Raw genomic sequence first — 56,020 nt, 5'->3', positions numbered from 1 at the left:
CCTGCTAAGTGTCGGTCGAGCAGGACAAGCTACCGTTGAGTACGAAGGTTGCCGCCGCGCGTGGGTTCGTGCAGCACACAGTGTGCGGCGCTGTTCCGATCAATGAATGCGAGGCTCGTCGTGACCACAACCGTGATCGTCTCCGGTGCGCGTACCCCGGTCGGTCGGCTGCTCGGGGGTCTGAAGGACTTCAGCGGTTCCGACCTGGGCGGTTTCGCCATCAAGGCGGCGCTGGAGAAGGGCGGCGTCGCGCCGGAGCAGGTCGACTACGTGATCATGGGTCAGGTGCTCACCGCGGGCGCGGGGCAGATCCCGGCCCGGCAGGCCGCGGTCGCGGCTGGCATCCCGATGGATGTGCCCGCGCTGACGGTGAACAAGGTGTGCCTTTCCGGCATCAATGCGATCGCGCTCGCGGACCAGCTGATCCGCGCCGGCGAGTACGAGATCGTCGTCGCCGGTGGCCAGGAATCCATGAGCCAGGCCCCGCATCTGCTCGAAAAGAGCAGGGAGGGCTTCAAATACGGCGATGTGGCGATGCGCGACAGCATGGCCTACGACGGCCTGCACGACATCTTCACCGACCAGCCGATGGGCGCGCTGACCGAACAGCGCAACGACATCGAGCCGGTCAGCCGGGATGTGCAGGACGCGTTCGCGGCGGCCTCGCACCAGCGTGCTGCGGCGGCGTGGAAGAACGGCGTCTTCGATGACGAGGTGGTTCCGGTCGCGGTACCGCAGCGCAAGGGCGATCCGATCCTGGTGAGCGCCGATGAGGGCATCCGCGCCGACACCACCGCGGAATCGCTGGGCAAGCTGCGCCCGGCCTTCCGTAAGGACGGCAGCATTACCGCGGGCACCGCATCGCAGATCTCCGACGGTGCTGCCGCGGTGGTCGTGATGAGCAAGGAGAAGGCGCAGTCGCTCGGCCTGAGCTGGATCGCCGAGATCGGCGCCGCGGGCGTTGTCGCGGGCCCGGACTCGACCCTGCAGGATCAGCCCGCCAACGCGATCGCCAAGGCCTGTGCGCGCCAAGGCATTTCGCCTGCCGAGCTGGATCTGGTCGAGATCAACGAGGCGTTCGCGGCGGTCGGTATCGCCTCGACCCGCAAGCTGGGCATCGATCCGGAGAAGGTGAACGTCAACGGTGGCGCGATCGCCATCGGTCACCCGCTCGGTATGTCGGGTGCGCGCATCCTGCTGCACCTGGCGCTGGAGTTGAAGCGGCGCGGCGGCGGTATCGGCGCGGCCGCCCTCTGCGGTGGCGGCGGTCAGGGTGACGCCCTGATCATCAAGGTCTAGTTCGCGTCTCCGTCGACCCGGCATACCGGGCCGACGGGGTCCGCGGGTCGAGGTGTGACCAGTTCAACTACGACCCGTCGTAGCAGTCCGGCACAATGGTGGCCATGGGCAATTTCTTCGACTCCGTGGCCAAGCGGTTCCGCTTCATCGCCGTGCTGGAGGCGATCTCCTGGGTCTTCCTGATCGTCGGCATGGTGTTCAAGCGCCTGCCCGAACCGGTCACCTGGCCGGTCAAGGTGTTCGGGATGACGCACGGCATCATCTTCATCCTGTTCGTGATCACCGCGATCCTCGCCGCCCGTGAGCTGGCCTGGAATGCCAAGACCACGGTTCTCGCGCTGCTGTCGAGCATTCCGCCGTTCTGCACCGTGCTCTTCGAGGTGTGGGCGGTGCGCGCGGGTCAGCTCGGTGAGCTGAGCAACGTCACTTCCGCCGACACCGGAGCCCCAGCGTCGGTCACGCCGTGACAAACTGGAGACCGTGACTCGACCTGCCGCACGCCGCCCTTCGCCAGCCGTTGCCGCCGCCATGTCCGGTGCGGTGGATCTGTCCAGCCTGAAGCAGCCCCCGGCCGGTGCCTCGGGCGGTGGGGGCGGCGATTACGCCGTCGCCGAGGCGGAGTTCGAAGTCAAGGTGCTGCGCCGGTCGATGCAGGTGCCGGTGGTGGTCGCGCTGTACTCGCAGCGCAGCCCGGGCAGCGTCGAGCTGGTGCACACGCTGGAGCGACTGGTCGCCGAGAGCGACGGCGCCTGGGATCTGGCCACCGTCGAGGCCGAGAGCAATATGCGCATCGCCCAGGCGTTCGGAGTGCAGGGCATTCCGACGGTGATCGCTGTGGCAGGCGGCCAGCCACTCGCGGACTTCCAGGGCGCTCAGCCGGAGCCCCAGGTCAAGCAGTGGCTCAGCGCGGTCATCGACGCTGTCGCGGGCAAGCTCGAGGGCGGCGACACCGAGCCGCAGCCTGCCGAGGACCCCCGTTTCACCGCCGCGGAGGCTGCGCTGGAGCGCGGTGATATGGCCGGTGCCGAAGCGGCCTATGAGGCCATCATCGCCGCCGAGCCGGGCAATGAGGAGGCAAAGAGCGCACTGCGCCAGTTGCGCTTCCTGTCCCGCGCCCAGGCGATCCCGGACTCCGCGATCGCCACCGCGGACGCCGATCCGGCCAACGTCGACGCTGCCCTCGATGCCGCCGACGTGGAGATGCTGCACCAGCAGCCGGATGCTTCGTTCGACCGGTTGATCGCCCTGATCAAGAAGACCGCGGGCGATGATCGCACAAAGGCCCGCACTCGCCTGCTCGAACTCTTCGAATTGTTCGACCCGGCAGAGCCTTTCGTCGTCGCAGCCCGTCGCAAGCTGGCCGCCGCGCTGTACTGAGCGCCGGGCGACAGGCCAGGGGCCGCCCGCGAGGCGGGCAGTAATGGGGACGGACCGAGTCGACTCATCGCCGCTACCCCGGCTGTTCGCGGCCCCATACGCCTTTTCGTGACCACACAGGCACGAGTGCGAGTGTCGTCACGAAAAAGGCGTATCGACGATCAGCAGACCAGCCGTTGCCACCCACACGGCTGTTGGCCATCGCGCACGGTGAACACATGTGCGATCGGACGGTGTGGGATGAAAAGTGCGAGGTGTGCGGCGAGAAGTCTGTCGGCTGGCGCGCTAGGGCTCGGGGGTGAGCCAGACGGCGGTGTTGGGCGCGAGGGCGATGGTGGCGGAGGCGGGGCGGCCGTGCCAGGGATCGTCGGTTGCCTTGACGCCACCGAGGTTTCCGATGCCGGAGCCGCCGTATTCGACGGCGTCGGTATTGAGGATTTCGCGCCAGGTGCCGGTGCTCGGCAGGCCGACGCGGTATTCGACGTGGACCGAGCCGGAGAAGTTGAAGACGCAGGCGATAACCGAGCCGTCGGAGCCGTAGCGCAGGAAGGCGATCACATTGTGGTCGCGGTCGTCGGCCTGGATCCAGGAGTAGCCGCCAGGGCTGGTGTCCTGGCTCCATAGTGCTGGATGGGCGCGGTATACCGCGTTCAGATCCCGCACGGCGGTCGTAATGCCCTGGTGCAGTGGGTTTTCCAGTTCATGCCAGTCCAGGCCGCGGTCGTGCGACCATTCCCGGAACTGGCCGAAATCCTGTCCCATGAACAGCAGTTGCTTACCGGGATGCGACCACATGTAGGCCAGCAGTGCGCGCACGCCCGCCGCCTTGGTGAAGTCGTCGCCGGGCATTCTGGTCCAGAGCGTGCCCTTGCCGTGCACGACCTCGTCATGGCTGATGGGTAGTACGTAGTTCTCACTCCACGCGTACACCAGCGAAAAGGTGATCTCGTTGTGGTGCCAGGAGCGGTGGATCGGGTCGCGGCCCAGATAGCCGAGGGTGTCGTGCATCCAGCCCATATTCCACTTCATGGTGAAGCCGAGACCGCCGACATCGGCGCCGCGAGTGACACCGGGCCAGGTGGTGGATTCCTCGGCGATCGTGACGACGCCGGGGTGGTATCGGTGCACGGTTTCGTTCAGGTCCTGCAGGAAGTCGACGGCCTCCAGGTTTTCCCGGCCGCCGTGCACATTGGGTTCCCAATCTCCTTCGGCGCGTGAGTAATCCAGGTACAGCATGGACGCGACCGCGTCGACGCGCAGTCCGTCGATGTGGAATTCCTCGATCCAGTACCGCGCATTGGCGACCAGGAAGTTGCGCACTTCATCGCGGCCGAAGTCGAAAATGTAGGTGCCCCAGTCGAGTTGCTCGCCTCGGCGCGGGTCGGCGTGCTCGTAGAGCGCGGTGCCGTCGAAGCGGGCCAGTGCCCATTCGTCGCGGGGAAAGTGGGCGGGCACCCAGTCGAGGAGCACGCCGACGCCAGCGGTGTGCATCCGGTCGACGAAGGCGCGGAAGTCGTCGGGGGAGCCGAAGCGGGCGGTGGGCGCGTAGTAGGAGGTGACCTGATAGCCCCAGGAACCGCCGAAGGGATGCTCGGCGATCGGCAGCAGTTCGATATGGGTGAATCCGGTGCCGCGCACGTAATCGGCCAACTGGTTGGCCAATTCGCGATAGCCAAGGCCGGGCCGCCACGAGCCGAGATGCACCTCGTACACGCTCATGGGTGCGCGGGTCGGGTCGGTGCGCTCGCGCGCGGCAACCCACTCGCCGTCAGTCCAGGTGTGGGTGCTCTGTGTGACGACAGATGCGGTGGCGGGCGGCATTTCGGTCGCGAAGGCCAGCGGATCCGCATGATCGACGGTCCGGCCGTCCGCGCCGTGCACCCGGTATTTGTACTTCGTGCCCACCTCGACGCCCGGCACGAAAACCTCCCACACTCCGGAGGAGCCCAGCGACCGCATCGGCGCGGTGTTCCCGCTCCACCCGTCGAAATCCCCGATGACGGTGACGCCGCGGGCATTCGGTGCCCAGACGGCGAACGAGGTGCCGTCCACCTCGCCGTCGAGGGTGGTGTAGTGGCGTGGGTGCGCGCCGAGCACTTCCCAGAGATGTTCGTGGCGGCCCTCGCCGATGAGGTGTAGGTCGAGCTCGCCGACGGTGGGCAGGAAGCGGTAGCCGTCCGCACTGATGATCGTCTGCCCGCCTTGATAATTGGTGACGACGCGGTAGTCCATCAGATCGGGATGCGGTACGACACCGGCGAAGACGCCGTGCCCCAATGGCTTCAGCGGGTGATCGATACCGCCGACCCGGGCGAATGCCGTATCGGCATGCGGGCGCAGCACCCGCACGACGGTGCCGTCCGGATGCGGATGCGCGCCGAGCACCGTATGCGGGTCGGTGTGCGTGCCCGCCGCCAGCAGCATCAGATCCCGGCGCTTCATCGAAAGGTCTTCCGGAAGGCCAGTTCCGCGCGAGCCCGCTGGGATACCGAGGGCAGTGTGAGGATGTGGGCGACCGCCCGCGCCGGATCCAGCCGCACGTAATTCGTCTGCGCCCAGTGGTATTCCTCCCCGCTGACCTCGTCGAACACCACCGGATGGTCATGCCATTCGCGGCCGATCGCGGGCAGGTCGAGCGAGACCATGCCCCATTCGGCGCCATAGGGATTCAGGTTCACCACGACCAGCACGGCATCGCCGCTGACCGGATCGATCTTCGAATAGGCAAGTAGCGCATCGTTGTCCACGTGGTGGAAGTGGATGCACCGCAGCTGCTGTAGCGCCGGATGCGCGCGGCGGATCTCGTTGAGCCGAGTGATCCACGGCTCCAACGATTCTCCGCGTGCCAGCGCCTCGGCGAACGGACGCGGGCGCAGTTCGTACTTCTCCGAATCCAGGTACTCCTCGCTGCCCGGGCGCACCGCCTGATGTTCGAAGAGCTCGAATCCGGAGTAGACGCCCCAGGTCGGGGCCATGGTGGCGGCCAGAACCGCACGGATCGTGAACATGCCGGGCCCGCCGTGCTGCAGGCTCTCGTGCAGGATGTCAGGGGTATTGACGAATAGGTTCGGTCTGGCCTCATCGGCCTTGGCGGCCAGTTCGTTGCCGAATTCGGTCAGTTCCCATTTGGCCACGCGCCAGGTGAAGTAGGTATAGGACTGGCTGAATCCGCGTCGGGCCAGACCATAGAGCCGGGCCGGTCGAGTGAACGCCTCGGACAGGAAGATCACGTCGGGATCGGTGCGCCGGACGGTCGCGATCAGCCATTCCCAGAAGTCGGCGGGCTTGGTGTGCGGGTTGTCGACGCGGAAGATCTTGACGCCCGAGCTGATCCAGTGCCGCACGACGCGCAGGACCTCCGCGTACAGTCCGTCCGGATCGTTGTCGAAGTTGACCGGATAGATGTCCTGGTACTTCTTCGGAGGATTCTCGGCGTAGGCGATGGTGCCGTCCGGGAGGGTGGTGAACCACTCCGGGTGGGCGCTGACCCACGGGTGATCCGGTGCGCATTGCAGCGCCAGATCGAGGGCCACTTCGAGGCCGAGTTCGGTTGCGGTGGATACGAATTCGGTGAAGTCGGCGGTGGTGCCGAGTTCGGGATGGATCGCGTCGTGTCCGCCGTCCTTCGATCCGATCGCCCACGGGGAGCCGACGTCACCCGGCTCGGCGGCGAGTGAGTTGTTGCGGCCTTTGCGGTTGATCTCGCCGATCGGGTGGATGGGCGGCAGATAGATCACGTCGAAACCCATGCCAGCGATGCGCGGCAATTCCTTTGCGGCGGTGACGAAACTGCCGTGGATCGGGTTGCCCTCGGCGTCGCGGCCGCCGGTCGAGCGCGGGAAGAACTCGTACCACGAGCCGTACAGCGCGCGTTGACGTTCAGCTTGCACGGTGTGCTGCGGGCCGCGAGTGACCATGTCCCGCAATGGCGTAGCGCGCAGGATCTCGGCGACCTCGGTGCCGAACGCGGGCGCGACGCGGGCGGGCAACTGCTCATCACTGCGCAGTGCGGCCGCGGCCGCGCGCAACCGGTCGAACTGCTTCTTCGGTACGGCCTGCGCGGCCCGTTCGAATAGCCGCGCGCCGAACTCGAGATCATTGTCCAGATCGGCGGCGCTCTGCCCGACGGCCAGTTTCGCCTCCACCGCCGCCCGCCAGGTGGCGATCGGATCGCCCCAGCCCTCGATGCGGTAGGTCCACGCGCCGGGCAGGTTCGGGACGAAGGTGGCGTTGAAGACGTCGGGCTCGTAGTCCGGCGTCATGCGGATGCGGGTGATCCGCGACGATCCGGGACCGCGCACCGCGAGGGTGGCGGAGACGGCGTCATGCCCCTCGCGCCAGACCACGGTGCGCACCGGAAAGACCTCGCCAACCACTGCCTTGGCCGCGCGGCCGCCGGGGATGGACGGGGCGGTGTCATCGATGGCGATGCGGCCGGTCACGTCGACCAACCTACCGGGTGCGGGGCGGTTGGTCGGGATCAGCGTGCGTCGGCCGCCAGTCCGAGGCCGAGTGCGACCAAGATGGCGCCGAGGGCGCGTTCCACCCGCTGGCGGATGCCGGTTCGACGCAGCCAGGTCCCGGCCCGATCGGCCGCCAGCACGATGCCGACGCACCAGGCCGTATCGATGACCAGCTGGATGGCCGCCAGAATCAGCACGGTCGGCAGCACCGGGCCCGTCGACGGCAGGAACTGCGGCATGATCGTCAGGCCGAAGACGGCCGCCTTCGGATTCGCGGCGATCGAGATGAGCGAGGCGCGGAAGGCCGAGCCGGGGGTGCGGCCGGTCGGCAGCATCTTGGTCATCGTGCTGCCGAATTCGTCGTCGCCGCGCGCGCCGCGCCAGGCCTGTATGCCGAGCCAGATCAGCACCAGCGCTCCGATCACGTGCACCGCGGTATTCATGAACCGGTTCGCGACCAGCAGCACCGACAAACCCGCGCCACCGGCGAGCGTCCACCCGAACACGCCGATCTCGTTCCCGGCCACCGCGGCCAAGCCCGCCGCACGACCATCGCGCACCGCGCGTTGGAGGAACAGTGCGGTCGCGGGGCCGGGCAGGGCGGCCAGAATGAGGCAGGCGAGCAGGAACTGGGGGAGCACATCGATCCAGTGCGGCATCAGCCGATGCTGCCATTTGCGTGGGTCGGCCGCGAGCGGTTATTCCGGTATCCGGGCTGGTTCGTCGACGCTTGCTGTGAGTAGGCGTGTCATACGATCGCTGCGGGCTGATCGGACGCTATCGACATTCTGGTTCGGTGGTGTCGGGAGTTCCTGGGGGAGCGTGTTCGGTCCCGTTCATCGGACCGGCTGGTTGGTGCACGGTGTGAGTGGCCGTATTACCGGCTCGAAAGATGCCGCGAGCGGGATCGGCCGTGGGCGTGGTCCGGTGACCTGGGTCGCTACGGCAACCTGGGGACGCGGCATTCGGTAGGGTTCCGCACGTGAAGGCACTTCGTCGTTTCACCGTCCGTGCCCATCTGCCCGAGCGTTTGGCGGCCCTGGGCGAACTTTCCACGAATTTGCGCTGGTCGTGGCATTGGCCGACGCAGGATCTGTTTGCCGAACTCGATCCCGAGTTGTGGCGCGAGGTGGGCCGTGATCCGGTGCGGATGCTGGGGGAGGTGCCCGCGGCGCGGCTGGACGAATTCGCCGCCGATGCGGACTACGTCGGCCGGGTGGACGCCGTGGCCGCGGATCTGCGCGATTATGTGACGCGTCCGGGCTGGTTCCAGCGGCAGACCGACGAGCCGGTGCGCGGTATCGCCTACTTTTCGATGGAGTTCGGTGTCACCGAGGTACTTCCGAACTATTCGGGTGGCCTCGGGATTCTCGCCGGTGATCATCTGAAGGCCGCCTCGGATCTGGGGTTGCCGTTGATCGGCGTCGGATTGCTGTACCGCTCCGGCTATTTCCGGCAGTCGCTGACCGCGGACGGTTGGCAGACCGAGCACTATCCGGCGCTCGACCCGCAAGGGCTGCCGCTGCGGTTGCTGACCACCGATGGCTCACCGGTGCTGATCCATGTGGCGATGCCCGACCAGCGGGTGCTGCGGGCGCGAGTGTGGATCGCGCAGGTCGGCCGGGTGCCGTTGCTGCTACTGGATTCCGATATCGCCGAGAACGATCCGGAACTGCGCGCGGTCACCGACCGGCTCTACGGCGGTGATCAGGACCACCGGATCAAGCAGGAGATCCTGGCCGGTATCGGTGGGGTCCGGGCGGTGCGCGCATACACACGTGCGGCCGGACTGCCGGATCCCGATGTGTTCCATATGAACGAGGGCCATGCCGGATTCCTCGGTGTCGAGCGGGTCCGTGAATTCGTCTCGACCGGACTGGATTTCGATACGGCGCTGGCCGCGGTGCGGGCCGCGACGGTGTTCACCACGCATACACCCGTGCCCGCCGGCATCGATCGGTTCCCGATGCCGTTGGTGCGCAGGTACTTCGGCGGCGGCCACGGCGAATCCGAATCCGCCATGCTGCCAGGGCTTTCCGTCGACCGGATCGTGGCGCTCGGTCGCGAAGCCGACCCGTCGGTGTTCAATATGGCGCATATGGGTCTGCGACTCGCCCAGCGCGCCAACGGTGTTTCGAAACTTCACGGCGAGGTGAGTCGCGCCATGTTCGCGCCGCTGTGGCCGGGGTTCGATGCGAGCGAGGTGCCGATCGGTTCGGTCACCAACGGTGTGCACGCCCCGACCTGGGCGGCGCGCGAATGGTTCGACAAGGCACGCGAATACATCGGACCCCAGTTGGTCGAGGAGGCGCGCGGTTGGGAGAAGCTGCGCGATGTCGACCTGGGTGAACTGTGGTCGACCCGGAATACCTTGCGCGCCACCCTCGTTGCCGAGGTGCGTCGCCGGGTCCGGGCCTCCTGGTTGGAGCGCGGTGCGGCATCGGCCGAATTGGATTGGGTCGATGGCGTTTTCGATCCGAATGTGTTGACCGTTGGCTTTGCCCGCCGGGTGCCGACCTATAAGCGGCTGACCCTGATGCTGCGCGACCCGCAACGCTTGCGTGCACTGCTGCTGAATCCCGATCGGCCGATGCAGCTGGTCGTCGCGGGCAAGAGTCATCCGGCCGACGACGGCGGCAAGGCGCTGATCCAGCAGGTCGTCCGCTTCGCCGATGATCCCGAGGTGCGCCACCGCATTGTCTTCCTGCCCGACTACGACATGTCGATGGCCCGCTATCTGTACTGGGGTTGCGATGTCTGGCTGAACAATCCGCTGCGTCCGCTGGAGGCCTGCGGCACCTCCGGGATGAAGTCCGCGCTCAACGGCGGCCTCAACCTTTCCATCCGCGACGGCTGGTGGGATGAGATGTACGACGGCGAAAACGGTTGGGCCATCCCGACCGCCGACGGCGTCTCCGACGAACACCGCCGCGACGACCTCGAGGCGGCCGCCCTCTACGACCTCTTCGAACGCACCGTGGCACCGCGCTTCTACGACCGCGATCCTTCCGATATGCCGGTGCGCTGGGTCGAGATGGTGCGCCACACCCTGCAAACTCTCGGGCCGAAGGTGCTGGCCTCCCGCATGGTCCGTGACTACTCCGTCGAGTATTACGCGCCCGCCGCAGCGGCCGGGCAGCGTGCGAGCGCCGACGAATTCGCCGGTGCCCGAGCGATTTCGGAGTACCGCCGCCGAGTGGAGGCCGCCTGGCCTTCGGTCAAGGTCATCCAGGTCGATAGCGCGGGCCTGCCCGATACCCCGATCATCGGCGCCGAACTCTCCCTCGCCGCCCGCATCGACCTGGGCGGACTCACCCCCGCCGACGTCACCGTACAAGCCGTACTCGGCCGAGTCTCCCCCACCGACGACCTCTCCGACATCACCACTTTCCCCATGACCCACACCGGATCCGACTCCGGCGTAGATCTTTTCACCGTCGAAACTCCGGTCCCGCTCTCCGGTGCCGTCGGCTACACGATCCGCGTGCTGCCCCACAACGAGTTGCTCGCCAGCGACGCCGAACTGGGCCTGGTCATCGCCCCGAGTGGCTAACCAACGGTGCCGCGATCGTGATAGCGCCGGATGCGGCGCTCAATGATCTCGGCAACCAGCGGTGCATTCTCAACGGGGAATGCGATGTCGCGCTCCATCTTCCGGTTCCTGATGACGATCCGCTCGCCGGGTGGATCGGACCAGGGGTAGCCGTCTCGGGAGGTGAACCACGCTTCGGCGTGATCTCCGCCGGTGCGCAGGCGGGTTGAACTTCGGCAGGCTGACAGTTTGGGGATCAGGGCCGGCAGAGGCTTCGACGGTTTCTTTACCTCGGCCGGAGGGGCGAAATCAGCTGGGGCGGTGGAGGATTGCTCGAAGATCGGGACGGGCGTAACTATTTTTCGAGTTGGACCAGGCCCTTGGGGTCCCAGGGGAGGGGGCCGGTCGGGAAGCCGAATCGGAGCATGCGGTGCGGGGGAGCGGCTTCGAAGTGGAGGGTGAAGGCGGGGAGGATGCCGTGGATTACTTTGTCGAGTAGGCCGTTGATGTGGGCGAAGCTGGGTTTGGCTTTGACTTGCCAGGCTTCGAATGTGCCTGCGGGGACGTCGATGGTGGTGCGCTTTTCGACTTTGACTTCAACCGGCCAGTGGATCGAATAGGCGAGCCAGAGGTTGATCGTGGCCTTGGCGCCCTTGGTGAAATCCAGGCCGCGGAAGGTGGTGGCGCCGCCGAGTAGGGAGGTCAGGGGGCTGGGGAAGGGTTCGACCTTGCCGCCGAACTGCAGGTGCGCGGTGCCGTCGAAGTTGCCTTCCTCGCGGCTGACCACGGTGTCGCCGAGTTTGCTCTCGGCGACGTAGCTGCGGGTGGAGAGGGTGCCACCGGTGCGGTCGAAGATCTGCTCGACCTCCATGGTGAAGTCGTTCGGCATATCGACCGTCAGCTGGGTGCGGTAGGCGTCATCGCCGTCGTGCTCGACCAGCGAAGTTACCTGGTACTCGGTGGGGTCGGCGCCGACGGCGGCCACGTACTGGGACAGCTCGCCGTCGGCGATGCCTGGATCGCGAAAAGTGTTGCGCACGTTTACTTCCCCTCAAAATGTTCAAGCCACGGATGCGCGCACCGATGCTGGTGAAACGCCGTGCGAAGTTAAGTTAGATCAATCTGTCTGAGATGGCTACCGTGACGCTGCTCACGGAAGTCCGCAGCGGCCCATGGGCCGAGTTCTCGGATTCAGTGAATTGTCGGCTACCGTGCCCTGGCACCCCCGTACCCATTTTTCGACTGGAGAGCCCATGGTCACCGACGTTCTGACGCGAACCCGAGGACGCCTCGACGCGTACTTCGGCATCAGTGCGAACGGCTCGACCGTGAAGCGTGAACTGATGGCCGGAACGATCACCTTCCTGGCCATGTCCTACGTCCTCGCGGTGAACCCCTCGGTGCTCGGCGACGAGGGCGCGCTCGGCGCCAAGGGCATCCCCATGCAGGCGGTTTTCACCGCGACGGCCGTCGCCGCGGTGTTCGGCACGCTGGTGATGGGCGTGTGGGCCAGATATCCGATCGCGCTCGCACCGGGCATGGGACTCAACGCCTTCTTCGCATATTCGGTGGTGCTCGGTATGGGGATCCCGTGGCAGGCGGCGCTGTCGGGAACCTTCCTGTCCGGGCTGATCTTCTTCGCGCTCGCGGTCACCAAAGTGCGCGAACGAATCCTCAATGCGATTCCGATGCAGATGAAGCTGGCCGTCGGCGCGGGCATCGGTATGTTCGTGGCGTTCCTCGGCCTGAAGAATGCGGGCATCGTGGTCAATAGCGACGCCACACTCGTCACTCTTGGCGATTTCACCAAGGGCACCACGCTGCTCGCACTGTTCGGCCTGGTCATGACCGTGGTTTTCCTGGTCATCGGCTGGCACGGCGCGGTGCTGTACGGCATCGTGCTGACGGCCGTCGTCGGCGTCATCAGCGGTCTGGTCGACCTGCCGCACGGTGTCGTCGCGATGCCGAGAGGTCTCGAGCACACCTTCGGTCAGGCGATCATCCATCTGCCGGACGCCTTTACCGGTCAGATGGCCGTCGTCATTCTCACCATGCTGTTCGTCGACTTCTTCGACTGCTCCGGCACCCTGATCGGGGTGGCCAACCAGGCCGGGTTGCTCGACAAGGACGGCAAGCTGCCGCGCGCGGCCAGCGCACTCGCCGCGGATTCGGTGGGCACTATGGCGGGCGCGGTCATCGGCACCTCCACTACCACCGCCTATGTCGAATCGACCGCGGGTGTTTCGGCGGGCGGGCGGACCGGTATGACCGCCGTGGCGACGGCGGGCTGGTTCCTGATCGCCTTGTTCTGCTATCCGATCTTCGCGGTCGTCGCGGGCTCGGCCGCCATTACTGCGCCCGCGCTCATCGTGGTCGGTGTGCTCATGTCCCGTGCGCTCGGCGAGATCGACTGGAACCGGCTGGAGTACTCGATCCCGGCCTTCATCACCGTCATCATGATGCCGCTGACCTACTCGATCGCGAACGGACTGGCGATGGGGATGCTGTTCTACCCGATCGTCATGACCGCGAAAGGCCGTGTCAAAGAGGTGCACCCGGCGATGTGGGCGCTGATGGTGATGTTCCTCGGATATTTCTTCTTCCTGGCCGAATAGCACCTGGGATCGCGTGGTCGGGCTGCACTGTGCGATAATCGGACCGCAGTCCGCTTCATTGCCGAGGCTAAACAGTCACTGTCCGAACCGATGCAGGGATGAGGACCAGCATGACCAACAAAAGCACGCTCGAAAGCAACTCGAGTACCGCGACTCTCGACAACTTCGCCACCGATATCGGCCTCGTGTTGCTGCGCGTGGTCTTCGGCGGCCTGCTCGCCGCGCACGGCAGCCAGAAACTTTTCGGCTGGTTCAACGGTGCGGGTTGGAGTGCCAACGCCGCCACCTTCGATTCGATGGGCTACAACCCGGGCAAACTGTTCGGCACGCTCGCCGGACTCAGTGAATTCACCGGCGGCATCCTGCTACTGCTCGGCCTGCTGACCCCGCTGGCCGCTGCCATCGTGCTCGGCACCATGATCAACGCGATCAACACCACCTGGGGCGGCGGGCTACTGACCGGCAAGGGCTATGAGATGCCCCTGCTGTTCGCCACCGTCGGCGCGGTCGTCGCCTTCACCGGCCCCGGCAAACTCTCCCTCGACAGCGGCCGCCCGTGGCAGCGTCAGGGCATCGTGTGGGCCGTGGCCGCGATCGTGGTGGCCGTGATCGCCGCCGTCGTTACGCTGATCTTGAAGTGGACGCTCTGATCTCGTAGTACCTGCGGCGCGGTGACCGCGGGGGTCGCCGCGCCGCGGCTTTATTTGGGGCCCAATCGGTTTCATATCTCACCGGGGTGCGAGTGCAGCACGAGGACGGTAGTCGCGCCGTGATGGAATTCGTAGCCCGTTTCCCGGAGGGAGGAGCGGATTCCCTTGTCGTGCAGTTCTGTTCGCAGATGTGCGACCAGATCGTCCTGGCGGGCGCCGGAGCCGGCCGGAGATCGCTACTACCGCATAGGCATGCTTGCCCCGGCGAACGGTTGGCGGACGCGGTTACCGGCACGCGGACACGGGAGCCTTGCTGCCGTCATGTGGCAGGAAGCTCTGCATGGTGCACCGCAATTGGCCTGGCGTCAGAAGCCGCGGAACACCCCGTCCGCGTCCACTGCTGATGCGAAGTCCTCGAAGTCCATGTTCGCAAGCGTGAGGTTGACCTCGACCAGCCCTACTTCACGCGGCAGGATCCGGAAAGCCGGCAAGCCTGCGCCGGGTTCACCGCCGCCGCTGTTGTCGACTGCCAGAATCGGGTGCTCCGGATCGCGGATGGTCCGTTCGTCGACGAGGTAGACGTAGTACTGCGATGTGAGCAGCTTCGCGAGGTCTCCGGTCGTCACTGCCTGGAAGTCAGGGGTGTCGACAACGGTCAGCCCGTACTCGCCGCCTTCGCTGTCATAGAACTGATTCACTGCGGCGAGTGTCTCGCGCCAGGCCGCGTCGTCGCTGAAATCTGTCCGCAGCAATAGTGATTCGCCCTCAGGCAATACTCGGTTCACAGGGTTATCGTGCACGACGCTGTCGTGCACGACGTTCGCGGCCGGGTCGTCGTTGCAGCCCACCGTAGCCGACACGATCGCCAGCGCCGCCAGCACTCCGCGGATCACCCTCGTCATCGCACCCTTTCACAGCCATGCCTCGTACTCGGTGCCTGCGCCGAATATCGCGTCACAGCCAGCTTCGGGATTCCGGGGCCGTGAAGTCTGACGCCATCGATTGAGGTTCCCACCAGTGGGTTTCGGTGCCGCGATGGTAGCGGACCCCCGGCCCGTCGGCAGGCGGGTGGGGCCCCACTGCCTGCGCCGAGGAAGTTGCTGAACCTCGACGTGCCCGACACCGCGAACCGGTCGCGTTGGTGACCGGTAAGGGCGCGACCACGGCCTTGTTTCAGTCGGCCACCGCATCGGCCGTGACGTTGAAGAAGTCGACGAGCCCGAAGGGCGCGCGGTCGCCGAGGCAGAGATCCAGCACCTCGCGCGCGTCGGTGTAAAAGGCCTCGCAGCTCGCGAACATCTCTTTTTCGTAGGTGGTGAGTGCCGTTTCGATGTCGTCGGGGTGGGCGGCGATCGCCTTGCCCAGTTCGGCACCATCGAACATCGCCAGGTTCGCGCCATCGCCGGACGGCGGCATCAGATGTGCGGCATCACCGAGCAGCGTTACCCCGGGTACCCGGTCCCATCGGTGTCCGTCCGGGAGCGTATGGATCAAGCGCGCGACCGGAGCGGTCTCGCCTTCGGTGATCAGGGCAACGAGTTCGGTTGCCCACCCGTCGAATTCGGCCGCGATTCGAGCGGTCGCGGTGGTGGGGTCGGTGAAGTCGATGCCGGCGATCCACTCGGCGGAGCGGTTCAACTCGACGTAGGTGTGAATGATGTCGCCCGCTTCGCGGTGCGCGCTGATCCCAGTTCCCGGGGTGAACGCGTACATCGCGCCGACGCCGACCGCTTCGGCTGTCGCGGGGTGCCGTTCGTCGACGTCGTACAGGTAGGTCTCGATGAACGTTGTGCCGATGTATTCGGGTTCGGCGGCGGACAGTAGCGGCCGGATCTTCGACCACGCGCCGTCGGCGCCGACGAGGACGCTGGTGGTCACGGTCGCGCCGTCGGCGAAGGTCAGTTCGTATCGGCCGTCGCCGACGGGCCGGACACCGGTGACCTTGTGTCCCCACTGGACCGTGTCGTCGGGCAGGGAGTCGAGCAAGATGCGGCGCAGGTCGCCGCGCAGCACCTCGGGACGCTTGGCTGTGCCATCGTCGGGGATGTCGAGCAGCACCTTGCCGTGCTGGTCGAGCACGCGCGCCGCTTCGGCGCCCTCGTGGATGATCGCGCGGAACTCGCCGGTGAGTCCGGCCGCCGCGAGCGCGCGCTGTCCGTCGTTCTCATGGATGTCGAGCTGGCCGCCCTGTGCACGGGACTGCGCCGAGCGATCCGCCTCGTAGACCGTCGCGTGGATGCCGTGGACGTGGAGGACGCGTGCGAGGGTGAGGCCGCCGAGGCCCGCACCGACGATCGTGACTGATGTCGTCTTCATACTGTTTCTTTCCCATGTGATTGGAATGCCGTTCCATCGAATATTGGAACAGCGTTCCACCCATGTCAAGATGGAGGCTGTGGCAACCAAGAAGCAGCGGACCGAGCGGCGCACTGATGCGCTGTCGAAAGAGCGGATCGTCGAGACCGCGATCGAAATCCTCGACACCAACGGAGAGGGCGCTCTGACTTTTCGCGCGCTCACGACTCGCCTGGCAACGGGGGCGGGTGCGATCTACTGGCACGTCGCGAACAAGGACGAACTCCTCACCGCGGCCACCACCGCCGTCATCGTCCGCGTCATGGCCGAGGTGAACAAGGGCGCGGAACCACGGGACGCGATCCGAGCCATCACGCTCGGGGTGTTCGACGCGATCGACGCCCACCCATGGGTGGGCGCCCTGCTCTCTGGTGAACCGTGGCAGTCCGCGGTGCTGGAGATCTTCGAGGGCATCGGCGTCCAGGTACAGGCGCTCGGCGTTCCCGAACGAGCGCAGTTCGACTGCGCGTCCGCGATCGTCAACTATGTCCTCGGTCTCGCCGGACAGTACGCCGCAGGTGCTCGTCTCCTACCGCGCGAGACGGATCGATCAGCCTTCCTCGCGACCGTCGCGGCACAGTGGGTGCGCCTCGCCCCTGCGGAGTACCCCTTCGTGCATAAGGTGGCTGCACAACTACCCGAGCACGACGACCGCGAACAATTCCTCGCCGGTATAGACCTCATCCTTGCCGGCATCGAAACCCTCCGATAGGCCACCGTGAGGGTTCGCTCTCGTTGCCTTGCCGAATCTTTCGACGAGTCGGCGCCACCTGTTCCCCACCAACCGACTGTCACGAACATGCGACCGTTGAATACGCGCCTCGGCCAGTCAGGAACCCCAATCACGGTCGAGGCGGTCGGCATAGGTGAAGAGCAGATGCGAGCTCAACACCAGATCGAAACTGTTGTCGGGGAAGGGAAGCGACGGTAGCCGGGCCGCGACATATCGATCGCGATGGGTGGTGAGATCGGCGCCGAAGCGGGCCGCGGCGGCACGGCGCATTTGTCGGTGCTGTTGCGGATCGCCGTAGAAGTCCCACCGGTAGCGGTCCAGATATGCTGTTGCCCAAATGTTTCCGCGATCGGTTTCGGTGCGGGCGAGGGTGCGCAGCCGCTCCGCGGGTTGAGCATAGATCGGATCCGCGGCGATGACTGTGGCACCGAGTTCACTAGCCTCGGTGGTGAAACTTGCTGTGCCGCAGGGACAGTCGAGGATGCGTGCACTGGGGTCGGCGTCGGTGAGTGCGAAGATCGCACGATATTCGGCCAAAGATCTTGCACTGATCAAGAATTCGCCGAGGGTGTCGAAATCTGGTTGGTGCGTCATTGTGAAACGGTCGGACCGGCTGTAAGGGGGACTTGTGGTGTCCCCGCGCCGCGTGCAGGGCTCAGCGCGGGGACCGCCGATACATCCGGTGTGGGAATTGGGCTCTACCGAAGTATCAGATCTCAACTTACTTCTGTATGGAAATAGTGGAGTGCTTTGTGAGTGGCGTCACAATTCGACCTGCTCAGGCGCTTGCGGAGGTCAGCCGCATGAGTGCTTTGGTGACCACTTCCGGATCCGATGTCGCCCAGTACGGCGGCAGTGAAGCCCGCAGATACCCGCCGTAGCGTGCGGTCGCCAAACGGGAATCCAGGATCGCCACGACACCGCGGTCATCGACGCTGCGCAGCAGCCTGCCGGTGCCCTGAGCCAGCAGCAGAGCGGCGTGATTGGCCGCGACGGTCATGAAGCCATTGCCCCCGCGCGACTCCACCGCGCGTTGCCGGGCGGTGAGTAGCGGATCGTCGGGGCGGGGGAACGGGATCCGATCCAGGATGACCAGGCTCAGTGACGGACCTGGCACGTCGACGCCCTGCCACAGCGACAGGGTGCCGAACAACGAGGTCTCCGGGTCGTCGGCGAACTTGCGCACCAGTGCGCCGGTTGCGTCGTCCCCTTGACATAGAACGGGCGTGTCCAGCCGCTCGCGCAGTGCTTCGGTGGCCGCGCGTGCGGCGCGCATCGAGGAGAACAGACCGAGTGTGCGGCCGCCCGCGGCGGTGATCAGCCGCTCGATTTCGTCGAGGTAGGCCGGTGCCAAACCGTCGCGGCCGGGGGCGGGCAGATGTTTGGCGACATACAGGATGCCGGATTTGGCGTGGTCGAACGGCGAACCGACATCGAGCGAACTCCAGCGCACGGTATCGGCGTCCGAGGGCGCCTCGGCGCCGTTCGCGGTTGCGGTATCGCTGCGGTTGGCCGCTTGCGCGGGCAGCCCCCAGGTGATGGCGAGTCCATCGAACGAGCCGCCGATCTGCAGGGTGGCCGAGGTCAGCACGACGGTGGCGGTGCCGAAGAGTCTGCTGCGCAGTAGCCCGCCCACCGAGAGCGGCGCCATCCGCAGCGTGCGCCGGGTGACGCCGCGGATCTCGTCCGCGGCGAGCCAGATGACATCGTGTCGTTTGGCCGGATCGGGTTCATCGAATGCGGTCAAGGCGCGCACCGCACTGTCGTGCACCTCATCGATGGCGGCCAGTGCCTGGGTGCGGGCGGCGGCGCTCTCCGGATCGCCCTGTGCGGTGGTGCCGCCCTGCGGCGCGAGGGCGGTGCGCGCATTCCATGCGGCGTCACGCACGAGCGCGAGTACCGGCGCGATGCCGTCGGGCAGGGCGTCCCAGCGGGCGGCGGGCAGTTCGTCCAGCACGGTGTGCCAGGCCTCGGCGGCCTCCTCCAGCCGGTCCACTTCCTGCTGGTCGATGAGTTTGGCGCAGCGCCGGGCGGCGGCGCTGACCGCCGCGGCGGCCAGTTCGGCGGTGGCCACGCCGGTGACCCGGTCGACCAGTTCGTGCGCCTCATCGATGACGACCACATCGTGTTCGGGCAAGACCTGGATGCCGCTGATCGCGTCGATGGCGAGCAGGGCGTGATTGGTCACCACCACGTCGGCCTGCGCCGATTCCGCCCTGGCCCGCTCGGCGAAACAATCCTGGCCGAAGGGACAGCGCGACTTGCCGAGACATTCCCGCGACGACACGCTGACCTGACGCCAGGCCCGGTCGGTGACGCCGGGGACGATCTCGTCGCGATCGCCGGTCTCGGTATCGGAGGCCCACTCGTTGAGCCGCTGTACCTCCCGGCCCAGCCGTGAGATGGCGAACGCGTCGAAGAGCTCCGCCTCCTGCGGCTCGTCCGGAATCACGCTATTGATCTTGTTCAGGCACAGATAGTTGTTGCGCCCCTTCAGGATCGCGAATTTCGCCGCCCGGCCCAGCGGCTGACTCAGTGCCTCGGCCAGCCGCGGCAGGTCGCGATCGACGAGCTGGCGCTGCAGTGCGATCGTCGCGGTCGACACCACCACCGTGCGCCCGGTCCGCACCGCATGACGCAGACTCGGCACCAGATACGCCAGCGACTTACCGGTCCCGGTCCCCGCCTGCACCGCGAGGTGCTCCTTGGTGTCGATCGCATGGTCCACCGCTGTCGCCATCGTCACCTGCCCGACACGCTCTTTCCCACCGAGCGCGTGCACAGCGGTGGCCAAAAGCTGGGGTACGGGCGGCAGTTCGGGCACGCGACGAGCCTACTGCTTGGAACCGACACAGATCACCGCCCGATCCGGTCGTCGCGGCACTTCGCACACCTTCGCGACACGACCCCGGCGTGTCCTGCGGCAGGTCGGTGGGCGCAGTGCCGCGACCAGCGCTACCGGGCGACCGACCCTTCGAGATCCACGCCCGCCGTGCGCATGCGATCGAGCGCGGCGGTGGTGGTGTCGGGCGCGACGCCCGCGGTGAAGTCGAGCAGTACGCGGGTGTCGAACCCTTCGATACGGGCATCGAGGGCGGTCGCGCGCACACAGTGGTCGGTGGCTATCCCGACGATGTCGAGTTCGTGAATGGCGCGCTCGCGCAACCAATCGGCCAGGCTGATGCCGTCCTCGGTGGTGCCTTCGAAACCCGAATAGGCGGCGGAATATTGCCCCTTGGAGAAGATCTCCTGGATCGGCGCGGTATCCAGATTCGGGTGGAAATCCGCGCCGGAGGTACCGACCCGGCAGTGCGGCGGCCAGGTGTCCACGTAATCCGGATGTTCGGAGAAATGTCCGCCAGGATCGATGTGGTAATCGCGGGTGGCGACGACCGCACTGTAATGCGCGGTGTTCAAGTAGTCGGTGATGCGGCGGGCGACCGTGGCCCCACCGGTGACGGCGAGTGACCCGCCCTCGCAGAAATCGTTCTGCACGTCGACGATGATCAACGCTCGGTTCATGTCGACCTCACTTTCCCAGGATCTCGGCGCCGAGGTTGTCAACACTCGGGCTCCTGTCTGTGGATTACATTGTGCCGCCTGATCGATCGGGCGGGCCACGGCCTATGGAGGAACACGTGAGCAGCACCGTCAGGATTTCGATCGCACTCTGCATCGGCTACACCGCTTATCTCGCCACCGCCTTTCTGCTCGGCGCTCGACCCGACGCGGTCGGTGACCGGGTGCGACTGCTGATCAAGGCTTCCTGATCGTGCTCATAGCGATCGCGACCGTCGAATGGCTGGCCAAGCGACGCAACGCCCGAGTCGGCACATCCGAGGTCACTTCAGAAATGTCGTCGGAATCGCAGGCTCCCCATCCGACAATTTCAAGCCCTCCCACGGCAGGCTGACCAACCCACGCGACACCAGTTTGCGACTGTCCGCGAGCGTGGGCAGTCCGTCGACCACGTCGCCGCCGCGCACCAGCGGAACCAAGAGTTCGCGCATGTCGAATCCGTTTGCGGCGGGCTGCGTTCCGGCGGCCGGATAGATGATCTCCTCGACCACGGTGCCGGTTCGGCGCGACAGCCGAACCGCCTTCTTGGTGCCACCGCGCGACTCCTTGTGGCTGCTGCGTTTGGCGACCGGCAGCCCGTCCACCTCGACCAGTTTGTAGACCATGCCCGCGGTGGGCGCGCCGGACCCGGTGACCAGCGACGTCCCGACGCCGTAGACATCGACGGGTTCGGCGCGCAATGCGGCGATCGCGTATTCGTCGAGATCGCCGGAGACCACGATGCGGGTCTTGGTCGCACCGAGCCCGTCGAGTTGGTCGCGCACCTGCCTGGCCAGCACACCGAGATCGCCGGAGTCGATACGCACACCGCCCAATTCGGGGCCGGCGACCTCGATGGCGGTGGCCACACCCTGGGTGATGTCGAAGGTGTCCACCAGCAGGGTGGTGCCGATGCCGAGCGCATCGATCTGGCCGCGGAAGGCGGCCGCCTCGTGCGCGCCGTCCGCGGCGCTGTGCAGCAGGGTGAACGCGTGCGCGCTGGTGCCGGCGCCGGGCACGCCGAAACGGCGCACGGCCTCCAAATTGGAGGTGGCGTCGAAGCCGGCCAGGTATGCGGCGCGCGAGCAGGACGGTGCGGCGAGTTCGTGGGCGCGGCGCGAGCCCATCTCGATCATCCGGCGTCCCGCGGCCGCGCTCACCATGCGCGCGGCGGCCGAGGCGATCGCGCTGTCGTGGTTGAGGATCGACAGGGCGAGGGTCTCCAGCAGGACGCATTCGGCGAAGCTGCCGCGCACCGAAAGAATCGGGGAGCCCGGGAAATACAGCTCGCCCTCCGGATAGCCGTCGATATCGCCGGTGAAGCGGTAGTCACGCAGCCAGTCGACGATCGTCGAGTCCAGGAAGCCCGCCGCGATATCGAGTTCGGCTTCCTCGAAACGGAAGTGCGCCAGCGCCTCCAGCAGTCGGCCGGTGCCCGCGACCACACCGTAGCGGCGACCATGTGGCAAGCGCCGGGCAAACACCTCGAAGGTGCAGTGGCGGTGCGCCGAGCCATCGCCGAGCGCGGCCGCGAGCATGGTCAGTTCGTACTGATCGGTCAGCAGAGCGGTGCTGCGCATGTCCACCCAAGCCACTGTAGACAGGGGCCGCGCGCATGATAGGCCGGTGTCGTCGGGGTGTCTGCCAAATCCTGGTGTGCGGGTGTTGTGCATCCGGAGTCGAGTCGTACCCTGAGTGTTATGGCCTTGTGCGAAGCGAACTCGACACTGTCGGCGGCACAGGCGACTCCGGAAGCGGTCGAATACACCGAGATCCTGGAGGCCGAGGACCGTCCGTGGGTGACGGTCGTCTGGGATGATCCGGTCAACCTCATGCACTACGTCGCCTACATCTTCCAGAAGCTGTTCGGCTACAGCAAAGCGAAGGCGACCGAATTGATGCTCAAAGTGCACAACGAGGGCAAGGCAGTGGTGTCGTCCGGGTCGCGGGACAAGATGGAACAGGACGTGCGACGACTGCACGCGGCGGGGCTCTGGGCGACCATGCAACGGGATGACTGATCGGTACGACTACCCTGACGTCAGTGCGTAAGTGGAGCCGGAAGAACTCGCTGAGCGGCCTCAAATTGCGATCCGAGATGGACGCGCGTGAGGCGAGCGTGCTGCGGTCCCTGGTCGGCGCGGTCTCCGGCCTGTTGACCGAGCGCGCCGAATCCGCACCCGCCGACGAACTCACCGAACTGACCGGGCTGCGTAGCGGCAATACGGCTCCGCCGGAGGATCCCCGGCTGCACCGGCTGCTGCCGGATTTCCACCGCAGCGAACCCGGTTCCCCCGACGCCGACCGCGCCGATCTCAACAGCGCGCTGCGCGGCCTGCACGAACCGGAGATCATCGACGCCAAGCTGGCCGCGGGGTCGGTGGTGCTGAATACGGTGCCCAGCGATGGCGGCAAGATCGTGCTGACTCCCGAACAGGCCGATGCCTGGTTGACCGCGCTCACCGATGTGCGGTTGGCGTTGGGCACGGTCCTCGGGATTGATGCCGACACGCCCGATCATCTCGAACCCGATGATCCGCGCGGGCCGCATCTGGACGTGTATCACTGGCTCACCTGGATGCAGGATTCGCTGCTGCAAGCCCTTGCGCCCTGACATCCGCCACTGCGCGCGATGCGACGAGTCGGTGCGATGGTCCTGGAACGGTGACGAGTAGTCGGGAGCGGCAACTGTGAATGCACAAGCGGGACCACGGAATTCGCTCACCGACGTCACCGGCCTCTTGGTCGGACAGCACCACGCGCTCGATCCGGACGCGACGCTGGGTTCCGGCGCGGCGGCCGGTTGCACCGTCGTGCGCGCGCCCGGCGGTGCGACCGCCGCGGTCGATGTGCGCGGCGGTGGGCCAGGGACCAGGGAAACCGATCTACTCGATCCGGGTAACACTGTGCGCCAGGTGAATTCGATCCTGCTCACCGGCGGCAGCGCCTACGGACTCGCGGCCGCCGACGGCGTAATGCGCTGGCTGGAGGAACATCACGAGGGCGTCCCGATGGATCCGGCCGATCCGAGCCGCGTAGTGCCCATCGTGCCCGCCGCGGTCATCTTCGATCTTCCGGTGGGGGACTGGGGAATTCGCCCCACCGCCGATTTCGGGTTCCTGGCGGCCGAGGCGGCTGCGGTCGACTTCGAGCGCGGTTCGGTCGGCGCTGGCGTCGGTGCGCGCGCCGGTTCGATCAAGGGCGGAGTCGGCACCGCGAGTGTCGTGCTCGGTGCAGGCCCCGGTGCGGGCGTCACCGTCTCGGCGCTGATCGTCGCCAACCCCGTCGGCTCGGTCTTCGACCCGCGCACCGGCCTGCCCTGGGGCGTCGGCACCGACGGTCCCGAGCACTTCGGCCTGCACCCGGCCGCCCCGGACCAACTGGCCGCGGCCAACGCGCTCCCGGTCAAGGGCACCGTCCTCAACACCACGATCGGTGTGGTCGCCACCGATGCACCCCTTGACCCCGCGGGCTGCCAGCGCATGGCCGCCACCGCCCACGACGGCCTCGCCCGCGCCATCCGCCCCGCCCATTCACCCCTGGACGGCGACACCCTGTTCGCCCTCGCCACCGGCACCGCCCGGACCACCGCGCTCCCCATGCCTGCGGCCTTCCCATCCGACCTGCTGGTCCTCGACGCCGTCTGCACCGCCGCCGCGGTCTGCGTAGAACGCGCCATCGTCGACGCGATCCTCTGCGCCCGCTCCGTCGCGGGTATCCCCGCCTACTCCGACCTCTTCCCGCGCTGATCGGGCCCTACATTCCGCGGTCAGATCTCGGCCGGGGCGGCGCTTCTTCGCCGTTCGGAACGCGGCCTGGTCGGCTGCACCATTCGATCGGTGGACGTCGTGCGGCGACCGGCGACGTGTCACGGCCGCGTGAGATAGGGCCCAATGGACGCGAAAGTGCGCGTGTGACTCGGGAACAGCGCTGGTGCCGGCGCGAGTGGCGGAAATTCCAGTTGCCGACACTCGACCGCCGGGTGTGCGGGCAGCGGGATTGCGGCCGCCGGAAGGGTACCGGCCGACAGGTGGGTGGGAATAGCCGAATATTCTGGTTCGTTGTCGGGAGCGATATGTCGGCGGCTGCGGTGCCGAAATGCGGAAGGGTTTGACTCGTGCTGGTGATAAGGGCCGACCTCGTCGAGGCGATGGTTGCGCATGCGCGCGCCGATCACCCGGATGAAGCGTGCGGCGTCATCGCCGGTCCGGAGGGGGCGGATCGACCCGAGCGGTTCATTGCCATGGTCAACGCCGAACGCTCGCCGACCTTCTACCGGTTCGACTCCGGTGAACAGCTGAAGGTGTGGCGGGCCATGGACGACGCCGACGAGACCCCCGTGGTGATCTACCACTCGCACACCGCCACCGAGGCCTACCCGAGCCGCACCGACATCTCCTATGCGTCCGAGCCGTTCGCGCATTACGTGCTGATCTCCACCCGCGACCCCGAGCAGCACGAGCTGCGCAGCTACCGGATCGTCGACGGCGAGGTCACCGAGGAGCCGGTCGAGGTCGTCGATGCATACGAGACTGTTTAGTACCCCCATGTTCGTCGAATTCGAGGAGTCCCCGTGCCGGTAACCGTGTCCATCCCGACCATCATGCGTGGCCTGACCGGAGGCGAGAAGCGCGTCGATGCCCAGGGCTCGCCCCTGTCCGCACTGATCGAGAACCTCGACGCCAACCATCCCGGCCTCGCCGAGCGGCTGCTCAAGGACGGCAAGCTGAACCGCTACGTCAATATCTACGTCGACGACGAGGATGTGCGCTTCGCGGGCGGCCTCGAGGCGGAGGTGCCGGAGGGTGCGAGCGTCACCATCCTGCCCGCCGTGGCAGGAGGCTGATCGACCCCGTGGCGCGCTATGAATCGCTGATCGCGACGCTCGGCAACACCCCGCTGGTGGGACTGCGCACGCTGTCTCCGCAGTGGGATGGGGAGCATCCGGTGCGGCTGTGGGCCAAGCTCGAGGACCGCAACCCGACCGGTTCCATCAAGGACCGCCCGGCCCTGCGCATGATCGAACAGGCCGAGGCCGACGGCCTGCTGACGCCGGGGTGCACGATCCTGGAGCCGACCAGCGGCAATACCGGTATCTCGCTGGCCATGGCGGCCAAACTCAAGGGCTACCGGCTGGTCTGCGTGATGCCGGAGAACACCTCGGTCGAGCGTCGTCAGCTGCTGACCATGTTCGGCGCGGAGATCATCGATTCCCCGGCCGCGGGCGGTTCGAATCAGGCGGTCGCGCTGGCCAAACAGATCGCCGCGGAGAATCCGGACTGGGTGATGCTGTACCAGTACGGAAACCCGGCCAATGCGCTGGCGCACTACGAGACCACCGGCCCGGAAATCCTGGCCGACCTCCCCGAGATCACACATTTCGTCGCGGGTCTCGGCACCACCGGCACGCTGATGGGGACCGGGCGGTTCCTGCGGGAGAAGGTGCCCGGTATCGAGATCGTCGCGGCCGAACCGCGCTACGGCGAACTGGTGTACGGACTGCGCAATATCGATGAGGGCTTCATTCCCGAGCTCTACGACGAGTCGGTGCTGACCACACGCTTTTCGGTCGGCCCGTTCGACGCGGTGAAGCGCACGCGCGAACTGGTTTTGGAAGAGGGCATCTTCGCGGGCATTTCGAGCGGCGCGATTCTGCACGCGGCGCTCGGTGTCGCGCGCAAATGCCTGCGGGCGGGTCAGCGGGCGGATATCGCGTTCGTGGTCGCCGACGGCGGATGGAAGTACCTGTCCACCGGCGCTTATGACGGCACTCTCGAAGAGGCGGAAGAACGCCTCGACGGCCAGCTCTGGGCCTGAATCTCGATACGATCCGGGCGCGATCTGTCCCGGTACTCTCGAAAGAGCGAGCCCTGGCGCGCATATCACGACGGCCCGGGACTCGCTCGACGAGGAGGTTGCGATGACCGGCGGTTCGGGAATCGGTTCATCGTTCGATCCGGAGCGGATCGCCGCGCTGCGCGCCCAGCTGGGTCAGCCGATCGGTTCGACGCCCAGTGTGCCGACTCCTGGGACGCCGCCGAGCAAGCCGAATGACGTCGCCCCCGTCGGAAAGCTCTGGCTACGCGCTGGCCTCATCATCACCGCCTTCACCGCCCTGCTCTACGGCATCGAAGGCGTCGACACCCTCGACGACAACAAGCTCGATAACAACGGCATCGAGCCGCGCGACGCCGATGGCCTGTGGGGAATTCTCTGGGCCCCGGTCCTGCACCACGGTTGGGACCACCTGTTCGCCAATACGCTTCCGGTCCTGGTCCTCGGGTTCATCACCCTGCTCGCGGGCATCGGCCGCGGACTGGCCGCCACCGCGATCATCTGGATCTTGGCCGGCGTCGGCGTCTGGCTCACCGGGGCCACCGGCTCGGTGCATCTCGGCGCGTCCTCGTTGATCTTCGGCTGGCTCACCTTCTTGATCTCGCGCGGCTGGTTCGCCCGCAATATCGTGCAGATCGGCATCGGCCTGGTCGTATCGGCGATTTACGGGTCGGCGCTGTGGGGTGTGTTGCCCGGACAGCCCGGAATCTCTTGGCAGGGGCATCTTTTCGGGGCAATGGGTGGAGTGCTTGCTGGCTGGGTACTCTCTGGTGATGAACGTCGACACCGTCGCGGGGATCGAGCCGGAGTCAGTGCGTAGTCGCGGTAATCGCGTGGCTCGTAGCGGAATGTGGGGGATCGGTTCTTGAGCGAGCGTAGCGAGCGAACAATGGATACCGCAGAGCTCTCGCTCATGAAAGCGCCGAGCGTTGGCGAGGCGCTTTCATGAGCGAGAAATCGTCGTGGGAGCATGGGGGAATGCGCCTCACCGTCCTCGGGTGCTCGGGCAGTGTGTCCGGCCCGGACTCTCCTGCGTCGGGTTACCTGCTGACCGGGCCGGATATGTCGCCGGTGGTCATTGATTTCGGGCCCGGTGTGCTCGGCGCGTTGCAGCGCTACGCCGATCCCGGTGAGGTCGATATCTTCCTCACACATCTGCACGCCGATCACTGCCTGGATCTGCCGGGGCTGCTGGTCTGGCGGCGCTACCATCCGACACCCCCGGTGGGGCAGGCGATCGTGCGCGGTCCATCGGACAGCGCGGTGCGCATCGGCAATGCCTCCGCCGAAGTCGGCGGCGAATGCGACGACTGGTCCGACGTCATCGATCACCGGACCTGGGTCGAGGGCGAGGCGGTCGAATTCGGTCCCGGCCATACGGTGCTCGCGCGCCGGATGTATCACCCGCCGGAGTCCTATGGGCTGCGGATCGCCACGGCAGCCGGACGGACCTTCGTCTACACCGGCGACACCGCGATGTGCGATGCGGTGCTCGAACTCGCGCAGGGCGCCGACCTCCTCATGTCGGAGGCCTCGTGGACGCACGATCCGGCGAATCGGCCGCCCGGCATTCATCTGTCCGGCACCGAGGCGGGCATCATCGCGGCACGCGCGGGCGTGAAAGAGCTGCTGCTCACCCATATTCCGCCGTGGACGTCGCGCGAGGATGTGATCGCCGAGGCGAAGGCCCAGTTCTCCGGCCCGGTGCACGCCGTCGCACCGGGCGAAACCTTCGACATCTGAGTACTTGTCGGACGGCTCGCAATTCGGTCGGGTCAACCTGTCCGCAGATGGCAAGCACCACGGAGCGAGTCTTACGAGCGACGTTCGCGGGGCTGTCTCGCGTCCGAGTCGTCGAAGCGCATGCGACGGGGTCTCGAGTCTCGATGGCCGGGCCGGTGTGCTCCGGTGCTGACGATCCACACCTCAGTGACCACGACGGAGCGAGTCTTACGAGCGACCGTTCGCGGCCCGTCTCGCGTCCGAGTCGTCGAAGCAATGCGCCGAAGGCGCGAGTCTCGACGGCTCGGACGCGAGACCAAGGGGGGCCGCGAACACGCCGCGCCCGCGCGGCCAACAACAGAGCCGCGAACACGCCGCGCCGCAGGCGCGGCAAATTAGACACAGTAGGCTTGGCGCGTGTCGAGACGAGCCGATGGCAGGGCGGACGATGAACTCCGCGAGGTACGGATCACCCGTGGATTCACCACGCATCCAGCCGGTTCGGTGCTGGTGGAGTTCGGGCAGACCCGGGTGATGTGCACTGCGAGTGTCACCGAGGGCGTGCCCCCGTGGCGTCGCGATTCCGGACTCGGCTGGCTGACCGCCGAATACGCGATGCTGCCCGCGGCAACGCATACCCGCAGCGGGCGGGAATCGGTGAAGGGCAAGGTCGGCGGGCGCACCCAGGAGATCAGCCGGTTGGTCGGCCGGTCGTTGCGTGCGTGCATCGATCTCGCGGCCATCGGTGAGAACACCATCGCCATCGACTGCGATGTGCTGCAGGCCGACGGCGGCACCAGGACCGCGGCCATCACCGGCGCGTACGTCGCGCTCTCGGATGCGGTCACCTACCTCGGTGCGGCGGGTGGATTGGCCGACCCGCAGCCGATCTCGTGTGCGATCGCCGCGGTGAGCGTGGGCGTCGTCGACGGCCGGGTGCGGCTGGATCTGCCCTACGAAGAGGATTCGCGCGCCGAGGTCGATATGAACGTGGTCGCCACCGACACCGGCACCCTGGTGGAGATCCAGGGCACCGGCGAGGGCGCCACCTTCCCGCGCTCCACGCTGGACAAGATGCTCGACTCGGCACTCGCCGGATGTGAGCGGCTGTTCGCGGTGCAGAAAGAGGCGCTGGCGCTGCCTTACCCCGGCGTGCTGCCGCAGCCGTCCGAGTCGAAGAGGAAGTAATGTCGCGCCGCGTCCTGGTCGCCAGTCGCAATGCCAAGAAGCTGAACGAACTGCGTCGGATCCTCGCCGACGCGGGTATCGCGGGTATCGACATCGTCGGGCTCGACGATGTGCCCGCCTACGACGAGGCGCCCGAGACCGGCGCGACATTCGAGGAGAATGCGCTCGCGAAGGCCCGCGATGGTGCGGCCGCGACCGGATTGCCTTGTGTCGCAGATGATTCCGGTATCGAGGTGGATGCGCTGAACGGGATGCCCGGTGTGCTGTCCGCGCGCTGGTCCGGGAGGCACGGCGACGACGCGGCCAACAATGCGCTGCTGCTGGCCCAACTCGGTGATGTGCCGGATGAGCGGCGCGGCGCGCAGTTCATCTCCACCTGCGCACTGGTGGTGCCCGGTGGCGCCGAGACCGTGGTACGCGGTGAATGGCCCGGCTCGATCGGCCGGAAGCCCGTGGGCGACGGCGGTTTCGGCTACGATCCGCTGTTCATCCCGGCGGGCGGTGATATCAGTGCCGCCCAGCTGACTCCGGCCGAAAAGGACGCCGTCTCGCACCGTGGCCGCGCCCTGACCCAACTTCTTCCCGCTCTGTCGGCCCTGGCCTGACGCGAACAGCCGCACTCATTGTCGGAATTCAAGGTCTCGCTGTGGGTGCCCACGAGGCGTTGTGAATCTCGGCAGGGTGCGGCTGTTGGCCGGAGGTCAGAGATCGAAGTCCTGCTTGACCTTGTTCGCGTTGACGTGCTCGACGAAGAAGGACAGCAGCGGGATGGTGCCCGCGATCAGCGTGCCGACGGTGCGCAGGATGGGCCAGCGCACCTTGACCGCGAGGTCGGCGGTGACCAGCAGGTAGATGAAGTAGACCCAGCCGTGCACGACCGCGATCCAGTTCGGGGTGTGCACGTCGAAGCCGTACTTCGCGATCATCTCGGCGGTCAGCAGCAACAGCCACAGGCCGGTCGTCCAGGCGAGGACGCGGTAGCGCAGTAGCGCGGGCTTGATCTTGGCGACGCTGGTGGTCGAGGTGGGGGCGCTGGATCGCGCCGCCGACTCGGTCGCCAGTGCCTGGATGGATTCGGTTGAGTTCTCGCTGGTGGTCAACCGGCGCTCCTCTGCGTGTCGCGGGCGTTCAGGCCCGCCTCCCGGACTTGTTGGTCGATATCTTTGGCGTGTAGCTCGGCCAAGTATTTGTTGTATTCGGCGAGTGCGGGGTCTTCGTCCCGGACGGTCTTGGGGCGCTCTGGCAGCAGGCCTGCCGGAATCTCGCGCGGCGCATCGGTTTTCGCGAACCGCCGCGCCGAGGTCCGCGCGGCCTTCGCGGGAGCCGGTTCGGCGGTCGGCTCGTGTGCATGCTCGTCCGACTCGGATTCGGTCTCCAGCCGCACGAAGCGGAAGTACGCGAAGACCGCGAATCCGGCGAGCAGCGGCCACTGCAGCGCATAGCCGAGATTCTGGCCGGTGCCGCTGGCCGATTCGAACCGCTGCCACTGCCACCAGCCCAACGCCAGGCAGGCGAGGGCGGCCACGATCACCAGCACGATAAGCGCCGGGCGATTATGTGCCGAGCGGCGGGGTGGAGCGGACACGGTTACTACGGTACCCGTCTACTACACGGTACGTAGGAGCAGGTCGGCGGCACGGTCGCGGCTCAGAACTTATAGGTGATCCCGGTCATCCGCTCGGATTCCTCCCAGAGGCGGCGCTGTAGTTCCGGGTTGTTCGACAGTTTGCTCGACGGCGATGGCTCGACCGGGCCCTGGGTCTGGAAAAAGCGGGTCGGACCCCAGTAGATGTTGGGATCGGCATCGGGCATGGTGGCCGCGAACAGGGCGGATTGGGCGGCCTTGGCCGGGGGATGACCGATGATGCGGATGAACGGCTTGCTGATCCGGTCCAGCGGGGTTTCGGTTCTGGCGAAAAGATCGGTCGCGGAGACGCCGGGGTGCACCGCGTAGGAGCGCTTGGTGGACGCGGCCTCGGTCAGCCGCCGCTGCAGTTCGCGGGCGAACATCAGGTTGGCGAGTTTGGCCTGGGCGTAGGCGAGGTTGCGCTGATAGCGACGGTTCTCGTAGTTGAGATCGTCGATCCAGAGTTTCGGGGTCTGCTTGTGCGCGATGCTGGCCAAGCTCACCACCCGGTCGCGGAGGCGATCGAGCAGTAGTCCGGTCAGCGCGAAATGTCCGAGATGGTTGACGCCGAACTGGGTCTCGAAGCCGTCCTTGGTACGCGAGAACGGAACGTTCATCAGACCGGCGTTATTGATGAGCACGTCGAATTCGCCGGTCTTGTCGGCGAATTCGCGCACCGAGGCCAGATCCGCCAGGTCCAGCCGCTCGACCCGGATGTCGCCGTCGATCCGGTCGGCGATCGGCTGTGCCTTCTCGGCATTGCGGCAGGCCATGATCACCGTGCCACCTTTGCTCGCCAGCACAGTGGTGGTTTCGACGCCGAGGCCGCCATTGGCCCCGGTGACGATGAAGGTGCGCCCGCTCTGGTCGGGTATCTCTGTCGGTTTCCACGCCATGAGCCGACCTTACTCTGGAGTAAGTTTCGGGGGAAGAGCGACGCGCGGATCGAATGTAGTGTCCCAGACGCGGGGTGTGAATCGCTGAGTGAGCATATCCTCGAGCGACCGCCTACGCAGCTTCAGCAGTTGGCTGGTGTGCATCGGGTGCTGTTCGGCGAGACGTTGCGACGCACGCTTTCCGGTGAGTCCGACAACAAGGCGATCGCCGCAGCGCTGTGCGGGTATATCGAGGTTGCGTTCCGGGAGCTGGAACCGGCGCTCGCGGATTACGCGTGCGCGTCAGCTGACCCTTTCCGACGTCCGGTCCATGATTCGCTGCCGTGTCGCTGGACGGCCGGAATGGCGGCAGACACCCATACTGGGTCCATGACCGGTGCAGTTGCTGTCGCCGAAAAAGTCTCGGAGCCATTGAGTAGGGCCAAGACCAATATCGTGTTCGCCACGATTGTGCTGGGTATGTTGCTGGCGGCGCTGGATCAGACGATCGTGTCCACCGCACTGCCCACGATCGTCGCCGATCTCGGTGAGGCCGGGCGAATGGCGTGGGTGGTCACGGCGTATCTGCTGGCGGAGGCGGTGGCGACCGCACTGGCGGGCAAACTCGGCGACCTCTTCGGCCGCAAGCTGATCTTCCAGCTCAGCGCGTTGATCTTCATCATCGGCTCGATGATCGCGGGCCTGGCCAACGGGATGACGCTGCTGATCCTCGCCCGCGGCATCCAGGGTTTCGGCGCCGGCGGTCTGATGGTCACCGCGATGGCGCTGATCGCCGACACCATCCCGCTACGACAGCGCGGCAAATATCAGGGCGCGCTCGGCGCCGTCTTCGGCGTCACCACGGTGATCGGCCCGACGCTGGGCGGACTGTTGACCGACCACGCCAGCTGGCGGTGGTGCTTCTACGTCAACGTGCCCGTCGCGGTGATCATGATCGCGATGGCCGCGCGCACCATCCCGCGCGTGCGGGCCGTCGCCAAGCCGATCATCGACTACGCGGGTATCGGGCTGGTCGCCGCCGGTGTCTCCTGCTTGATCCTCGGGCTGGAGTGGGGCGGGCAGCAGTACCCGTGGGGCTCCGCGGCGATCATCGGACTGTTCGCGGCGGCGGTGGTACTGCTGGCCGCATTCGTCGCGGTCGAGTTGCGAGCCAGGGAGCCGATGCTGCCGATGGGGCTGTTCCGCAGCCGCGTCTTCACGGTGTGCTCGATCCTCAGCTTCATCGTCGGGTTCGCGATGTTGGGATCGATGACCTATCTGCCCGCGTATCTGCAATACGTGAACGGGGTTTCGGCGACCATATCCGGCGTGCGCACGTTGCCGCTGGTGGTCGGGTTGTTCATCACGTCGATCCTTTCCGGGCAGGTGGTCGGCCAGACCGGCCGCTATAAGTACTTCCCGATCGCCGGCACCCTGGTGATGGCGCTCGGGCTGTATCTGATGTCGACCATGGGTCGGACCACCAGCGTGTGGTTGGAGTCGCTGTACATGCTCGTACTCGGTCTCGGCATCGGATTGACCATGCAGGTGCTGACCATCGTCGTGCAGAACACCGTGCCCTACGCGCAGCTCGGCACCGCGACCTCGGGTGTCGCCTTCTTTCGCACGGTCGGAAGTACCTTCGGCACGGCCATTTTCGGCACGCTGTACACAAATCGAATCGGCCCGAATCTGACCGATGCGCTCATGCGGGTGCGCGTCGTCCCGCCGGACGTCGCGGCCGATCCGCAGTCGCTGCGGGCGCTGCCGACCGAGGTGTCGGCGCCGATCATCGACGCCTACGCCGATTCCATCGATCACGTATTCCTGTGGGTGGTGCCGATCGCGCTGGCCGGTTTCGTGGTCGCCTGGTTCCTGAAGGAAGTGCCGCTGCGCGATAGTGCCCGGGCGGGTGCGACCGATGTGGGCGAGGGCTTTTCGATGCCGGAGTGCTCGGACCGCGTGGTGTACCTGGAACGCGCAGTGTCGGACACCATCCGCAAGGCGCACGCCGAGGGGCTCATCGGCCCGCGCATCCTCGCCGACGCGGGCAGCGACCTGAGTCGCGGCGAAGCCTGGGCGTTGGGGCAGGTCTACCTGCACACCCGAATCAGGGGAGCGGCGACTGTCGACGCGATCGCGCAGGTACACAAGGTGCCGGACGAGGTCATCGAACCGATCTACGACCGGGTGATCGGCCGCGGCTATCTCACCGAAGATGCTGGTGGCCTTCGACTTACCGATACCGGCCGGACCGAGGTCGACTTGATCCAGGCATCGTGGCGGCGCTGGCTCGACACCAGGCTCGACGACTGGGACTGCGCCGATCCCACCGACCGGGCACTACTCGATCAGGCCCTGGAGAATATCGCCGCCAAACTCCTCGACGAGCAGGCCAGGGAACAGGAAGTCGCGCACGCCTAATACTTGTGCCCAAATACTCGTAGACGTATATTCGTATACGAGTAAGGAGGTGTCCATGGTCACGAAGCGCAAGGTGAACAATCTGCTGGCGCTGGCGGTGCTCGCGACAGTCATCGAACGGCCGATGCACCGCTACGAAATCGCGTCGAAGATGCGTGAGCGCGGCAAGGACCGCGATATGGATATCAAGTGGGGCTCGCTGTACACCGTGGTGCAGAACATGGAGAAGGCGGGCTTCCTCGAGGTCGTCGGCAATGAGCGCGACGGTGCTCGGCCGGAACGTACGATCTACGCGATCACCGATGCCGGTCGGAACGAAATGGCCGACTGGACAAGGGAATTGATCGCCGATCCGGAAACCGAGCCCAACCGGTTCATCGCCGGACTCTCCGTGCTGGCGGCGCTGCCGCCGGATGAGGTCGTCGAGTTACTCGGCCAGCGCATCGGCGCGCTGAGCCGCACCATCGACGCTGCGCGCCGAGAACTCGATCACATCGCGGCAACGAATCTGCCCAGGCTGTTCGTCATCGAAGCCGAATACGGCATAGCGATGATGGAAGCCGAGGCGGCATGGGCCGCATCGCTGCGTGACGAGATCGCCGCGGGCACATTTCCCGGTGTTGATCTCTGGCGGCATATGCATGCCGTCGGCATGACGCCCGCCGAAGTCTCGGAGCTGGTGGAAAGGGGGATGACGGAATAGACGTCCCGCTCCGGATTCCGGTAGGCACCGGCCGCAGCGACTAGATGAGACCAGGCCCGGCGGGGTGCGGCAACACCGCCGCCGGGCCCGATGAAACCGTCTCGAACCGTGTCCGCATACGCGCACCCGGCCACAAGGCTGGCAACCACAGGATAACTGGGTGTGCGAAGGGACGGTCGGTTCGGGATTCGAATGAACCCGCATCCCACAACTGGAGTACACCCATGTCCACAACAGAAACAGCCATCGTCATCGGCGGCGGTATCGCCGGACCGGTCACCGCAACCGCACTGCACAAGGCGGGCATCGCCGCCCGCGTCTACGAGGCCTATCCCGGGCCGACCTTCGGCATCGGCAGCGGGCTGGCGCTGGCACCGAATGGTGTTGCCGCCCTTGATATCGTCGGCGCGGGCGATCTCATTCGCGCGATCGCCAGTCCGGTATCGCACACACATCTGTCGGTCGGCGGCAAAGTGCTGCAGATGCCCGAAATGGTCGACGTGCCGTCGTTGAAGGTGGTCGATCGCAACGAATTGCACCGCACGTTGCACGACCACGCAATTGCCGCAGGCATTCCCTTCGAATACAACAAGCGACTCGTCCGCGTCGACGAGGACGCCGACGGCGTTACCGCGCACTTCGCCGATGGCAGTTCCGCCACCGCCGATGTGCTGATCGGTGCGGACGGTATTCGATCCACGGTGCGCGGTCTCATCGACCCGAACAGTCCGGGACCCGAGTACACCGGGATGATCGGATTCGGTGCGATGATCGACAATGAGATCGGACTTCCGCCGGAGACAATGGTTTTCGCATTCGGGAAGAAGGCGTACTACCTGTACGGAACGGTCGACGACAAGAAGATCATGTGGGGCGCCAATCTGCCGAACAAGGAGTATCTGTCGCTGACCGAGGCGCGGGCGATTCCGGCCGAGCATTGGGTGCGAATCCTGCGCGAGACCTACGCCGAGGACACCCCCGGCGGCCAATTCGCCCGCATGACCACCGCCGAAAACCTGGAAACGACTGGGGCACTGCACATTATGCCGCCGGTGCCGACCTGGTACCGGGGGCGCATGGTGCTGGTCGGGGATTCGGTGCACGCGCCGTCCAATAGCTCGGGCCAGGGGGCGTCGCTGGCCATCGAGAGTGCGGTGCAGTTGGCGCGGTGCCTGCGGGACCTGCCCGATCATCGCGCGGCCTTCGAGGCGTATGAAGGAGTGCGGCGGCCGCGGGTGGAGGGCGTCGCGGCCCGCGCGCGCAAGATCAACCACAGCAAGACGCCGGGTCCGGTGGCGCGCCGGATGATGCCATTGCTGATGCCGCTGCTGCTGAAGGGGATGAACCCGGAGAAGACAATGGGCGCCGAGCAGCGTTATCGGATCGATTGGGATGCGCCGGTGCAGCAGGAGTTGGCTGCTACGCAGGCGTAGCGAGGTGCTGCCTGTCCCCGGTGCGGGGGCAGGCAGCGTTTCGGTTCCGGTTTTCGAACCCGACGGGCGCGTCATCCGTACCGTAGGAGATGGGAACCGAAATTCAGGGGGGATAGTGCATACCGATCCTGCGCTGCAACTAACCGGACTGTACAAGCGATTCGGCGGTCCGTGGGTGGTCGACAATGTCGGCCTCACGGTGCCGCCCGGCTCGTTCTTCGGGCTGGTCGGCCCGAACGGGGCTGGCAAGACGACCACGTTGTCGATGGCCTGCGGGCTGTTGCGGCCGGACGGCGGACAGGCGCATATCTTCGGCGCCGATGTGTGGGCCGATCCGATCGCCGCCAAGACATTGGCCGGCGTGTTGCCGGACGGGCTGGCGTTACCGGAACGCCTGACCGGACGCGAACTGTTGACCTACACCGGCTTACTGCGCGGCCTGCCCGCGAAAACGGTGGCCGAACGGGCCGAGGAATTGCTCGGGGTATTCGAATTGACCGGTGCCGAACGCACTCTCGTCGTCGACTACTCCGCGGGCATGCGCAAGAAGATCGGATTGGCCACGGCGCTATTGCACGCGCCGAAACTCCTGGTGCTCGACGAACCGTTCGAGGCCGTGGATCCGGTGTCCGCCAGCACGATTCGCACCATCCTGCAGCGGTTCGTTGTGGCGGGCGGTGCGGTGGTGCTGTCGAGTCATGTGATGGCGCTGGTGGAGAACCTGTGCGACCGGGTCGCGGTGATCACCGCTGGACGGGTGGTGGCGGTCGGCACTCTCGACGAGGTGCGCGGGGGCAGCACTCTGGAGGCGGCATTCGTGCAGTTGGTCGGCGGCCGGGTCGGCGGGGAGGACGGGCTGTCGTGGTTGGCGTCCTGATCCGGATGCGCTTGCTGCTGACCAGGCGTGCGCTGGGTAACGGCTGGCAGGGGGTCACCTTCGTCAGTGGCGTGGTCATCGGCCTCGTATTCGCGCTCGGCACAGCGGGTCTCATCGGATTCGCGGTCCGCGACGGCGATGTGGCCGGTGGTATCACCGTCGCCGCCGCCTGGTACGGGATCTGGACCCTGGGTTGGCTGTGCGGTCCGGTGCTCATGGGCAGCAGCGACGAGACCGTACAGCCCGAACATCTGCGGCTGCTGCCGCTGAGCAACCGACAGTTGGCCACCGGGCTATTGGCCGCGGCTTTCGTCGGGCCAGCGCCGGTGATCAACCTGCTGGCTTTCTCGGGGCTGATCGTGCTCGCGGTGCAACTGAGTTGGGGCGTGGCCGCGGTCGCGCTGGTCGGTGTGGTGCTGCAGTTGATCTTCGTGGTGGTGCTCGCACGCGTGGTGCTGGCCTGGATCGGCGCGGCGATGCGCTCGCGGCGCGGACGCGATCTCGGTGTTCTGCTCGCGGGTCTGGCCGGGCTGGCCTACTACCCGATGAGTTTTCTGCTGAACCACGTGGATACGGTGCGGGAATCGGCGCCTTGGCTGGCAAACCTGCTGCGCGCCCTGCCTTCCGGCTGGGCACCGACCGCGGTGGCCGCGGCGGCGCGCGGCGACTGGTTGTTCGCGCTGCTCGCACTCACCGGGTTGCTCGCGCTGACGGCGGTGCTGTGGCAGGCATGGTCGGTGCTGTTGCGGCGGCGGCTGACCGCGCCGATGGGGGCGACGTCCGGCGCGGCCGGGCGGGGAATGCTGCTGAGCCGAGTGCGGCCCTCCGGCCCGGTCGGTGCGGTGGTGGTCAAGGAGTTGCGGACCTGGTCGCGCGATAGCCGACGGCGCGCGGCGCTGTTGCCGGTGCTGTTGGTCGGAGCGCTGCTTCCGGTGTTCCCGGCGATACAGGGCGACAGCTCCGCTGGCGTGGTGTTCGCTGGCGTGAGTGCGGCGTGGTTCGCGGGTCTGGCCGCCAATAATCTCTACGGCTACGACGGCACCGCGCTGTGGCAGACAGTGGTGACACCCGGTGCGGTGCGCGCCGACGTGCGCGGACGACTACTGGCCCTGCTGCTGGTCATCGGCGTGCCGACACTGCTGCTGGCGGTGGTGTTACCGGGTGCGCTCGGCCGCTGGGCAATGTACCCATGGACGCTGTCGCTCCTGTTCGTCGTGCTCGGCGTCGGCGCGGGCTCTGCGGTATTCCTGTCGGTCACCGCGCCCTACCCGCTTCCGCCACGCACCGCAAACCCCTTCGCCTCCTCCGGAAATCCCGGCTGTGCGAAGGCTTTGGTCCAAGTGGCCACCAGTATGGGCCAACTGATCACGGTCATCCCGGTGCTGATCGTGCTGATCATCGGGCGAGTCCTCGACCTCGCCGCTGTGCAGTGGCTGGCGCTGCCGCTGGGGATCGCGATCGGGATCGCGGGCGCCATTCTGGGCGCACGCCTTGCCGAACAACGCCTCGCCGAGCGCGGCCCGGAAATCCTTGCCGCTGTCCAGGCGCGCTGACGCCGAGGTTCGGCAACCGGCCCGTTCGGCGCGCGGGGCTGTGCTGCCCGTCCCAGCTATGCCAGCGGCGACGTGCTGCCGCGCGGTGCTGGCCCCAGTGGCGGCGCGGGCGTGGTTGTCACGAAAGACGCGTTATGGATATCGGCGGCAGGGTGATGGGAAGCAGATCTGCTCAGGTCAAGTGTGGTGTCGGGTGGATGAACGGGCTCGGCGAACCTCACCGTTGGTCATCGGGAGGGAAATACACTGGTCGGGTGGTCGATAGGGATTCCGATGGCAGTCTCGATTTGAATCAGCTGCGGACGTTCCTGGCGGTGCATCGGGCGGGGTCCGTGACGGCGGGTGCTCGGCTGGTCGGATTGTCGCAGCCGACGGTGACGACCCAGTTGCAGGCTCTGGAGAAGCGACTGGGCTATCGATTGTTCGAGCGGCTGCCGCGCGGGGTGGTTTCGACCGCGGCGGCCGTGGAGTTGGCGGCGCGGGTGGCGGGGCCGATGGACGCACTCGACGGGGTCGCGGGTCGTGCCGTGCCCGCCGAACCGCTGCCGCAACCGCCGGTGCGCCTGGCCGGACCCGCCGAATTGCTTGCGGTGCGGGCGCTTCCGGCACTAGCGCCATTGGTCGCGCGCGGTGTGCGGCTGACGGTCACCGCTGGATTGTCCGAGGAACTGCTGGCCGGGCTGCGCGCCGGACACTACGACCTCATCGTGTCCACGGTGCGCCCACGCGGCCGGGCGCTGGTCGCCGAGCCGCTCGCCGACGAGGAATTCGTCCTGGTCGCCGCACGCGAACTGGCCGGGCGCGTCGATATCGCACAGTTGCGCGCCGACGGACCGGCCGCTCTGACGGGCCTACCCCTGATCAGCTACTCCGCCGACCTGCCCATCCTCCGCCGCTACTGGCGGCACGTATTCGGCGTCCGCCTCGCCGCCGAAGCCGCCGTCGTCGTCGCCGACCTCCGCGCTGTCCGCGCGACCGTCGCCGCGGGTGCGGGTATCAGCGTGCTCCCGCGCTACCTCTGCACCGCCGAACTGGCCTCGGGCACATTGATTCCGCTGCTCGAACCCGAGGACCCGCCCATCAACACCGGGTTCCTCGTCCGCCGTCCCGGCGCTTCATCTCGCCCGCATATCGATCTGGTGCACGACCGATTGCGAGCCGCCGGGCGCACGTGGTGAGCCGCTTTCCGGTGCGTGCGCGGCTATCCGCTGGCCCGAGCACCGCACACATATCGGTGTACGACCAGGCGGCGAGCCGGACCCGTTCGGCCTCGAACAACGACAGGAGTACGGATCCGTGGGTTGGCCGGTCGGTGGTGACAACCGCTAGTTGGTCGGTGCCTGGCGTTGGTCGGCGCGGCGGCGCAGGATTTCGGCGGTCTGTTCGTCGGCGGGGAGGAAGGCTTCGAGATGGAGTTCGGAGAGGGTGATGTCGACGGCGGTGGCGAAGCTGGTGATGGTGGTGATCAGGCGGAGTTCGCCGTCGTCGCTGCTCAGGCGTAGGGGCACGGCGAAGCCGAGGTGGTCGGGGCCCGGGATCACATCGGGGAGATAGCTGTCGAGTTCGGCGATGAACTCGTCGAGCCGGGTGTCGGGGCTGCGCGCGGCCCTGCCGCGCAGGCTTTCGGTGACGTGGCGGCCCCATTCCGGCAGGTTCTGCACGCGTCGGGCCAGCCCATCGGGATGCAGGGCGAGGCGGAGCACGTTGATCGGCGGGGTGATCAGTTCCGCCGACGCGCCCTCGGTGAGGATGTCGAAGGCGGCATTGGCGGCGACCAAGCGGCCGTAGGGTCGGGTGACGACCGCGGGATAGGGCAGGTGTCCGTCGAGAATGCCTTCGAGCGCGGCCCGGATGGGGCGCAATGCCGCGGTGTCCAGATCGGATTCGGGGAAGACCGGTGCGAATCCGGCGGCGAGCAGCAGCGCATTGCGCTCACGCAGCGACAGCCCGAGCGATTCGGCCAGCCGCACCACCATGGTGCGGCCCGGGCGCGAGCGCCCCTGCTCCAAGAAGCTCAGGTAGCGCTGGCTGGTGTCGGCGCGAATGGCCAGATCGAGCTGGCTCACATGCCGCCGCGTTCGCCAATGCCGCAACTGCTGCGCGAACGGACTGGGCTCTATCACCGTGGTCATGAGTCCAGTGATATCCGACCCGGGAGGCCCACGCCATTCCTAGCAGGGAATCACCGAACCCACCCGTGCCGAATCGGTGTCATTCCCTGGAGGGAATCGCGTTATGACGCCGGGCTCGTAAAACTCAGTGCCATGAGCAAGCACCTCGATGACAACGAACTGGCCCGCTTCGCAGAGCGCTACATGACCCAGTGGAACGAGCCCGATCCGGAGATCCGCCGCAAGCTGATCCAGGAAACCTGGGCACCGACCGGCGCGCAGATTCTCGTCGATCCGCCGGCAGAGATTCGCGAATCCGCGGCCAACCTGCACTTCGCCGTGCCCGCACTGCAAGTGCACGGCCACGATGCGCTCGAGGCCAGGGTGACCCGGGCCTACGAGATGTTCGTCGAATCCGGCGAATACGTATTCGAGGTCGGCCCGGCCACCCGCCTGCCCGCCGGACTGGTCGGCCTCGCCTGGTCGATGGTCGCCACCGCCGACGGTTCGGTCGTTGGCGGCGGCTACGAGGTCATCGGCCTCGACACCGACGGCCGCATCACGTCCGACCACCAGTTCATCGAGGGCGTGCGATGAGTGCGGCAAGCACGCGGGAACTCGCGAAGACGTTGCGGTACAGCCGGATCGTGCGCACTGCGGACGGCGGCTCGCGATTCATCGACGCGGAACTCGACTTGGCCGATCGCAACCTGGCCGCAGGCGTCCCCGCGATGGCAGTCGCCGGATTGTCATCGGCGGCGACCGTGACATATTTGCGCAGTTCACAATTCGATAGCGACCCGCATCCGGCCCCGGCCGAACAGTGGGTCGTGATGGTGCGCGGCGTGATCGAGGTGACGACGAGTGACGGTCGTAGGCGGCGCTTCGGCCCCGGCGACCTCGTCCACGTCGAGGACACCGACGGGCATGGGCACGTCACCGTCGGTGTCGGGGATGCGCCCTTCGAGGCGCTGTTCGTGCCGACCACGAATTCTTCGGTTACCACAGATCACTGAGAGAGCAGATCATGAATGCCATTGCCTACCACCTGGATCCGCTGCACGGCCTGGCCGGACTGACCGTTCGGGACCAGGAGCTGCCCGAGCCGGGGCCGAATCAGGTCGTCATCGAGGTGCGGGCGGCTTCGCTCAACCGGCGTGACCTGATGCTGATGGACGGGATCTACCCGCTGCCCGCGACGCCCGATATCATCCCGCTGTCCGACGGCGTCGGCGAGGTGATCGCCGTGGGTGCCAACGTGACCCGCGCCGCACTCGGTGATCGGGTGACCGCGTCGTACTTCGTGCGCTACGTCAGTGGCCCACAGCGGTTGGCCCATGTCGCCGAGCAGTACGGTGCCAATTACCACGGCATGCTCGCGACCTATGCGGTCATCGAAGAGGATTCGGTGGTGCACGTTCCCGAACATCTCACCGATGTGGAGGCGGCCACGCTCACCTGCGCGGGAGTCGTCGCGTGGGCCGCGCTGACCACACCGGTGCCGGTGCGGCCGGAGCAGACGGTGCTGACCGTCGGCACCGGTGCGGTCGCGCTGTTCGGCGTGCAACACGCGAAAATGCTCGGCGCCCGGGTCATTTCGATCACCTCCGGTCCGGACAAGGCGGAGCGGTTGCGCAAGCTCGGTGCGGACGAGACCATCGACCGCAACGAGACGCGGGACTGGGATGAGAAGGTAAGGGAGCTCACCGATGGGAACGGCGTCGAACATGTGGTGGAGGCCGTTGGCCTGCCGACCCTGTCGAAGTCGGTGCGATCAGCGGGCTACAACGCCATGATCACCATGATCGGTGCGTCACAGTTGCCCAAGGGGCAGACGCTCGAGAATCCCTTCGTCGGGCCGTATCTCGGCATCCGCCGGATCGCCGTCGGTAGCCGCGAGGACTTCGAGGCGATGAACCGGACCATCACCGAACACCGCATGCGCCCGGTCGTCGATCGGATCTTTCCGCTCGATCAGGCGGTCGAGGCGTACCGGTACTTCCGCGATGACAATCCCTTCGGCAAGGTCGTCGTCACAATGTCCTAGCTCAGGGGCAGCCGCTGAGTTCGCGTGTCATGGCGTCCTTTTCGGCCTGGGTGACCCAGCGCTGATAGGCCGCCTCGACCTGAATCTGCCTGGTCGCATAGCTGCAGCGATAGTCATTGCGCGGCGGCAGCCAGCTCGCGGCATCGGAATCGCCCTTGGCCTGGTTGGTCGGGCCGTCGACCGCCTGCAGATTCAGCGGATCGGTGGCCAGATCGCGGCGGCGCTCCTCGGAAAGCTGTTGTGCGCCCTTCTGCCAGGCGTCCGAGAGCGCGACGACGTGGTCGATCTGCACATCGTCGGAGGCCTGCGGGCCGCGGACGAAGTGGATCACCTTGCCGGTCTCAACCCATATCCGATTGTCGCGTATGAGGTTCGGCACTGCCAGCACGGAACTCCGCGCGGCGCCGATGCGTCTCGGTGGTCAGGCCTCGAAGGGCACGATATTGCCCGCCGCATCGCGGATTCCGGCCGTGGCTTCGATGGCGGCCGCGAGGTCGGCGACGGTGGTCCAGGTGCGCGGCGGTTGCGCCTCGATATTGCCGATGGTGTACCAGGTCTCGGTGTCGCGATAGCGGACCAGACCCTTTCCCGTGTCATCAACGGTGACATCGAGCTCGCCGGAGACCGTCCCTTCCTCTTCGGTCATGACGGCGGCCCTGGCGGAAATCTCGATGATGTCGCTTATTTGAACTCTCCTCGACGGACGCAGTCATCGACTGCGGTGCGCAGTGCGGTGTGTTCGGCGGGATCAACGGTCAGCGCGTATTTTACTTTGATCTTGACGTAATGCTCGAGATAGCCGCACCGGAAGTTTCCCGGCGGCAGATAGTTCGCGGCGTCCTGATCACCCTTGGATCTGTTGGCCGACGGATCGGAGGCGATGAGATTGACGGCGTCGTTGGCGATGTGGCGGCGGGTATCTTCGTCGCGCTTGTCCGCACCCGAGCGCCAGGCCTCGGCCAGGGGGACGATGTGCTCGGCGTCGACGGTCGCCGGGTCGGTCATCCACCTGTAGGGCTTGAGTTTTCCGGTTTTCGAGTCGAGGAATCCGTACTGGTCGCGCCAGCCGGCGTCCTTGCCGACGGTGAGCTCACAGGTTTTCGGGTCGAGTGTGACCGAGCCGGTGGCGTCGCGCAGCATCATCACGTCGCGGGTGGTGCATTTGCTGTACTGGGTGTATGCGGAGCCGAAGCCGTGTTCGGGCTTGTTGGTGTCCCAGTGGGGGAACTTCTCACGGCTGTAACCGTCCATCGACGCCTCCGGTGCGTCGACCAGTTGGCCGACCAGCGCGGTGATGTCCTTACTGGAAATCGTTGCGGCGCTTGCCGTACCAGGCGCTTTGCCGCCGCTCTTGCCGGTCCAGTCATCGAAGAAGGAATAGCCGACGGCGACAACTACAGCCAATACGATGGGTGCGCAAACGGCGAGTACGCGACGCACGGGGCGCGATGACAACCACTTCACAACGATCGAACTTCCTAGCCTCGCACCGATGAATTTGTCGGGCGTCAAGCTACCGTCGGCCGATCGTCCCGTATGTGATTGTCGCGTATGACGTTCGGCACAGCTAGTCGGAGAACGCGCTGTGTGGCAGCAGCACTGGGCGGCACACGCAAACCACCCCTGAGTCGGCGTGCCGGCGCCGCCTCAGGGGTGGTCGTGTCACGAAGGCGTTGGTCCTGCGGGCGAGTGAACAGGCCGGGTGTCCAGTCCGGATGGTCCGTTCGTGCGGCTCCACGAGGCTGATGAGGGAAGTCTCGTCGAGTCGTGTCGATCCGCGGGTAACTCTCGTGACGGTCTGTGTGAACTTCATTGTTCTTACGTAGATAGACAGTAGATCAACCCGAAATCCTTTGCAAACGCTTTACCTAATCCTGAGAATCTCCTGAATGCCGCCTTGGCCAGTTGAAGTATTTACTATTCACATACGGAAGTTAGATTTACCTGCGGTTGTGTCGAGATCCGTCGAGGGCGGGTGGTGTCGGATGGAGTGCGGTGCGTGACGAGCGTCACATCGCGTGGCGGTCACAGCGGGTCCGAAGTGTGTGTCGAAACCAGGTGAAGGCATAGAGCAGGATCAAGGAAGGACCCGCATCATGGCTACCGTCGACATTCTCGACTCGTTCATCAACTACACCGATACCGGCGCCGGTTCGGTGCCAGTGGTGTTCCTGCACGGCAACCCCACCTCATCGCACCTGTGGCGCAATGTGATCCCGCACGTCGCCGATCAGACCCGGGTGCTCGCGCCCGATCTGATCGGGATGGGCGCGTCCGGGAAGCCGGACAGCGCCTACCGGCTCGAGGATCACGCCCGCTACCTGGATGCCTGGTTCGACGCACTCGGTCTCGATCAGGTCGTCATCGTCGGCCACGACTGGGGTGGCACGCTCGGCATGCACTGGGCCGCACGGCATCCCGAGCGCATCCGTGGCATCGCACTGATCGAGACGTTCCTGCGCCCGATGCGCTGGGACGAGCTGCCGCCGCTCGGCGCCGAGCTGTTCCGCAAGTTCCGCACGGCCGAGGGGGAGCGAATGGTGCTGGCGGAGAATATGTTCATCGAGTTCAACCTGCCGAGGGGCATTGTCAACTTCTCGCAAGAAGATCACGATGCCTACCGCGCACCTTTCCCGACACCGGAATCGCGCAAGCCTATGCTGGCCTGGTCGCGCGAGTTCCCGCTCGATGGCGAACCTGCCGATGTGGTTGCGCTGGTGCAGAACTACGACGAGTGGGCCGCCCGGTCTCCCGAGGTTCCGAAGCTCATCATGGCGCTCGACAATGGCGTCGGTCTCGGTTCACCGGAGGTGATCGCCTGGGCGGCCGACACTTTCGCCAGCGCCGAGGTCGTGTCGGTTGGCGAGGCCGGACATCACGCCCCGGAGGATCAGCCCGACGCGATCGGTGCGGCGGTCGCGACCTGGTTGCGCGCGCACTCGCTGACGGCAGCGATCGCGAGTGCCTGAGCAGGTGTGCCGCGCATGCGATGCCATATGCGCGGCACGAGGGGGAACTCGACCTCAGGGATAAGCGTGGCCTGTCGGTGCCGGTTGCCCGGCGCGGCGGCTGCCGGACGTTATCGCGATACCGCGCGGGCGCACGTTGCGCCGCGGCATTCGGTGGCCGCGGCGCGGGCGTGCTGACCGGGTCCGGAATCCGCTCTGTGCGGTGGACTTGCGCCGGATCGGATACCGCCGAAAGATTGTGCGGTGGAACCCGAGCTGTTCAAGTCCGAAGCCGACCCTGCCACCGATGTGGCCACGATCGTCGGCGACGTTCCGGGCGCGGTCACAGCGCAAGACGCTGCCGAGGCGCGGGCTCAGGAGCGGGAACTGGTCGATCGAGCCGTCGCTGGTGACGGGGCCGCCATCTCGGATGTGGTGCGGCACCTGCAGGATCCGCTGTATCGGTTGGCGCTGCGCATGGTGTGGCGGCCCGCGGAAGCCGAGGATGCGACGCAGGAAATCCTGTTGCGGGTGGTCGGGAGTCTCGCGACCTGGCGAGGGGAGGCCAAGCTGCTGACCTGGGCCTACCGGATCGGGGTCAACTATCTGCTGAACCTGAAGCGGCAGACGCCGCAGGAGGCCGTACAGCTCAGCCTCGACACCTATCGGGACGGCTTGGCGGACGGGCTCGCGGACGAGGACTATCGCGGGCCCGAGGCCGAGGTGCTCTCGCACGAGGTGCGGCTCAACTGCAGTCAGGCCATGTTGCAATGCCTGGCTCGCGATGAACGGGTCGCCTTCGTACTCGGCGATGTTTTCGAGCTCAGCTCCGCCGATGCGGCCTGGATTCTGGGTATCACCGCATCCGCGTATCGAAAGCGGTTGGAACGGGCCAAGAAACGCATCGGGACATTCTTGAATTCGACCTGTGGGGTGGCCAACCCGCAGGCGTTCTGCCGCTGCTCGCGACGAGTGGACACGGCGTTGGCGCTCGGTCGCGTCGATCCGAAGCGGCCCGTCTTCGCTCGCCATGCGGTCAGCGCGGGCGGACGGAATGTCGATACGGCCGAGGAGCAGATGATCCGGCTGCACGACGCGGCGGCGGTGATCCGGTTCCATCCGGATTACGCTGCGCCGCAAGCGAAAATGGATGCGATCAGCGGTCTACTGCATTCGGGCCGGTTCCCGATGCTCGACTGATCGGCGCATGCCTGCGCCGAGGCTTCCGTGCTGAGACGGAAGCCTCGGCGGCTATGCCTGATCAGGCGGTTGCGGGCGTCGGACGCAGGAGCGGGCCGGTGAGGACGCCGCGGATGGTGCGTGTCGCGACGACTGCCCAAGCGGCGACCAGTCCGGCGTAGAGGGTGACCGCGGCGACGGCGAAGATATCGGCGCCGGTATGGCCGTAGAGCACGGTGCTGCCGGTGATGCAGGTGCCGAGTGGGAAGGTGAAGCCCCACCAGGTCAGGTTGAACTTCAATTCGCCCGCGCGGGCGGTCTTTACGGTGACCGCGGCGGCCAATGCCAGCCACAGCATGGCGAAGCCCCAGGTGACGACGCCGAAGATGACCGAGAAGACGGTCAGGCCCTTGGCGTAGAGGTCGGGCAGGGCGGATGGACCGGCGTTGGCGAGAAGTCCCGCGGCGGTGACGGATTGGCCGAGCGGACCGAGCACGATCCAGAGGGTGGGGACCATGCCCGCATGCGGGATGCGGTAGTGCACCAAGCGGGACCAGATCATGGTGATGGTGACCATGGCGGCGATCAGGCTCAGGCCGAACATGGCCAGGCAGAGCAGGATCATGGTGAGTCGCGGCTGTCCCTCGGGCAGGTGCGGGACCAGCAGTGCGCCCATGCCGGCGGACACCATCGGGGGCACCACGGGCATCAGCCAGCCACCGAAGGCGGCGTCGGGTTCGATGTGGTGGTGGGTGAACATCCGGTAGGGGATGGCGAAGGCGGTCATCAGGCCGAGTGCGGTGCCGACCGACCACAGCACCCAGTCCACGGTGAGCGCGGCGTCGAGGCCGATCAGGTCGCGGCCGAGTAGTAGCGTGCCCGCGCCGACGGTCAGCAGTGCCATGGGTGGGGCGCCGTAGAACTGCGCCATGACCGGGTGGTCCCAGTGGCCGCGGGAATTCTCCGGGTAGCGCACCCAGTGCACGACGAAGGCGACGGTCAGTGCCACCAGCAGCACTGCGGCCAGTACCCAAACAACTGTCGCCGCGCCGCGCAGTCCCGGAAACCGTAGTGGCAGGGTGGCGGCGGCGTTCGCGACGATGACGGTGCCCATGACGGCGGCGAACCAGTTCGGTCCGAGGTGCCGCAGCGATCGGGGCTCGCCCCGGCGGGGTTCGCGGCGGCGGGTCGCGCCGCGTTCGAGTTCGCCCACGAGACGCCGCGAGGGTGTGGGGCGGAAGGTCACTGTGGCGGTCATATGTCCAGATTCGTCGGCGTCGTCGGCGTCCAGTAGCCACCGTGTTCCTATGGGTGCATAGACTCGTTCTATGCCCCTATCGCCGCGTGTCCCGGATCTGGCCGCGCTCGACCTGCTGCTTTCGGTTATCGAACTGGGCAGCCTCGGCCGAGCGGCGCGAGCGCACGGGATCAGCCAGCCTTCGGCGTCTTCGCGCATCCGCTACTTGGAGAAGCTGGTCGGCGTGCCGGTGCTGGAGCGCGGTGCCCTGGGGTCGCGGCCGACTCCGGCCGGTGCGTTGATCGCCGAATGGGCACGCGGGGTGATCGACGCGGCCGGGCAACTGGATGCGGGCATCGACACATTGCGCGCCGAACGCGACTCGCACCTGCGCGTCGCGGCCAGCCAAACCATCGCCGAATACCTGTTCCCCGGCTGGTTGATGACCTTGCGCACCGCCGCACCCGACACCGCCATCGCGCTGGAGTCCGGCAATTCCGTCGAGGTGGCCCAGGCGGTGCTCGACGGCAAGGATGCCATCGGCTTCGTCGAAAGTCCGCAGAACTTCCGCGGCCTCGAAAGCCATACCGTGGCCCGCGACCGGCTGGTCGTCGTGGTCGCCCCACAGCACCCCTGGGCGCGCCGCGGCTGGGTCGAACTCGCCGACCTCGCCGCGACCCCGCTGATCCAACGCGAAACCGGTTCTGGCACCCGCACCTGGTTCGAAAACGCTGTCGCGCGGGCCATTCCTGGGTGGGAACCGACGGTCGCCCTGGAACTCTCCTCCACCACCGCGATCAAAACCGCGGTCGCCTCCGGCGTCGGCCCCTCGGTCCTCAGCTCCTTGGCCGTAGCAGCCGAAATCACCGCGGGCACGCTGGCCTCCCCGACCATTACCGGCCTGGACCTGACCCGAACCCTACGCGCCATCTGGCCCTCCGGCCAGCGCCTGACGGGCCCCGCTCGCGACCTCTACGCCATTGCCCGCCGCACCGGGCCGAGCACTGAGGCCGCACACGCGGGCTCCTCGCCCGCCTAGCCGTACCGGGAGGAGGGCATGTTGCCGAGTCGGCGCTCTTGATGCCACATCGGGGACCAACTCACCTGCCGGTAGACATGACCGCCCGACCTTGCTATCCGGCGTCGGAAGGTTGGGCGGTTGGGGGAATTCCGGTGTCCAGGAAGCGGATCAGGCGATCGATGCGGGTGGTGTGGTCGATGCAGCGTTCCAGGTTATTGCCGACCATGGCGATAACGATGGCGGCTTCGGTGGGATGGGTATGGGTAGGGTCGGCGAGGGCGGAATGGAGTTGCTGGTGGAGCTGATCCATTGCGGGAGGGCCGGATTCGGGAGTGGCGGACTGGCGCCCGGTGGCGACCGATTCACCCGCGAGGGCGGTGCAGTGCGCGGCCAGACGGCCCATGGCCGTGAGGGTATCCATAACAGGTTGGGGTGCAACGGGTTCCGGATGGTACTGGTAGACCTGGTTGGCGACGTGGCTGATGAGTACGCCGATCCGAGACAGTTCACCGGCGATCTGGATCGCCGTGACGACGTGGCGAAGATCACGCGCGACCGGCGCCTGCAGCGCGAGCAGCACCACCGTCCTGGCCTCGCAGGCCGAGTACATCTTCTGTAGCTGCTCGTCGAGCGCGAAGGCTTCGTAGGTGGCGGCGAGATCGGCGTCGCCGAGCGCAGCGGTGACGCGCTCGGCGGCATCGTGGGCGAGCCGACACATCAGCGTCAAGTCATTGGTCAACGCGACGAGCTCGCGAGTGAACTGGGTCCGCACTTGGCACATTGTCGCTTATCGCCGCTCTGTTCAGTACATGAATCTCGACTCGGTCACCACCTTGGCCGGAACACGCAGGCCGCGGCGCTCGGACTGGCAGGATTATGAGGTGAAGCGCGATGTCTCGGCCCACCTCGATATCGGTATCACCGCGCCGACCACGCTCGAGTTCCAACTGGCCGTGGCCGGGCAGCCGGGGCTCGAGTTGACCGAGTCGCTGGTTTTCGAACTGGACGGTCGCACGATCTGGCCGCAGGAGATATCCGGCCCGCACGGCACCCGCATCCACAAATTCGCCACCGGCGCAGGCAATCTGCGGGTGCACTACAACGCAACGGTATTCGGCGTGGCGAACCCGGAAACCGCCTCCGACTACGACATCGCGGTCTACCTGCGCCCGAGCCGATTCGCCGAGTGCGACAAGCTGTTCGGTTTCGCTGCCGCCGAATTCGACGGCAATGCGGCGCCCGCCGAGCTCGCCGCGGCCGTTACGGGTTGGGTCCGCCGACGCCTCAGCTACGTTGCCGGTAGCAGCGACCCCATCGACGGTGCGGTGGAGACATTGCTGTGCGGCGCTGGCGTATGCCGCGATTTCAGCCACCTCGTGGTGGCGCTGCTGCGCGCGGTGAAGGTGCCAGCGCGAGTGGTCGCCGTATATGCGCCCGGCCTCTATCCGATGGACTTCCACGCCGTCGCCGAGGCATATATCGACGGGGTGTGGCGGGTATTCGACGCCACCGGTCTGGCCCCGCGCTCATCGCTGGTCCGAATCGCCACGGGCAGAGACGCTTCCGACACCGCGTTCATGGACAACCACGGCGGCGAGGTCTTCGTGAACAGTATGTGGGTCAATGCGATCATCGACGGCTTCCTGCCGTTCGACAACGGTGTCGACCCCGTCTCGATCGTCTGACCGAGACCGGGTCGAGCCAGGTCGGCACGCCGTTCGGCCGCAGTTCCACCTGATCTCGATCCAGCCGGGAGTAGCGTCGAGGGATGGCGAATCTGCGCGATGTTCAGCACCGGGTCGTGACGACGTTGCAGCGGCGGATCGGGAATCCGATGCTGCGCAGGTTGCCGACGCAGCAGTTGCTCGAGACGGTGGGGCGGGTGAGTGGGCAGCCGCGTATCACGCCGATCGGCGGTCGTCGGGTGGGCAAGGAGTTCTGGCTCGTATCCGAATTCGGTGAGCGCTCGCAGTACATCCGGAATATCAAGGCCGACAATCGGGTTCGAGTGCGGCTGCACGGACATTGGCATACCGGCACCGCGCATCTGCTGCCGGACGATGATCCGCGCGCTCGGCTGCAGACATTGCCCAAGGCCAACAGCGCGGCCGTTCGCCTGGTCGGCACCGATTTGCTCACCGTCCGGATCGATTTCGACGACTGACGCGCGGCGATATCGCCGTCGGCCCAGCGGATGCGAATAATTTGCTGACACGATGGAAGTCATGATCCGTGTGTTGACTTCCCGCTGGACCGTATTCATCCCGCTCTTGGCCGCGACCGCTCTGGCTGTCACCTGGGGACGATCGCTGCCGGGTATCGGTGTGGTCGTGGTGGTCGCGGCGCTGGCCGGCGCGGTGCTCGCGGCCGTGCATCACGCCGAGGTCATCGCACATCGGGTCGGGGAGCCGTTCGGATCATTGGTGCTCGCGGTGGCGGTGACGGTGATCGAGGTGGGGCTGATCGTCACGATGTGGGTGACCAGCGGCGAGAAGTCCGCGACGCTGGCCCGCGATACCGTTTTCGCCGCGGTCATGATCACCTGCAACGGCATCTTCGGGCTTGCGCTGCTGGTCGGTGCGGTCCGCCGACGGGTAGCGGTATTCAATGCCGAGGGCACCGGCGCGGCGCTTGCCACGGTGGCGACCCTGTCCACACTCAGTCTGGTGCTGCCGACCTTCACCACCAGCAAGCCGGGTCCGGAGTTCTCCGCCGCGCAATTGGCGTTCGCCGCCGTGGCCTCGCTGTCGTTATATGTGCTGTTCGTGATGGTGCAGACGGTGCGGCATCCGGGCGACTTCCTGCCGGTCGAACAGTCCGATGACGGCGCGGTCGCCGAGCGCGGCGAGCGTCCTTCGGTGCGTGCCACCTTGCTCGGCCTGGCCATGTTGGTGGTCGCGCTCGTCGCGGTCGTCGGTCTGGCCAAGGTGGTGTCGCCGTCGATCGAATCGGCGGTCGCCTCGGCGGGTCTGCCGCAGTCCGCGGTCGGCGTGGTCATCGCGCTGCTCGTGCTGCTGCCGGAAACCCTCGCCGCGGTGCGCGCCGCGCGCCGCGATCAGGTTCAGATCAGTCTCAATCTCGCGCTCGGTTCCGCGATGGCGAGCATCGGCCTGACCATCCCGGCGATCGCCATAGCAACCATCTGGCTAGACGGTCCGCTGGTGCTCGGCCTCGGTGCTACGCAGATGGTGCTGCTCGCATTGACGGTCGTTGTCGGCGTGCTGACGGTGGTGCCGGGCCGGGCCACGTTGCTCCAAGGCGGCGTACACGTGGCCCTGTTCTCTGCGTTCGTGTTCCTCGCCGCTAGCCCCTAGTCGGTATGACCGAACCCATGAATAACTGTGCTGATCGGGGTGAATGGCAAGTAAGTGGCGAGCATCGAACGCTCGGCAAGTCGATCGCGGGCACCGCCAGTGCGCCGCGCATCGACCTGAGCAGCCTGATCGGCCGAGCGCTGCACGAAACCGGCGATGATGCCGTCAAGGTGCGCATCGGCGTCAAATAGGGCGCTAGCTGGGGGAACACGTGCGACGAAAGCTGATCTTTCCGGCCGCGACTTCGGTAGCCTGCCAGCAGAGCTTTTCGTGAAGGTAGTCCCTACTCGGCACGAAGGCGGTGCGATGGTGCAACCCGGCGGTGTGCGACCCCGCGGCGATCGCGGATCCGATAGCACGCGCATGGTAACCGTCGCGGCTGTCATCGTCGCCGCTCTCGCGCTGGTGGTCGCGAGCGCGCTGTTGCTGCGGTCGAATCCGGATTCGGAGAAGGATGCGCCGACCTCGCCCGTTAAGTCCATGTCCGCGACGGTAACGACCGCTGCCCGCCCGGCCCCCGCGCCTCGGATCTCGCCGCCATCGAATCGCCCGCCGACCGCCACGCAACCGGCGCACCGGCGCGGCGACGACTGCTCGCACGCCAATATCGTCGCCCAGTGGGACCTGCGTGACGGCCTATGGATCTGTGTACCCCTGGTGCAGGGCGGCGAGCGGCACCAGGTCGGCGATGACTGCTCCCACGACGGCGTGGTGGCGCAATGGGGCTTGTCGCCGGACCGCGCGTGGATCTGCGTCCCTCAGGAACAAGCCCGCGTCCCTCAGGAGCAGGCCCGCCCCGAGCACCAGGTCGGCGACGACTGCTCATACGGCAGCATCGTCGCGCAGTGGGGCTTGGCCGCCGACGGCCGCTGGATCTGCATTCCGCAAGAACCGGGCCCGCCCGCGCAGCAACCGGTTCCGGACATCCCGATGCCAACCACGGTGCCCGTGCCACAGAACACAGTTCCAGCGCCACAGAACACAGTTCCCGCACCACAGAACACAGTTCCCGATCCGCCACAGAACACAGTTCCCGATCCGCCACCGCCGCCGGAGAATCCGATCCCGGGTATACCGCAACTGCCGATACCACCGCTGCCGCTACCGGGACTGCCGCTACCGGGTCTGCCGTAGCGTCCGGTCGCTCGGGTCGTCGGCGGGAAAATCGTTCGACAGGGCTGAGATGCTCGGTTGGTGATTGTCGTCCCCGAATTCTTTGCCGATCGTCTCGCCAGGATGGAGCCCGCGGCGCGGGTGTGGGTGGATGGTCTGCCGGAGCTCGCGGCCCGCTTCGCCGAGCGGTGGCAGCTTCGGTTCGAGGGCGAGCTCATGCATGGTTACGGCGGTTTGGTGCTGCCCGCGGTGCGGGCCGATGGCGCTCGGGCGGTGCTCAAACTCGGCTATCGCACCCCCGAGACCACGGACGAACCGGTCGCACTCGCGGCCTGGCAGGGCAATGGCGCGGTGCGGTTACTCGATAGCGATGCCGAGCACGGCGCGCTGCTCCTCGAACGGCTCGACCCCACCAGGTCGTTGGAGTTCGAGCCCATCGACGACGCGGTCCAGATCATCTCGGAGCTGCTGCGCAGGCTCGCCATCCCAGCGCCACCCGGCATCTCGCGCGACCTGCGCACCGAAGCCGAGCGTCTGGTCGAGGAACTGCCGAGGGATTGGCAGCGCTTGGGCGCGCCCTTCCCGCGCACACTGCTCGACGCCGCGGTAGCGGTCTGCGCACAACTCGGCCCGAGCGCGGACCGTCTCCTGGTGAACGAGGACCTGCACTACGAAAACGTGCTCGGCGGCACCCGCGAACCCTGGCTCGTCATCGACCCGCAGCCCTTGGCGGGCGACCTCGAATTCGCCACCCTGTCCCTGCTCTGGAACCGCCGCACCGAATCCACCCTCGACGACCGCTTCGCGACCGTCGTCGAGATCGCCGGCCTCGATCCGGACCGCGCCCGCGCTTGGACCCTGGTCCGCGCCGTGCAGAACTGGCTCTGGTTCGTCGAAGGCGAAGACACCGAGGACTTCGGCTGGCCCGCTGTCCGAGCCATCGCCCCATGGGCTATGCGCTGACACCTCCGCGATGCGAAGAAAACGTCTCCACACCACCCGCCCGGCCGACGCGCCCTGGCGAAACCGCCTCCGCCCCAGGCCAACAGAGATGAGGCCGCCCAACTTTTCCGCCCGCCGCACCGCCCGCCGTCGCTACTGGTGAGCTCTACGCACCGAAGGCGGGCAGGACATATCGTTCGACGAGCGTTTGCTCCGTGGCCGGATCGGTTGCGGGCCAGAACAATAACGAGAGGACGACGCGGACTATCCATTGTCCGGCGATCGGGTTGTCCTCGATTCCGGTGAGTTGCGTTGCGGCATAGGCCAATCGGGGATTGTTCGCGAGGTATTCGTCGACCTCCGCGGGGCTGATCGTCGCCAGGAAGGCGGTGGCGACCGGGTCGGCGCGGACGGTGGTCAGGGCCGAGAGAATCGCGTGCGTGATGCGTTCAGGGCCGGTGTGGGCGGCGGCGGAGTGCCCGATGGTTTCGGCGATACGGGCGGTGGCTGTGGCCAGGACGGCATCGCGCAAGGCTGACTTCCCGCCGACGTAGCGGTAGACGGTGGCGCGCGAGCAGCCAGCGTCGGCGGCGACGAGATCGATATTCAGTCCGGCCATGCCCTTGCGTGCGATGAGATCGGCCGCGGCGGCGTGGATGCGCTCGATGGCGAGGTCGCGGCGGTGGCCGCCAGCGAGCCAATCGGGCTGACCGGTCATCGCGAACTCCCATTCTCCGGCAGATACGGTTGAAGAATTTTGTCTCAGAGTGAGACATTCTAGATGGTTTTCCCAGCAGAGCTGCAGGTGGGCGGCACGTCTCGAGACAGGGCGCGACCTGCGGATCTGTGCCGGTTTCTCAGTTTTCCCAGGCTATTGACGTGGGTGCTCGACGCCGCGAAATCTGGTGTGTGGAAGTAGAAATCGTGCGTCGGAAAGGCGGAGCGAATGACCCGCGCGTTGGATGACATCGACCTGTTCGACCCCGGGCTGCTGGACGATCCGTACCCGCTCTACGACCGACTGCGTACCGACGCCCCGGTGTACCCCATCGCGGATACCGGTTTCTACCTGGTCAGCCGTTGGGATCTGGTGATGGAGGCGACCACTCGCCCCGCCGACTTCTCCTCGAACCTCACGGCGACCCTGGTGCGACAACCCGACGGTTCGGCCGGGGTCTTCGACTTGGACGGCGGGGGACAGGCGATCCACGTCCTGGCCACCGGCGACGACCCGACCCATCAGGCCCACCGCAAACTGGTGTTGCCCGCCCTCGTCGCGAAACGCATTC

General features: G+C 66.5%; 57 protein-coding genes (1 of these 57 cut by a window edge). 37 read left to right on the top strand and 20 right to left on the bottom strand.

Annotation, left to right across the window (positions count from 1 at the left end; all coding sequences use genetic code 11):
• The first annotated feature begins 120 nt into the window (after positions 1–120).
• From ACQP1G_RS39925 to ACQP1G_RS39915, 3 genes are all read left to right on the top strand, one after another.
• Positions 121–1,299: an acetyl-CoA C-acetyltransferase gene (locus ACQP1G_RS39925; protein ID WP_433194940.1), complete on the top strand. Its 1,179-nt coding sequence runs from the start codon at positions 121–123 to the stop codon at positions 1,297–1,299.
• 104 nt (positions 1,300–1,403) lie between these two features.
• Positions 1,404–1,766 carry a DUF3817 domain-containing protein gene (locus ACQP1G_RS39920; protein WP_433194938.1) on the top strand — a complete coding sequence of 121 codons (363 nt, stop codon included), beginning with the start codon at positions 1,404–1,406 and terminating at the stop codon, positions 1,764–1,766.
• A gap of 61 nt (positions 1,767–1,827) precedes the next feature.
• Entirely contained in the window at positions 1,828–2,676 is an 849-nt protein-coding gene (locus tag ACQP1G_RS39915) for a tetratricopeptide repeat protein (protein WP_433209216.1), read from the top strand.
• Between the two features lie 285 nt (positions 2,677–2,961).
• On the opposite strand, the gene glgB is transcribed toward ACQP1G_RS39915, so the two are convergent.
• The 3 genes from glgB to ACQP1G_RS39900 are packed head-to-tail and all read right to left on the bottom strand — an operon-like array spanning position 2,962 to position 7,798.
• Positions 2,962–5,118 (bottom strand): 1,4-alpha-glucan branching protein GlgB, encoded by a 2,157-nt coding sequence (gene glgB, locus ACQP1G_RS39910; protein WP_433194936.1) that lies wholly within the window; start codon positions 5,116–5,118, stop codon positions 2,962–2,964.
• On the bottom strand, positions 5,115–7,118 hold the full coding sequence (locus ACQP1G_RS39905; RefSeq protein WP_433194934.1) for a maltotransferase domain-containing protein: 2,004 nt from the start codon (positions 7,116–7,118) through the stop codon (positions 5,115–5,117). The genes glgB and ACQP1G_RS39905 overlap by 4 nt, the downstream gene beginning before the upstream one ends.
• 38 nt (positions 7,119–7,156) lie before the next feature.
• Entirely contained in the window at positions 7,157–7,798 is a 642-nt protein-coding gene (locus ACQP1G_RS39900) for a LysE family translocator (protein WP_433194932.1), read from the bottom strand.
• Positions 7,799–8,121: 323 nt separating this feature from the next.
• On the opposite strand from ACQP1G_RS39900, the gene glgP reads away from it, so the two are divergent.
• A complete protein-coding gene (glgP, locus tag ACQP1G_RS39895) occupies positions 8,122–10,692 on the top strand; it encodes an alpha-glucan family phosphorylase (RefSeq protein ID WP_433194930.1) in 2,571 nt (856 codons plus the stop codon).
• Positions 10,693–11,026: 334 nt separating this feature from the next.
• Here glgP and ACQP1G_RS39890 read toward each other — a convergent pair whose 3' ends face one another.
• The gene (locus ACQP1G_RS39890) at positions 11,027–11,710 is read right to left on the bottom strand and encodes a hypothetical protein (RefSeq protein ID WP_433194928.1); all 684 of its coding nucleotides are present in this window, start codon (positions 11,708–11,710) and stop codon (positions 11,027–11,029) included.
• 214 nt (positions 11,711–11,924) lie between these two features.
• On the opposite strand from ACQP1G_RS39890, the gene ACQP1G_RS39885 reads away from it, so the two are divergent.
• Both ACQP1G_RS39885 and ACQP1G_RS39880 read left to right on the top strand, forming a co-directional pair.
• The gene (locus ACQP1G_RS39885; RefSeq protein ID WP_433194926.1) at positions 11,925–13,286 is read left to right on the top strand and encodes an NCS2 family permease; all 1,362 of its coding nucleotides are present in this window, start codon (positions 11,925–11,927) and stop codon (positions 13,284–13,286) included.
• A 110-nt stretch (positions 13,287–13,396) separates the two neighbouring features.
• Positions 13,397–13,936 (top strand): DoxX family protein, encoded by a 540-nt coding sequence (locus tag ACQP1G_RS39880; RefSeq protein ID WP_433194924.1) that lies wholly within the window; start codon positions 13,397–13,399, stop codon positions 13,934–13,936.
• Positions 13,937–14,301: 365 nt separating this feature from the next.
• Here ACQP1G_RS39880 and ACQP1G_RS39875 read toward each other — a convergent pair whose 3' ends face one another.
• Positions 14,302–14,817, bottom strand: coding sequence for a DUF6924 domain-containing protein (locus tag ACQP1G_RS39875; RefSeq protein ID WP_433194922.1), 516 nt, complete (start codon positions 14,815–14,817; stop codon positions 14,302–14,304).
• A 292-nt stretch (positions 14,818–15,109) separates the two neighbouring features.
• Positions 15,110–16,252, bottom strand: coding sequence for an FAD-dependent oxidoreductase (locus ACQP1G_RS39870; RefSeq protein ID WP_433194920.1), 1,143 nt, complete (start codon positions 16,250–16,252; stop codon positions 15,110–15,112).
• A 70-nt stretch (positions 16,253–16,322) separates the two neighbouring features.
• On the opposite strand from ACQP1G_RS39870, the gene ACQP1G_RS39865 reads away from it, so the two are divergent.
• On the top strand, positions 16,323–17,003 hold the full coding sequence (locus ACQP1G_RS39865; RefSeq protein WP_433194918.1) for a TetR/AcrR family transcriptional regulator: 681 nt from the start codon (positions 16,323–16,325) through the stop codon (positions 17,001–17,003).
• A gap of 117 nt (positions 17,004–17,120) precedes the next feature.
• Here ACQP1G_RS39865 and ACQP1G_RS39860 read toward each other — a convergent pair whose 3' ends face one another.
• From ACQP1G_RS39860 to ACQP1G_RS39850, 3 genes are all read right to left on the bottom strand, one after another.
• The gene (locus tag ACQP1G_RS39860) at positions 17,121–17,618 is read right to left on the bottom strand and encodes a class I SAM-dependent methyltransferase (protein ID WP_433194916.1); all 498 of its coding nucleotides are present in this window, start codon (positions 17,616–17,618) and stop codon (positions 17,121–17,123) included.
• A 184-nt stretch (positions 17,619–17,802) separates the two neighbouring features.
• Entirely contained in the window at positions 17,803–19,848 is a 2,046-nt protein-coding gene (locus tag ACQP1G_RS39855; protein ID WP_433194914.1) for an ATP-dependent DNA helicase, read from the bottom strand.
• A gap of 131 nt (positions 19,849–19,979) precedes the next feature.
• The gene (locus ACQP1G_RS39850; RefSeq protein ID WP_433209213.1) at positions 19,980–20,546 is read right to left on the bottom strand and encodes a nicotinamidase; all 567 of its coding nucleotides are present in this window, start codon (positions 20,544–20,546) and stop codon (positions 19,980–19,982) included.
• A 116-nt stretch (positions 20,547–20,662) separates the two neighbouring features.
• Here ACQP1G_RS39850 and ACQP1G_RS39845 point away from each other — a divergent pair, with 116 nt between their 5' ends.
• Positions 20,663–20,794, top strand: coding sequence for a hypothetical protein (locus ACQP1G_RS39845; protein ID WP_433194912.1), 132 nt, complete (start codon positions 20,663–20,665; stop codon positions 20,792–20,794).
• 72 nt (positions 20,795–20,866) lie between these two features.
• On the opposite strand, the gene ACQP1G_RS39840 is transcribed toward ACQP1G_RS39845, so the two are convergent.
• Positions 20,867–22,162, bottom strand: coding sequence for a nicotinate phosphoribosyltransferase (locus ACQP1G_RS39840; RefSeq protein ID WP_433209210.1), 1,296 nt, complete (start codon positions 22,160–22,162; stop codon positions 20,867–20,869).
• A 120-nt stretch (positions 22,163–22,282) separates the two neighbouring features.
• On the opposite strand from ACQP1G_RS39840, the gene clpS reads away from it, so the two are divergent.
• From clpS to rdgB, 10 genes are all read left to right on the top strand, one after another.
• Positions 22,283–22,603, top strand: coding sequence for an ATP-dependent Clp protease adapter ClpS (clpS, locus tag ACQP1G_RS39835; protein ID WP_433194910.1), 321 nt, complete (start codon positions 22,283–22,285; stop codon positions 22,601–22,603).
• Positions 22,604–22,626: 23 nt separating this feature from the next.
• On the top strand, positions 22,627–23,196 hold the full coding sequence (locus ACQP1G_RS39830; protein WP_433194908.1) for a DUF2017 domain-containing protein: 570 nt from the start codon (positions 22,627–22,629) through the stop codon (positions 23,194–23,196).
• A gap of 76 nt (positions 23,197–23,272) precedes the next feature.
• Positions 23,273–24,331, top strand: a complete 1,059-nt coding sequence (locus tag ACQP1G_RS39825) for a P1 family peptidase (RefSeq protein WP_433194906.1) — start codon at positions 23,273–23,275, stop codon at positions 24,329–24,331.
• Between the two features lie 368 nt (positions 24,332–24,699).
• Positions 24,700–25,122, top strand: coding sequence for a Mov34/MPN/PAD-1 family protein (locus ACQP1G_RS39820; protein ID WP_433194904.1), 423 nt, complete (start codon positions 24,700–24,702; stop codon positions 25,120–25,122).
• Between the two features lie 33 nt (positions 25,123–25,155).
• Entirely contained in the window at positions 25,156–25,428 is a 273-nt protein-coding gene (locus ACQP1G_RS39815; RefSeq protein ID WP_433194902.1) for a MoaD/ThiS family protein, read from the top strand.
• A gap of 8 nt (positions 25,429–25,436) precedes the next feature.
• Positions 25,437–26,399 carry a PLP-dependent cysteine synthase family protein gene (locus ACQP1G_RS39810; RefSeq protein ID WP_433194900.1) on the top strand — a complete coding sequence of 321 codons (963 nt, stop codon included), beginning with the start codon at positions 25,437–25,439 and terminating at the stop codon, positions 26,397–26,399.
• Between the two features lie 103 nt (positions 26,400–26,502).
• On the top strand, positions 26,503–27,237 hold the full coding sequence (locus tag ACQP1G_RS39805; RefSeq protein WP_433194898.1) for a rhomboid family protein: 735 nt from the start codon (positions 26,503–26,505) through the stop codon (positions 27,235–27,237).
• A gap of 158 nt (positions 27,238–27,395) precedes the next feature.
• Entirely contained in the window at positions 27,396–28,160 is a 765-nt protein-coding gene (locus ACQP1G_RS39800; RefSeq protein WP_433209207.1) for a cyclic nucleotide-degrading phosphodiesterase, read from the top strand.
• A 396-nt stretch (positions 28,161–28,556) separates the two neighbouring features.
• On the top strand, positions 28,557–29,327 hold the full coding sequence (gene rph / locus ACQP1G_RS39795; RefSeq protein WP_433194896.1) for a ribonuclease PH: 771 nt from the start codon (positions 28,557–28,559) through the stop codon (positions 29,325–29,327).
• On the top strand, positions 29,327–29,932 hold the full coding sequence (gene rdgB / locus ACQP1G_RS39790; RefSeq protein ID WP_433194894.1) for an RdgB/HAM1 family non-canonical purine NTP pyrophosphatase: 606 nt from the start codon (positions 29,327–29,329) through the stop codon (positions 29,930–29,932). Before rph ends, rdgB begins: the two co-directional genes overlap by 1 nt.
• Before the next feature lie 96 nt (positions 29,933–30,028).
• On the opposite strand, the gene ACQP1G_RS39785 is transcribed toward rdgB, so the two are convergent.
• The 3 genes from ACQP1G_RS39785 to ACQP1G_RS39775 form a co-directional block, all read right to left on the bottom strand.
• On the bottom strand, positions 30,029–30,388 hold the full coding sequence (locus tag ACQP1G_RS39785) for a DUF3817 domain-containing protein (RefSeq protein WP_433209204.1): 360 nt from the start codon (positions 30,386–30,388) through the stop codon (positions 30,029–30,031).
• Between the two features lie 35 nt (positions 30,389–30,423).
• Positions 30,424–30,912, bottom strand: coding sequence for a transcriptional regulator (locus ACQP1G_RS39780; RefSeq protein ID WP_433194892.1), 489 nt, complete (start codon positions 30,910–30,912; stop codon positions 30,424–30,426).
• Between the two features lie 62 nt (positions 30,913–30,974).
• Positions 30,975–31,850, bottom strand: a complete 876-nt coding sequence (locus tag ACQP1G_RS39775) for an oxidoreductase (protein ID WP_433194890.1) — start codon at positions 31,848–31,850, stop codon at positions 30,975–30,977.
• A gap of 369 nt (positions 31,851–32,219) precedes the next feature.
• Here ACQP1G_RS39775 and ACQP1G_RS39770 point away from each other — a divergent pair, with 369 nt between their 5' ends.
• The 6 genes from ACQP1G_RS39770 to ACQP1G_RS39745 all read left to right on the top strand — a co-directional run bounded on the left by ACQP1G_RS39770 (position 32,220) and on the right by ACQP1G_RS39745 (position 39,997).
• Positions 32,220–34,253 carry an MDR family MFS transporter gene (locus tag ACQP1G_RS39770; protein WP_433194888.1) on the top strand — a complete coding sequence of 678 codons (2,034 nt, stop codon included), beginning with the start codon at positions 32,220–32,222 and terminating at the stop codon, positions 34,251–34,253.
• A 55-nt stretch (positions 34,254–34,308) separates the two neighbouring features.
• The gene (locus ACQP1G_RS39765; RefSeq protein WP_433194886.1) at positions 34,309–34,956 is read left to right on the top strand and encodes a PadR family transcriptional regulator; all 648 of its coding nucleotides are present in this window, start codon (positions 34,309–34,311) and stop codon (positions 34,954–34,956) included.
• Positions 34,957–35,180: 224 nt separating this feature from the next.
• Entirely contained in the window at positions 35,181–36,389 is a 1,209-nt protein-coding gene (locus tag ACQP1G_RS39760) for an FAD-dependent oxidoreductase (RefSeq protein ID WP_433194884.1), read from the top strand.
• A gap of 115 nt (positions 36,390–36,504) precedes the next feature.
• Complete coding sequence (locus ACQP1G_RS39755; protein WP_433194882.1) at positions 36,505–37,266, top strand: ABC transporter ATP-binding protein; 762 nt, start codon at positions 36,505–36,507, stop codon at positions 37,264–37,266.
• Entirely contained in the window at positions 37,251–38,819 is a 1,569-nt protein-coding gene (locus ACQP1G_RS39750; RefSeq protein WP_433194880.1) for a hypothetical protein, read from the top strand. Before ACQP1G_RS39755 ends, ACQP1G_RS39750 begins: the two co-directional genes overlap by 16 nt.
• Before the next feature lie 254 nt (positions 38,820–39,073).
• A complete protein-coding gene (locus tag ACQP1G_RS39745) occupies positions 39,074–39,997 on the top strand; it encodes a LysR family transcriptional regulator (RefSeq protein WP_433194878.1) in 924 nt (307 codons plus the stop codon).
• 147 nt (positions 39,998–40,144) lie between these two features.
• Here ACQP1G_RS39745 and ACQP1G_RS39740 read toward each other — a convergent pair whose 3' ends face one another.
• Positions 40,145–40,951, bottom strand: a complete 807-nt coding sequence (locus ACQP1G_RS39740; protein WP_433194876.1) for a helix-turn-helix domain-containing protein — start codon at positions 40,949–40,951, stop codon at positions 40,145–40,147.
• Between the two features lie 132 nt (positions 40,952–41,083).
• Here ACQP1G_RS39740 and ACQP1G_RS39735 point away from each other — a divergent pair, with 132 nt between their 5' ends.
• From ACQP1G_RS39735 to ACQP1G_RS39725, 3 genes are read left to right on the top strand one after another with little or no spacing between them, the layout of a single operon-like run.
• A complete protein-coding gene (locus ACQP1G_RS39735) occupies positions 41,084–41,527 on the top strand; it encodes a hypothetical protein (RefSeq protein ID WP_433194874.1) in 444 nt (147 codons plus the stop codon).
• Positions 41,524–41,946 (top strand): cupin domain-containing protein, encoded by a 423-nt coding sequence (locus ACQP1G_RS39730; RefSeq protein WP_433194872.1) that lies wholly within the window; start codon positions 41,524–41,526, stop codon positions 41,944–41,946. Before ACQP1G_RS39735 ends, ACQP1G_RS39730 begins: the two co-directional genes overlap by 4 nt.
• 11 nt (positions 41,947–41,957) lie before the next feature.
• Positions 41,958–42,977, top strand: coding sequence for a zinc-dependent alcohol dehydrogenase family protein (locus ACQP1G_RS39725; RefSeq protein WP_433194870.1), 1,020 nt, complete (start codon positions 41,958–41,960; stop codon positions 42,975–42,977).
• 1 nt (position 42,978) lies between these two features.
• On the opposite strand, the gene ACQP1G_RS39720 is transcribed toward ACQP1G_RS39725, so the two are convergent.
• Genes ACQP1G_RS39720 through ACQP1G_RS39710 form a run of 3 tightly spaced genes read right to left on the bottom strand, consistent with a single transcriptional unit; the run spans position 42,979 to position 44,441 of the window.
• Positions 42,979–43,356, bottom strand: a complete 378-nt coding sequence (locus ACQP1G_RS39720; RefSeq protein WP_433194868.1) for an HNH endonuclease family protein — start codon at positions 43,354–43,356, stop codon at positions 42,979–42,981.
• A 42-nt stretch (positions 43,357–43,398) separates the two neighbouring features.
• Positions 43,399–43,623 (bottom strand): hypothetical protein, encoded by a 225-nt coding sequence (locus tag ACQP1G_RS39715; protein WP_433194866.1) that lies wholly within the window; start codon positions 43,621–43,623, stop codon positions 43,399–43,401.
• Between the two features lie 35 nt (positions 43,624–43,658).
• The gene (locus ACQP1G_RS39710; protein WP_433194864.1) at positions 43,659–44,441 is read right to left on the bottom strand and encodes an HNH endonuclease family protein; all 783 of its coding nucleotides are present in this window, start codon (positions 44,439–44,441) and stop codon (positions 43,659–43,661) included.
• A 632-nt stretch (positions 44,442–45,073) separates the two neighbouring features.
• Between ACQP1G_RS39710 and ACQP1G_RS39705 the strand changes: the two genes are divergently transcribed.
• Both ACQP1G_RS39705 and ACQP1G_RS39700 read left to right on the top strand, forming a co-directional pair.
• Positions 45,074–45,946 carry a haloalkane dehalogenase gene (locus ACQP1G_RS39705; protein WP_433194862.1) on the top strand — a complete coding sequence of 291 codons (873 nt, stop codon included), beginning with the start codon at positions 45,074–45,076 and terminating at the stop codon, positions 45,944–45,946.
• Between the two features lie 243 nt (positions 45,947–46,189).
• On the top strand, positions 46,190–47,125 hold the full coding sequence (locus ACQP1G_RS39700) for an RNA polymerase sigma factor (protein ID WP_433194860.1): 936 nt from the start codon (positions 46,190–46,192) through the stop codon (positions 47,123–47,125).
• A gap of 61 nt (positions 47,126–47,186) precedes the next feature.
• Here the strand turns inward: ACQP1G_RS39700 and ACQP1G_RS39695 are convergent, their stop codons facing one another.
• Entirely contained in the window at positions 47,187–48,362 is a 1,176-nt protein-coding gene (locus ACQP1G_RS39695; protein ID WP_433194858.1) for a TDT family transporter, read from the bottom strand.
• A gap of 70 nt (positions 48,363–48,432) precedes the next feature.
• Here ACQP1G_RS39695 and ACQP1G_RS39690 point away from each other — a divergent pair, with 70 nt between their 5' ends.
• Positions 48,433–49,380: a LysR family transcriptional regulator gene (locus ACQP1G_RS39690; protein WP_433194856.1), complete on the top strand. Its 948-nt coding sequence runs from the start codon at positions 48,433–48,435 to the stop codon at positions 49,378–49,380.
• Between the two features lie 94 nt (positions 49,381–49,474).
• Here ACQP1G_RS39690 and ACQP1G_RS39685 read toward each other — a convergent pair whose 3' ends face one another.
• On the bottom strand, positions 49,475–50,143 hold the full coding sequence (locus ACQP1G_RS39685) for a phosphate signaling complex PhoU family protein (RefSeq protein ID WP_433194854.1): 669 nt from the start codon (positions 50,141–50,143) through the stop codon (positions 49,475–49,477).
• Positions 50,144–50,243: 100 nt separating this feature from the next.
• Between ACQP1G_RS39685 and ACQP1G_RS39680 the strand changes: the two genes are divergently transcribed.
• The 6 genes from ACQP1G_RS39680 (at position 50,244) to ACQP1G_RS39655 (ending at position 54,752) form a co-directional block, all read left to right on the top strand.
• Positions 50,244–51,047, top strand: coding sequence for a transglutaminase-like domain-containing protein (locus ACQP1G_RS39680; protein WP_433209201.1), 804 nt, complete (start codon positions 50,244–50,246; stop codon positions 51,045–51,047).
• An 83-nt stretch (positions 51,048–51,130) separates the two neighbouring features.
• Positions 51,131–51,526, top strand: coding sequence for a nitroreductase/quinone reductase family protein (locus ACQP1G_RS39675; protein WP_433194852.1), 396 nt, complete (start codon positions 51,131–51,133; stop codon positions 51,524–51,526).
• Between the two features lie 61 nt (positions 51,527–51,587).
• On the top strand, positions 51,588–52,676 hold the full coding sequence (locus tag ACQP1G_RS39670) for a calcium:proton antiporter (protein WP_433194850.1): 1,089 nt from the start codon (positions 51,588–51,590) through the stop codon (positions 52,674–52,676).
• Positions 52,677–52,693: 17 nt separating this feature from the next.
• A complete protein-coding gene (locus tag ACQP1G_RS39665) occupies positions 52,694–52,867 on the top strand; it encodes a hypothetical protein (protein WP_433194848.1) in 174 nt (57 codons plus the stop codon).
• 172 nt (positions 52,868–53,039) lie between these two features.
• Complete coding sequence (locus ACQP1G_RS39660; protein ID WP_433194846.1) at positions 53,040–53,810, top strand: hypothetical protein; 771 nt, start codon at positions 53,040–53,042, stop codon at positions 53,808–53,810.
• Positions 53,811–53,870: 60 nt separating this feature from the next.
• Positions 53,871–54,752 (top strand): aminoglycoside phosphotransferase family protein, encoded by an 882-nt coding sequence (locus ACQP1G_RS39655; RefSeq protein WP_433194844.1) that lies wholly within the window; start codon positions 53,871–53,873, stop codon positions 54,750–54,752.
• A 145-nt stretch (positions 54,753–54,897) separates the two neighbouring features.
• On the opposite strand, the gene ACQP1G_RS39650 is transcribed toward ACQP1G_RS39655, so the two are convergent.
• Complete coding sequence (locus ACQP1G_RS39650; protein ID WP_433194842.1) at positions 54,898–55,449, bottom strand: TetR/AcrR family transcriptional regulator; 552 nt, start codon at positions 55,447–55,449, stop codon at positions 54,898–54,900.
• A gap of 228 nt (positions 55,450–55,677) precedes the next feature.
• Here ACQP1G_RS39650 and ACQP1G_RS39645 point away from each other — a divergent pair, with 228 nt between their 5' ends.
• Positions 55,678–56,020: the beginning of a cytochrome P450 gene (locus ACQP1G_RS39645; RefSeq protein WP_433194840.1), read on the top strand. The gene runs 881 nt beyond the window's last position; the window shows 343 of its 1,224 coding nt (coding positions 1–343); it begins with the start codon at positions 55,678–55,680; the stop codon falls past the right edge of the window.

Origin of the sequence: Nocardia sp. CA-107356 (assembly GCF_050946365.1) — a bacterium.
Lineage (GTDB): Bacteria > Actinomycetota > Actinomycetes > Mycobacteriales > Mycobacteriaceae > Nocardia.
Note: the sequence above shows the minus strand (reverse complement) of the source record. Positions and strands in the feature narration are given on the sequence as shown.

Excerpts from the sequence above, each read along its gene's own strand:
- ACQP1G_RS39740 (WP_433194876.1), bottom strand. The coding sequence starts at position 40,951 with ATGACCACGGTGATAGAGCCCAGTCCGTTCGCGCAGCAGTTGCGGCAT.
- ACQP1G_RS39770 (WP_433194888.1), top strand. The coding sequence starts at position 32,220 with ATGACCGGTGCAGTTGCTGTCGCCGAAAAAGTCTCGGAGCCATTGAGT.
- rdgB (WP_433194894.1), top strand. The coding sequence starts at position 29,327 with ATGTCGCGCCGCGTCCTGGTCGCCAGTCGCAATGCCAAGAAGCTGAAC.
- ACQP1G_RS39865 (WP_433194918.1), top strand. The coding sequence starts at position 16,323 with ATGGAGGCTGTGGCAACCAAGAAGCAGCGGACCGAGCGGCGCACTGAT.
- ACQP1G_RS39735 (WP_433194874.1), top strand. The coding sequence starts at position 41,084 with ATGAGCAAGCACCTCGATGACAACGAACTGGCCCGCTTCGCAGAGCGC.
- ACQP1G_RS39915 (WP_433209216.1), top strand. The coding sequence starts at position 1,828 with ATGTCCGGTGCGGTGGATCTGTCCAGCCTGAAGCAGCCCCCGGCCGGT.
- clpS (WP_433194910.1), top strand. The coding sequence starts at position 22,283 with ATGGCCTTGTGCGAAGCGAACTCGACACTGTCGGCGGCACAGGCGACT.
- ACQP1G_RS39650 (WP_433194842.1), bottom strand. The coding sequence starts at position 55,449 with ATGACCGGTCAGCCCGATTGGCTCGCTGGCGGCCACCGCCGCGACCTC.
- ACQP1G_RS39730 (WP_433194872.1), top strand. The coding sequence starts at position 41,524 with ATGAGTGCGGCAAGCACGCGGGAACTCGCGAAGACGTTGCGGTACAGC.
- ACQP1G_RS39765 (WP_433194886.1), top strand. The coding sequence starts at position 34,309 with ATGGTCACGAAGCGCAAGGTGAACAATCTGCTGGCGCTGGCGGTGCTC.
- ACQP1G_RS39660 (WP_433194846.1), top strand. The coding sequence starts at position 53,040 with ATGGTAACCGTCGCGGCTGTCATCGTCGCCGCTCTCGCGCTGGTGGTC.
- ACQP1G_RS39690 (WP_433194856.1), top strand. The coding sequence starts at position 48,433 with ATGCCCCTATCGCCGCGTGTCCCGGATCTGGCCGCGCTCGACCTGCTG.
- ACQP1G_RS39705 (WP_433194862.1), top strand. The coding sequence starts at position 45,074 with ATGGCTACCGTCGACATTCTCGACTCGTTCATCAACTACACCGATACC.
- ACQP1G_RS39760 (WP_433194884.1), top strand. The coding sequence starts at position 35,181 with ATGTCCACAACAGAAACAGCCATCGTCATCGGCGGCGGTATCGCCGGA.
- ACQP1G_RS39880 (WP_433194924.1), top strand. The coding sequence starts at position 13,397 with ATGACCAACAAAAGCACGCTCGAAAGCAACTCGAGTACCGCGACTCTC.
- ACQP1G_RS39675 (WP_433194852.1), top strand. The coding sequence starts at position 51,131 with ATGGCGAATCTGCGCGATGTTCAGCACCGGGTCGTGACGACGTTGCAG.
- ACQP1G_RS39670 (WP_433194850.1), top strand. The coding sequence starts at position 51,588 with ATGATCCGTGTGTTGACTTCCCGCTGGACCGTATTCATCCCGCTCTTG.
- ACQP1G_RS39725 (WP_433194870.1), top strand. The coding sequence starts at position 41,958 with ATGAATGCCATTGCCTACCACCTGGATCCGCTGCACGGCCTGGCCGGA.
- ACQP1G_RS39850 (WP_433209213.1), bottom strand. The coding sequence starts at position 20,546 with ATGAACCGAGCGTTGATCATCGTCGACGTGCAGAACGATTTCTGCGAG.
- ACQP1G_RS39715 (WP_433194866.1), bottom strand. The coding sequence starts at position 43,623 with ATGACCGAAGAGGAAGGGACGGTCTCCGGCGAGCTCGATGTCACCGTT.
- ACQP1G_RS39870 (WP_433194920.1), bottom strand. The coding sequence starts at position 16,252 with ATGAAGACGACATCAGTCACGATCGTCGGTGCGGGCCTCGGCGGCCTC.
- ACQP1G_RS39685 (WP_433194854.1), bottom strand. The coding sequence starts at position 50,143 with ATGTGCCAAGTGCGGACCCAGTTCACTCGCGAGCTCGTCGCGTTGACC.
- ACQP1G_RS39665 (WP_433194848.1), top strand. The coding sequence starts at position 52,694 with ATGAATAACTGTGCTGATCGGGGTGAATGGCAAGTAAGTGGCGAGCAT.
- ACQP1G_RS39695 (WP_433194858.1), bottom strand. The coding sequence starts at position 48,362 with ATGACCGCCACAGTGACCTTCCGCCCCACACCCTCGCGGCGTCTCGTG.
- ACQP1G_RS39775 (WP_433194890.1), bottom strand. The coding sequence starts at position 31,850 with ATGGCGTGGAAACCGACAGAGATACCCGACCAGAGCGGGCGCACCTTC.
- ACQP1G_RS39840 (WP_433209210.1), bottom strand. The coding sequence starts at position 22,162 with ATGCGCAGCACCGCTCTGCTGACCGATCAGTACGAACTGACCATGCTC.
- ACQP1G_RS39800 (WP_433209207.1), top strand. The coding sequence starts at position 27,396 with ATGCGCCTCACCGTCCTCGGGTGCTCGGGCAGTGTGTCCGGCCCGGAC.
- ACQP1G_RS39860 (WP_433194916.1), bottom strand. The coding sequence starts at position 17,618 with ATGACGCACCAACCAGATTTCGACACCCTCGGCGAATTCTTGATCAGT.
- ACQP1G_RS39885 (WP_433194926.1), top strand. The coding sequence starts at position 11,925 with ATGGTCACCGACGTTCTGACGCGAACCCGAGGACGCCTCGACGCGTAC.
- ACQP1G_RS39900 (WP_433194932.1), bottom strand. The coding sequence starts at position 7,798 with ATGCCGCACTGGATCGATGTGCTCCCCCAGTTCCTGCTCGCCTGCCTC.
- ACQP1G_RS39920 (WP_433194938.1), top strand. The coding sequence starts at position 1,404 with ATGGGCAATTTCTTCGACTCCGTGGCCAAGCGGTTCCGCTTCATCGCC.
- ACQP1G_RS39805 (WP_433194898.1), top strand. The coding sequence starts at position 26,503 with ATGACCGGCGGTTCGGGAATCGGTTCATCGTTCGATCCGGAGCGGATC.
- glgB (WP_433194936.1), bottom strand. The coding sequence starts at position 5,118 with ATGAAGCGCCGGGATCTGATGCTGCTGGCGGCGGGCACGCACACCGAC.